Genomic DNA, 57,671 nt, shown 5'->3' with positions numbered 1-57,671 from the left:
AGTGCCACTGAACTCGCAACGTAGATTGAAGAGTAAGTACCGATAAATACACCGAATAGCAATGCTGTCGCAAAACCGTGAATCAAGGCACCACCGAGGAAGAACAACGCCAACAATACTAAAATGGTTGTTAGTGACGTTATCACGGTACGGTTGAGTGTTTGAGTCAAAGAAACATTGATGATTTCTTCGGGTTCGCCTTTGCGTATTTTACGGAAGTTTTCACGAATACGGTCAGACACAACGATAGTATCGTTCAATGAATAACCGATGACCGCTAATACCGCCGCCAGTACCGTCAAGTCGAACTCAAGCTGAAGCACAGAGAACAAACCGAGTGTGATAACCACGTCGTGAACCAATGCCGAAACTGAACCCAAAGCAAAACGCCATTCGAAACGCATTGCAACGTAGACCAAAATACACAACAAGGCCGTCAGCATTGCTAACCCACCCTGTTCCGTCAGCTCTTCACCAACATTCGGGCCAACGAATTCGATACGACGCATGTCGACGTCTTTACCGTTGGCGCGCAACGCTTCTAACACTTGGTCGCCAATGGTCGCGGCCTTAACACCTTCTCGTGGCGCAATACGAATAAGCACATCTTGGCTACTACCGAAGTTTTGTACTATCGCATCGGCGAAGTCAGCGCCTTCCAAGCGAACTCGGATATCCGATAAATCGGCGGCTTCGGTATAACCCACTTCGATCAGCGTTCCGCCGGTGAAGTCTAAGCCCCAGTTCAATTGATTCACTGCCAATGAGACGACCGAACCCAACATCAGAATGGTAGAAAACACCATCGCGGGCACTCGAAGTCGCATGAAATTGACAACATCTTGTGATTTAAAAAACTGCATATTTGAATCCCCTAAATCGCAAGTTTGTCAATTTTGCGGCCACCCCAAACGGCGTTAACCACAACACGTGTAACGAGAATCGCAGTGAACATTGACGTCGCAATACCAATCATCAACGTAATTGAGAACCCTTTAATCGGCCCCGTACCAACAGCGAACAAAATCAAACCGGCGATGAACGTCGTAATGTTTGCATCCAAAATGGTTGAAAACGCACTATCGTAACCATAGTGGATTGCTTGCTGCGGGCTGCGGCCGTCGCGCAATTCTTCTCTAATTCGCTCATAGATTAGTACGTTAGCGTCTACTGCCATACCTACGGTCAATACAATGCCCGCCATACCTGGTAACGACAAGGTCGCGCCAGGAATCATCGACATGATACCCACGATCATGATGAGGTTAACCACCAAGGCAATGTTCGCCACTACACCAAATGCTTTGTAGTAAATCAGCATAAACAAAAGTACCAAGACAAGGCCTGCCATGATGGCTTGCATACCCAGGTCGATGTTTTCTTGGCCTAAGCTAGGACCCACCGTTCTTTCTTCAACGATTTGAATTGGCGCAATCAATGCACCTGCACGAAGTAACAACGCGAGGTCGCGTGCTTCTTTAGGCGAATCTAGACCCGTAATTCTGAAGCTACTGCCCAACTGCGAATTAATGCGGGCTACGTTAATCACTTCCTCTTGCTTCTGGAAGATTAACTTGCCGTTGGCATCACGTTCCCCCGTAGTCTTGTATTCGATAAATACCGTAGCCATCGGGTTACCGACGTTCTTACGGCTGAAACGAGACATCTTGTTGCCACCCTCAGAGTCCAACGAAATATTGACCTGAGGCATGCCGTATTCATCAACACCTGAGTTAGCGTCGATAATATGGTTACCCGTAACAACGACGCGTTTTTCTAGTAATTGAGGGAAACCTTGCTGGTCATTGATAAGCTGAGAACCCGGCGGTACTCGGCCATCCAACGCGTCTTGAATGTCGTTTTTCTGATCGACCTTACGGAATTCTAGCGTAGCCGTTGCGTTGAGAATTTCCTTCGCTTTCGCAGTATCTTGAATACCAGGCAGCTGCACAACAATACGCTCAGCGCCTTGTTTTTGAACCACAGGCTCAGCAACACCAAGTTGGTTCACACGGTTGCGAATGATAGTGATATTTTGCTTCACCGCGTAATCGCGAATTTCTGCTAATTTAGCTTCTGAGTACGACGCACGTAACACCAACCCGTCGCGTTCAGTGTAAGTCAGATCTCGGTTGCGGTTACGCAAGAAGAACTCGGCTTTATCTAGCGTTTCTTGGTCGCGGAACTGAATATCGACATGACCGTCAACACGTTTAACCGTGCGGTATCTCAAACCTTCTTCACGCAATGCGGTTTTAAAATCGGCTTCCGAGTCTTCCAAAGACTTGCTTATCGCTTGGTTCATGTCCACTTCCATTAAGAAGTGCACACCACCGCGCAAGTCAAGACCAAGCTTCATTGGCGCACCGCCAATGCCTTCAAGCCAATCAGGGGTGTCTGGCGCCAAGTTCATCGCTACGTTATAGCCCTGACCTAACACCAAGTTCAACGATTCTTGGGCTTTTAGCTGGGTATCTGAATCGGTCAAACGAACAAGGATTTGCTCGTTTTCAAATTCGATGCGCTTTGGTGTAATGCCCTGCTCTTGCAACGTAGACTCAACTTGCTCAAGGGTCATTTGTGAGACTTGGGTGTCACGACCTGCGGAAATTTGTACCGCATGGTCTTCACCATAGATGTTTGGAATAGCGTACAACGTGCACATGCCGACAACGACAAGTACTAATATCACTTTCCATATTGATGTTTGATTTAACACAACAGATTCCTTTGTGCTGCTATACGCCAATGCATCAGCACTGGCGTAACAACAAGATTAAAGTGACTTCATCGTCCCTTTTGGTAGTACCGCGTTTACCGCTTGCTTTTGAACAACGATATTGGTGCTATCGTTAAGTGCGATCTCGATGAAATCTTTGTCTTCACTCACTTTAGTGATTCGGCCAACGATGCCACCTTGTGTCAACACCTCGTCACCTTTTGACAAAGAGTTCACTAGGTTTTTGTGCTCTTTTACGCGTTTCGCTTGTGGGCGATAAAGTAAGAAGTAAAAAATCAAACCGAAAACGGCCAACATGATCAACATTTCGACACCGCCGCCTTGCTGGCCACCGCCTTGTTGTGCATACGCATTAGAAATGAAAAAACTCATAAAATTCCCCAATTAACTGTTTTTGTTATAGTGCCGGTACCGGCATATTTTTTTGTGCGTAAAATTCTTCAACGAATTCATCTAACTTATCTTCGGCAATGGCTTCTCTCAACCCTTCCATTACACGTTGGTAATAACGCAAGTTATGGATAGTGTTCAGACGCGCACCCAAGATCTCGTTACATTTGTCCAAATGATGGAGATATGAACGAGAATAATTTTTACAAGTGTAACAATCACAATTCTCGTCTAATGGACGAGTATCGGTTTTGTGTTTGGCGTTACGGATTTTTATCACACCTTCGGTGACAAACAAATGACCATTTCGAGCGTTGCGCGTTGGCATGACACAGTCGAACATATCAATGCCGCGACGTACCGCCTCAACAATGTCTTCCGGCTTCCCGACGCCCATCAAGTATCTGGGTTTATCTTCGGGGATTTTAGGTGCAGTGTGTTCAATGATGCGGATCATGTCGTCTTTAGGCTCACCCACAGATAAACCACCAATGGCGTAGCCATCAAAGCCAATTTCTTCAAGCCCCGCCAATGACACGTCACGTAGGTTCTCGTACATACCGCCTTGGATAATACCGAACAATGCAGAAGGGTTATCGCCGTGGGCTTCTTTACTGCGTTTTGCCCAACGCAACGATAGCTCCATCGACGTACGCGCTTCTTGTTCTGTTGCTGGATACGGTGTGCACTCGTCAAAAATCATCACGATATCTGAGCCCAGATCACGCTGTACTTCCATCGACTTTTCCGGCGTCAGCAATATTTTCTCGCCATTTATCGGAGAACGGAACGTCACGCCTTCTTCGGTAATCTTACGTAGATCGCCTAGACTGAATACTTGGAAGCCACCTGAATCGGTAAGAATCGGTTTGTCCCAGTGCATGAAATCGTGTAGGTCACCATGCTGCTTCACAATCCCCGTGCCTGGGCGCAACATCAAATGAAAGGTATTGCCCAAACAGATATGCGCACCGCTATCGGCTAGCTCTTCGGGTGTCATCCCTTTTACTGTTCCGTAGGTCCCCACTGGCATGAATGCCGGAGTTTCAACAACACCACGGTCAAATTTCAGACGGCCTCTTCGCGCTTTACCGTCCGTTTTTAACAACTCAAATTGCATGGGATTCAGTATCCTAGATAAAGTGAGTAGCTAGTAACTACTCACTTAAAATATTCATAATAAAAAAGTGTGGCGGCGATTATACCAGTAAATACACATAGATCATGTGTAATTAGGACGTGTTGAGCTTTTTGCTGGACAAGTTTTGTTTAGCCTAAGCCTTTTTTACCGCGACACTCGTTCACAAGCGTCGCCATTGTAAGTCAAAAACAAGTTACAATCAGCAAAATTGCTCAGGGTAACCCCCATTTAAAGGAGGTTAGCTTGCCCCTAGTCGTCAGCACTAACAGTGTCAGCGCGTTCGATGAACATACTGTCGCCGTAACTAAAGAAACGGTACTCTTCGTCGATGGCTTGTTGATACGCGTTCATGACCTTTTGTCGCCCAGCAAATGCCGAAATCAACATCATCAGTGTCGATTCAGGTAAGTGGAAATTTGTAAACATGGCATCGACAACTTTGAATTCGAATCCCGGATAAATGAAAATCTCAGTGTCGTCAAAGAACGGCGCTATCATTTTATCGGTGGCCTGCGCAGCAGACTCCAAACTGCGAACGGATGTCGTACCCACCGCAATAACCCGATTTCCCGCGGCTTTCGTTGCTAAAATAGCGTCAACGACATCTTGGTCGACTTCAGCGTATTCGGCGTGCATGTGATGATCATGAATATTGTCAACGCGAACGGGTTGGAATGTACCGGCACCAACATGCAGGGTGACAAAACCAAATTGAACACCGTGGGCCTTTAATGCGGCGAGAATTTCGTCATCAAAGTGCAGGCCTGCAGTGGGTGCAGCGACGGCACCAGGCTTTTCGTTGTAAACGGTTTGGTAGCGCTCTTTGTCGCTATCTTCATCCGGTCTATCAATATAAGGAGGAAGCGGCATGTGACCGTGCGCTTCGAGCAAGGTCAGAACGTTTTCCCCGCCCTCAAACTCAAGATGAAACAACGCTTCTTTACGCCCTAATACCTTGGCAGATATCGCGCCTTCTAGGGTTAAGTTTGTGCCCGGGCGCGGTGCCTTGCTAGCACGAACATGAGCCAAGGCGGTATGATCTGATAGGATTCTTTCTATTAAGACTTCAACTTGACCACCGGTCTCTTTTTGTCCCATCAATCGAGCGGGTATCACACGAGTATTGTTGAAAACCAACATATCGCCTGGATTGACAACATCCAAAATCTGTTTGAACATCTTATGCTGAACGTCACCGCTATTTCCTTCCAAATGCAGCAAACGGCTGGCGCTACGCTCCTCAGTAGGGTATTTGGCAATCAAATGCTCGGGTAATGTAAAACTAAAATCGCTGAGTTTCATCGAATTGGTACTGCTTTCTATCAAAAATTTCGGGAAACGAGAGAAAACTCGATATGCATCACTTATAAAAATCTATACCTGATAATGAGTTACCATACGGTCAAAATCTGTACATACTCACTTAACCAGTTAAGATTAAACCATCAGTGATGATGTTCTCCCATGTTAAGTCCATTCTTTGCCCAGCTCTGCTGGGCTTTTTTTATGCCGCGAAGTATACCAAAAAATATACCTAATAGTACTAGGGCGTGATTTGCGACATCGCGAAGCGCTTATCTGCTCATCACCTGTCAGTCGGCCTCTCGAATATCGGTCAAAATATCCGCCAATGAATCTGATGATATCGGTCTTGCATTCAACACACTGAGAATTTGCAGTAACAAATCTGCCCCCATTATGCCTTTATTCACTTTGTTTCTGAGATTATCAGCGGTTTGTGACACACCAATTTCTTCCAAGCGCGCGCTGAGTGTTTGATATTTCACTCCACGTACCGTCATCTCTGACTTTACCAGCCGCGAGACCAGTTGACGCCATTCATTTCCAGAGCTCAAATTAACCACCTTTGTGAATTATATTTTACGAAAACACACTTTTTTACACATAAATAGTATTTTTATTATTGACTAAGTGTAGCATTATTGTCTAGACTCTTCACATCGATATTGGCATGACCCGAAATTATTACTACAGTGGTGATGGCATTATCGCTTCAATCGTAAAGGAGAAACGTTATGGTTTGGGATCTTGTTCAACTGGAGTCCCTGTTGAAAGAACACGAAGATTTTGTGGTGACTCGTGAAGAAGATTGTTTATTGATTGCGAATCAAGATGGCATCGACGCTTGGTTGGCACTGAGTGGTGAACAAATAATAGTAGAGAGTTTGTTATTCAGCGCAGAGCAGGTTGCTGATAAAGCGGCGCTAGATCACGAAATTCTGTCTACTCATATGTTGTTCCCATTAACCACGGTAGGGATATCAACAATTAATGGCGAAGAGTACTACACCGCGTTTGGCGCATTGAGTGCGCAATCGAAAGGTGAAAGCGTCATGATTGAAGTAGAAACCTTATTCCAGAATGTCGCGTCTTTCTTAGATGCGTATGAACCTCATTTAAAGTAATGGTGTAAAGGAGAAGCGTATGTCAGTTTGGAGAAAATTAGTTACAGCAGTGAAAGGTGGCGCAAACGAAGCTGCACAAGCCGTTGTCGACAACCAAGCGATTCGAATTCTTGAACAAGAAATTCGTGAAGCAAAAGAAGAATTGCGCAAGTCTGATCACGCCAGAACGCAGATTTTGGCGAAGTGCAAGCTGTCACAACAAAAAGTGGATAGCTTCAACAGCTCAATTGCTGAGTACGAAGCCCATGCCCGCAAGGCGATTGACACAGACCGTCAACTTGCCCTTGATTGTGCACAGAAAGTATCTGACTTAAAGGCTGAGCGCGAACAAGAGCAAGCGTATCTAGATCAGTTTAATCAATCTGAGCGTCAGTTGGCTTCAAATATTCAACAAGCCAAGGCGAATTTACGCCGCTTGGAACAACAAGTGGATATGGTTAAAGCCACTGAAAGCGTGCAGAAAGCGCAAGTTGCTGTTTCGTCACGTCACATGGGTGCAAACAGCAAAATGAAGACCGCGACAGAATCGCTTTCGCGCATTCAAGAGAAACAAAAGTTGCGTAGCGCAGAGTTACAAGCCGCAGAGGAATTGGCTTCTGAAGACTCAAGTAGCGACCTTGAAAAGCGTCTTTCCGAGGCAGGCATCAAAGGCGGCAGCACGTCTGCTGACGATGAACTTAGCCGAATTTTAGGCAAATAAAATAGAGGAGCCTCGGCTCCTCTTTTGTTTTGTTGCCTAAAATGGCAAAGTGAACGCAGTCGTTACACAGGATGTTAGGTAACCTTCATCATGATGAAGTTTAAAAAGCTGCAAAAGTTGTTGTTGCACTATTTTGCAGAGTCGAGGTGGTACACCCTCGCAATTCTCACTCTCTTCTATACCGTTAGTAGCTGGCTACTCATGGCATTGGCAGGTGAAACTGCACTCACTCAACGCACAGATTTTATTTACTGGTTAGCTGTCACAGGCTCAACTGTTGGCTATGGCGACCTGTCGCCAGTAACTGACGCCGGTAAGCTTATTGTAGCCTTCTATGTGATCCCGCTGGGATTGTCCATATTTGCACTCGTTTTAGGCCGCATTGCCGCATGGGTCGGTCATCAATGGCAAAAAGGAATCTTAGGAATGAAACCGCTGAATACGTCGAACCATATTCTGGTTATTGGCTGGAATGAGCAACGAACCATTATGCTGCTCAACTTACTGTTAAAAGAACGAGACGCCATGGAGTCAAAACCCGATATCGTTCTGTGTGTGAAAGCAGACATTCAGAATCCGCTACCGGGCAAGGTCGACTTTGTCAAAGTCGAATCATTCAATAAAGACGAAGATATGAGTCGAGCCTGCGTTGCCGACGCGCAAACGATTATCATCGACAACCCACAAGACGACGCCACCATGACAACTGCGCTGTATTGTGCCCAGGCCAACAAAAACGCTCATAAAGTCGCATATTTTAAAGATGACAGCTTGGCAAAATTGCTGCAAACCCACTGTCCTAAGGTAGAGTGTACGCCGAGTGTCGCTGTCGAAATGTTAGCGAAAGCCGCCTTAGATCCCGGGTCCAGTTTGCTTCACCACGACTTGTTGAGTGTTGAGGATGGCCAAGCACAATTTTCCAGTATTGTCCCTGATGCCAACGGGCCAATTACTGTGGACAAAGTCTTTGTGAATTTAAAACGTCAACACGATGCTACATTCATTGGCTATTCCCGAGCAAAAGACGGCACACAAATGGTCCTCAACCCTACCCTGAATGACGACTTATGTGCTGGTGACCGCGTGTTCTACATTGCCAAAAAGCGAGTCACTAGTATCGACTGGACAGCATTGGGAGCGCAATAATGTTTGGAAAGTGGTTTAAGAAAAAAAGTGATACGCCCAGTGGCCCAAAAGCACCTGAAATCATGGGGCTGTATTTGGGTGGTTCTTTTGAATTAGATGGATTGAAACTCAGTTTACTCGAACCAGAACTGACGATTGAAGGCGCAGCACGCTCTCACCTTATCCAAGCAGCTGGCGAAGCCCCCCTTGATTCTGGAGGCACGTTACTGCGCTACTACACTGATGACGACGCCTTTTTACAAGTCGTAACCGATGGCGGCTTAACAGAAAGTCATATCACTGATGTCAAGCTATGGTACTTTTACTCTACCCAAACCATTGGCAGTGAAGCGCAGTGGAAAGCCTGTCTCAAAGACGTGGTATCGCAACCAACATACACACTCGATGGCGAAGAGTTTTATCGCGTGTGGGATGCGGTAGGCGAGGAATCACCGCCGGTTGCTGTGACAGAAACCACGTTTGAAGAAGATGGTGATGTCAGTAAAACAGACCAGTTTATGATGCTGTACGAACGCGAAATAGATGGTGGTAGAACCGAATCGCTATTGGTCGTAGCGGAAGAAAAAATCGTCGGCAGCAATATTGACCGCTGCCTAGTTGTGAGCACCGGGTTTGACGTACAACCTGCCGATATCACGATAAATGGTTAGGCCCAATTAGCCTGTAACAATTATAAGGATTACATTATGGAAGCTGTTTTAGACTCTCTCGCAGGTTTAGGAAACTTCGCACTTTACTTTGCAATATCAATTGTATTTTTGTTTGCGTTTAAAATCATCTATGCCTTTGTCACGCCTCATGACGAATGGAAACTGGTGAAAGAAGATAAGAATACTGCCGCTGCAGTAGGGTTTGCAGGCGCCTTGATAGGCTTCTGTATTGCGCTGGGCGGTGCCGCTTCCAATTCTGAATCACTCATTGATTTCTCCATTTGGGGCCTAGTCGCGATTTTGGCGCAAACCTTGGCCTTTGCGTTGCTGCGATTCACCTTTATGCCAACCATTGCCGAGCGCATTAACAACAACGAAGTCTCTGCTGGGGTAATGCTCGCCGGTATGTCAGTGTCAGTGGGCATACTGAATGCCGCCTGCATGAGTTATTAAGGAGGCAGCAAATGACTTCTCAAAAACGCTCAAAGTACATAAACCTCAACCATATGCGAAAATCCTTCGCACTCAAGCCGCTTGCTGTTGGCATCGCGGCCTTGTTTGTTAGCGGTTGCGGTGAAGAACGGGAAGACGCTCGCATATACACCTCACTAGAGGATTGCAATCGCGATAACCCAGATGCAACTTCACGATGTGAAGCCGCGTATCAGACTGCTCTTGATGAAGCCGCTCGTACGGGCCCACGTTACAACTCCGAATATGACTGCGAGCACGAATTCGGAGCAAACCAATGCCGACAATACGAAAACAATTCGGGCAGCTTTTTTATGCCATTTATGGCAGGTTTCATGGTCAGCCGATTATTGTCGCCAAACCCTTACTATTCGCAGCCATTGTACACGTCGTATTCGCCTTACTCACCCTATCGCTCGCGTTGGATGATGGCCGACGGCTATGTGTTCGACGGCGATATTCGCAAACGAAAATATTCCGTTAAACCTTCTACCTACAAACCAAAACCAACGGTAAACCGCACCATTAAACGCGGTGGATTTGGCAGTAGTGTGCGGGCGAAAAGTAGCTGGGGTAGTAGTTCTCGTTCTGGCAGCTGGGGCGGTTAGTGTTTCGTCACAGTATTGCGCCTCGGAAAGACTGGCAGAAACAAGCCGCCGAATATGGCTTTCACTTTCACACCATGTATGGCGAACCCTATTGGGATGAGAGTGCATATTATCAGTTTACACTCGAGCAAATTGAACAAGGTATAGAGGATCCAACCGCTGAATTACACCAAATGTGCCTCGCTGTTGTCGATGATGTCGTCAGCAGTGAAGCCTTGCTGAGACGTTGCCAAATCCCCGAACAGCATTGGGACTTGGTGGCGAGTAGTTGGCGCAACCGCGCGCCTTCACTCTATTCTAGGCTTGATTTAGTGTATGACGGGAAAGGCCCAGCAAAACTACTGGAAAACAATGCCGACACCCCAACATCCCTCTACGAATCAGGCTTTTGGCAATGGTTGTGGCTGGAACAGCAGGTTGAGGCAAATTGTCTGCCACGCAACGCCGATCAGTTTAATTCTCTGCAAGAAAAACTCATAAACCGGTTTGCTGAAATCAAACATCACTACAATATACAGCAGCTGCACTTTGCCTGTTGCCAAGATACGGTTGAAGACAGGGGCACAGTCCAGTATTTGCAAGACTGTGCAACCAGTGTCGACTTAATCGCTGACTTCGTTTTTATCGAAGAAATAGGCCTGGCCGACACGGGTGTGTTTACCGATTTGGAAAATCAACCGATTACCGATTGTTTCAAGCTCTACCCGTGGGAATTCATGCTACGTGAGGAATTTGGTGACCACCTCGCCACTGCCGATGTCAATTGGTTGGAACCAGCGTGGAAAAGTATATTGTCAAACAAAGCCCTTTTGCCCTTGTTGTGGCAAAAATTTGAGGGGCATCCCAATCTCCTGCCCGCCTATTTTCAAGATGATGTAAACAAAGCAGATGGCGGCAAGTGGGTCAAAAAGCCATTGTATTCTAGAGAAGGGGCCAATATATCTATTATTGAGCAAGGCAATGAGACGGAACTGTCTTCAGGTCCTTACGGCGAGGAAGGTTTTGTTATTCAAGCGTTTCATGCACTCCCACAATTTGGGCAAAATCATACCTTAGTTGGCTCCTGGCTTGTTGATGACCAACCCGCAGGCATTTCGGTTCGGGAAGATACGAACGTTATTACGCAGGATTTATCGCGCTACCTTCCGCATATCATTTTGTAAGGCAGACTGCATTATGAGAGACCTATTAAAACGACAAATCTATTTACTCTTGGGCGTGGCTGGGCTTCTTATTGCTATCGAAGTGATCAACCTGTTCACTGGCAGAATGCTTGGGTCACTGGGTGTAATTCCTCGGGTACCTCACACTCTCCCCTATATTTTTAGTGCACCGTTTGTTCACGGCAACCCAGCTCATTTAGCATCAAACTTGATTCCACTGATGATTTTAATGTGGTTGACCATGCAGTGGGGTAGACGCACATTTTGGCTGGTGACCCTCACTACGCTCGTCACTAGTGGCTTAGCGGTGTGGGTTTTCGGTCGCCATGCGATTCATATAGGTGCAAGCGGCATGGTTTATGGATACTTTGGGTTTCTTGTACTCGCTGGCTTTATGAGCAAAAAAATCACCTATATATTGGTTTCGCTCGCGGTAGCGTTCACCTACGGTTCTATGGTGTTTGGTGTGTTACCTGGGCGGCCTTTTGTCTCGTTTGAATATCACTTGTTCGGTATGTTAGCCGGGCTCGCGTGTGCCAAATTTTGGGGACACAACATCAGTTGATACAGAAACATGACATTGTAAAAAAACAAATGGTCACAATTTAGTTGAATTTAACAAAGGCATTCTCAAACTGTCTGAGTATAATGTCACCAAGCATCGCAACCATCGTTGAGTTATGTCTGCACCAGAACAAAAAAAACAACAATCTCAAGGTTTTCTCGGCAATTTAGCCTTTAACATTGTAATTCCAGTGCTCATTCTTACTTACGCAAGCTCTGAGGACTACCTTGGCCCTGCTTGGAGTATCGTCGCGGCCCTGAGCTTCCCTATTGGCTTTGGTTTATGGGATTTAAAGCAATCCGGCAAGGTTAACGGCTTTTCTATTTTAGGTATTGTCAGTGTATTGCTCACTGGCGGTATCAGTTTACTGAAATTACCCGCTGAATATATTGCAATAAAAGAAGCGGCCATTCCCGGACTCATTGGCATTGCCGTCTTAGTTACACAGTACAGCAACAAACCGCTTGTCAAAATGCTCATTCTCAATGAGACATTAGTCAATTGGCCAAGACTTAATGCGTCCCTCAAAGAAAAAGGGCAAGAAACGGCGTTTAGGCACAAAATAGCTGTCAGTAGTTACATTGTAGCCAGCTCTTTCTTTTTATCGTCGGTATTAAATTATATTCTCGCAAAAGTGATTTTAGTGAGCGAACCTGGCACATCTGCGTATACAGAAGAGCTGGGGAAAATGACCGCATTGAGCTATCCGGTAATTGTGATTCCCAGTACCATATTGTTGATCGTGGCATTGTGGTATTTGTTTTCGCAAATAGGCAAACTCACTCAAGAACCGCTGGATAATTTCTTGAACGAGTAAGCTATTGCGAACAGACGTTAAAAGGGAAAGACGTGGTACGCATAGAACAACTGGACAAGCGCTTTGGCGCAACGCCGCTACTAGAAAAGATAAATTTCACGCTCAATGAGGGCTGTTCGGCCAGCATAATGGGCCCTTCAGGATGCGGAAAATCCACACTGTTAAACCTACTCGCTGGATTGGACGGCCCTGATGCCGGACGCATTCAAGTCAATGGCACCGATTTAGCAGCCATGTCCTCGAGCGAAGCAGATACGTATCGCTCGCAACAGCTCGGTGTGGTGTTCCAACAGTTTCACCTGATTGATTGCCTGAATGTTTGGGACAATATTGCCTTTACCGCCAGATATAAAGGCAATGCCGATAAACACCACCAGCAACACCTCATTCAGCAACTCGGCCTTAATGGCCTCGAACGCAAGCCAATTTCTCAGCTATCTGGCGGCGAACAACAACGCGTGGCAATTGCCAGAGCGCTGAATCACAAGCCATCACTGGTCTTGGCAGACGAGCCCACGGGTAACCTCGACGAGCATACCAGTGAAAATGTCAGTGAGCTGCTCTATCAGTTGTGTCAATCCCATAATACCTCGCTAATCGTCGTAACACATAGCAACGACGTTGCAGCAAAGGCGAACACCCGATACCACCTTGCCAACGGCAAACTCCATGTCACGGATTAAGTCTCGTTTTTTGATTCTGTTTAGCACACTGATTCGCCACAACATGATACGTCCGTGGGAAGCTTTACTCGTCCTGTTAACAATGTTGATAGCGTACTGTGGTACCACAAGCATATTTGTACTGAATTATTCCGCCATGGATACAGTAAGCGATGCTGAGCGTCCATATCCTTCATGGCAAATCACGGCTAACCAACCCAACCTAACGGTGAGTAAATCCGAATATGCCGCCCTGCGGCGTTTGGGTTTTCGCAACGCAATCGCATACAGCTTAAAGCAATACGAACTGACTGCTATGCCATTTGATGGTGACTCGAATGAAAAAGAGGCGCTGCGGATTCTGGCATTAGATCAGATGAGTGCTTGGCAAGCAGGACTGACTTTGGACGAGGACGTTAACGTAACGCCTCCCCCCAATACAAATAGTACGGATCGTATTCATGGGTTAATTACCTCAGATACTGAAGCAACCGAGATATCATATCTTGCACCGACAAATGCAACAGTGACGTTTCAACAGGTTAAAGCGCTGCCTTTTGACAACGCGGACGTGCTAATGGACTTGGCCGATTATTACACTTACTTTGAAAGCAGTTTAACGGGTATCTACCTGTTAGGCGAACTCACGCCAACACAACAATACAACATAGAGCAATGGTTACCTGACCATCTTCGGCTATCGCCGGTCAATATTATTGACTCGCCTTCAGCGATGTCCAAAAGTCTGAAAATCAACCTCTGGGCCATGACGGCAATGATGGTTATCGTATGTGGATTTGTTGTCATCAACGCTATAAATCTGTCTCTGCGGGCCAGGTTAGGTATGTTGACTACGCTACGTCAACTAGGGGTTGGATTTAAGGCAATTCGCAAAGGTCTGATTGTTGAGTATTTTACGCTCAACTTGATTGCCGCAACACTTGGGGTGCCTCTGGGTCTTTATTTAACTAGCTTGTTGTCTAATGACATCGTCGTCATGTTGGAGCGCTTACTTTCACATCCTTTGGCCACAGACGATGTTTCCATAGGGTTGATATGGTTCATGGCACTGGGCATCGGCAGCTTAATGCTCGTATTGATGTTGTGGGGACCGCTGACCACTGTCAAAAACAATTTAACTCACGCCAAGCGCCATACGAGTGGTGCAAAAGAACCTTGGCTTTACCTGCTCACCTTAGCAGCCTTAGTGTTTTCCCTAGTTTTGTTAGCCATGCCTATGTCATTGGTCAATGGACTGCTGTTGCTCGGCGGAGTGTTAATTTTCGGTAGTGGCATGTTGTTCATTGTGTTTCCGTTCATACTTGCATTGCTCAACCGGCCAAGTCTCGCCCGTTTCCCCGTTTTACATTGGTCGGTATCAAACACTGGTTCTTTGGCAAAACGCACAAAATTGGCTACCTGCGCCTTTTTCATTGCTCTCACTTCCAATGTGGGCATGAATGTTATGGTCGATAGCTTTCGGTCTGCGACTCAGGATTGGCTCACTCAGCGAATCGCTTCACCCGCGTATTTGTTTTATGACCCTCAAGCCGATGTCGACTGGCAAGCCCATACTGGTATGTTTTTGAGATACCGAACCACGGGCTACGTGAACAACACGCAGATCTCAATAAGAGGGTTTCATCTAGACAAAGAGTCCTTCTCAGCCCTCGGTATGCAAGATTTCATCAAGGATGCTGCTACCAAGCTTAAACAACAAAAAGGTATTTTGGTAAATCAGCAACTTAGTATCAGGCATGGCATCAGACCGGGTGATAGCGTTACCTTATTTATTGACGGCAAGAAAACAACACAAACAGTTTTAGGGATTTACCCCGACTACGGCAACCCGAGTAGCCAAGTGATGGTGCCAAGCCAATGGATTGAGCAGTTCGCAACACCTGATCCTGTGTATTCAGTCGTAGATGAAGCAGCAATGGCTTATGCAGAAAGCCTTGCTAATCGATATCCCGATGACACGCGTTTAGATACGCGAGACGAGATTATCCATTACTCAATGACAATCTTCGACAACACCTTTTTCATCACAGACAAACTCAATATTGTGACCAGTGCCGTCGCCGCACTCGCCTTGGGATTAGCAATGCTGCTCATCACTTTCGATTTACGACCTCAACTTGCCCTACTCAAAGTCATGGGGATTGGGTTAACCAAACTACGTCTGGCGATACTTGGGCAATATGCTCTGATTGGCCTTGTGTCGGTTGCTTTAGCGATTCCTTTTGGCTATGCACTGTCTTACATCTTGGTGAATTATGTCAACGTAGCAGCATTCCAATGGCACTACCCACTGATTTTTGATTTACACAAGGTCGCTCAGGTATTGCTATTTAGCTTTATCACCGTACTTGTTTTGCTCTTGATTCCGTTGCAAAACATCCGATTCCACAGCCAAGGGAGAACACAACAATTATGGTAAGTTATGACCTACGAGCCATTGTTATCCTCTCACTTGCATGCGGTTTGATGAGCTGTACCAGTGAGAAAGCTGTCGCGCCCAGTATCCCAATGTTTGCCCAGACAACGCAAACGAATCAAAGTGCTTTCGTTGAGGTGCCTTTTGATGGTGAAGTAACCCTGCCAGCTGACCATGGAGCACATGATGACTATCAACTCGAGTGGTGGTACATCACGTCAGTTCTTGAAAACGAAGCGGGGACTTTATACCCCTTTCAGTTCACCCTGTTTCGCATTGGCTTGGATACACCAAAAGAAGATGTCGATCAGTGGAGTGACAACACACTCTGGCTCGGGCACGCCTCGCTTCACACACCCCAAGGTCACTACTTCGAGGAAAGGTTTGCCAGAGGTCAGGTCGGCAACGCGGGCGTAAAGGTGTCGCCGTTCACTGCCTACATTGACGACTGGCTGTGGCAGTCTGCCAGTGAGCAGCTCGCTCCCTCCGTATTTAATATTCAATTTGAAAGCGGCCCCAACCTAACATTGTCTTTGAGTGATAATGGTGGCTACATCAAGCATCAAGAAACCGGTGTGAGTATAAAATCGGCGAACAAGCAGGTGCGCTCTTATTATTACAGCGCACCATTTTTAAAACTTGAAGGTACCTTGAATCAGAGTGACGAATCACAACACGTCAATGGCAATGCTTGGTTTGATCACGAATGGTCGACGGAACTGGTCGGCAATCAAGTCACCGGATGGGATTGGTTTTCAATTCACCTAGACGACGGTTCCAAGCTCATGGTGTTTAGACTTCACTCTGTAGATAACACGCCGTTCGTCAATGGTACTCTCATAACACGTGACGGCGAGCAGATAAGGTTATCTGGCGCAAACACAGAGTTAACCATTCTCAATACAGAACGTATATTTGGCAGTGAACATCCAGTGTCATGGCAACTAGCCATTGCAGATTACGATATCGATGTCACTATCGAGCCCATCTATAAAAAGCAGTATAACGAAGGGGTATTGGGCTATTATGAGGGCGGAATTTTGGTATCAGGAAGCCACGTGGGAAATGGCTTCCTGGAATTAACAGGCTACGTTAACCCGTAGCCTAGCGTGTTATTGACAACGCCAATCTGTTTTAAAATCACAGGGCGCATCTTCGTCTTTTTCCGTTGACGAATCAGTCGTTGATTTTTGAGCTTTAGGTTGTGTTTTCACAGCGGGCTTGTCAGCCAACATTGCAAAAATCTTTTTCGCGATATCCGTATTGTCCATTTGGCCCAAAAACGCCTCGCGACCTTTACCAAAAGCAAAAACTTCAACGTCCACACCGGTGTGGCCGCTTGTTGTCCAGCCGGTATTGGTTCGATAATCAATCAGCGACTTTAACTGTATGTACCATGCATCAGGATCTTCATCCAATGTCCCAAGCGTATCGGTTTCTTCTGGTGTCAATTCAAAACCCAGTTGTGACGCTAACCACGCCAAATCCTGTTCACCACTAGCCATTGTTCTGGCCATATGGCCCACAGACGACTTAAGGTTTTGAATGAATTCTGGGCTCCAACGGTAATCGCCTCGAGCCCCAATGGTTAAACCGCCAGTGCTGTGATCGGCAGTCACAACAACCAATGTATCAGGATGTTGTTCTACATAACTTTCAAGGTATTCTAGAGCCAATGCAAGGTCTTGCATTTCCGCCATCGCTGAAGCAATGTCATTAGCGTGTCCTGCCCAATCAACTTGGCTCGCTTCCACTAACAAAAAGAAACCGTTGTCATTTTCCAAGTGCTTGATCGCGTTTTGCGTCAAATACGCCAATCTATTTTTGCGAGTATCGTCTAGAACAGGCTTAAGACCGATAGGCTCGAACAAGCCCAAAACGTTAGAACCGGCGGGAATGGCAGCTAAGCGATTGTAAGTATCGGCATATTCGTATCCTTCGTCGATAAATTTCGCAACCAAGTCTCTGTCTTCTCGCTCAAAAAAGTCAGTACCACCACCGATCATGACGTTGGCATAGGGTTTACCGTCAAAGCGCAAATCAAAGAAGTCATCAGCGATCGCATTATAATTTCTGCGGCTTTCATCATGAGCGATGTAAGACGCTGGTGTGGCATGTACAACTTGAGATGTCACCGCAACACCGGTTCGCATCCCCTGCTCTTTAGCCTGATGAAGAACGGATTTGACAGGTTGTTTGTTAACGTCAACACCAATCGCGCCATTGTAAGATTTAACGCCTGTTGCTAACGCTGTGGCCGCAGCCGCAGAATCCGTGACATAACCAGAAACTGGCGCAGGATATGTTGATGCGTTACCCATTAGTATTCTGTCAAATATGGTTTTATCCACCTGCGGTGTGGCAGGATCATCTGCGAAATTGCGATATGCTGTCGTATACGCTGGCCCCATGCCATCAGAAACGACCATAATAATATTCTTCGGTGTGTGTGAGTTCATCTGCGCTTTGTTTAATGAAGCGACTTCAGAAACCACCGAATTGACTTGAGCACAGCCCTGTAGAAGAGCGCATGTGACCAAACCAGCAAGTGTTAATTTTTGCGACATAATTGCATCCATGAAGAAAAAGCCAACGTAGTTTAAACATCCGTTGGCTTCGAATAAAGGTAAATATTTGACTATTTAGTCAGATAAATCACTCACCAAAATTATAACAGTTCCCGCATCCGTTGTTGTACGACCTCTACCAGCATATCTGGTTGAAATTTAGAGATTAACCGGTTACATCCGACCTTTTTTACCATGGCTTCATTGAAGCTACCGCTCAAGGATGTATTGAGCGCAATGAACATGTTAGCCATGCGGGGATCATTGCGAATTTCAGCGGTCAATCGGTAACCATCCATTTCGGGCATTTCCGCGTCGGTGAACATCATTAAAATTTCTTGGTTAACGTCTTTACCTTCATCTGCCCATTGCTTGAGCAATTTGAGTGCGGCCGCACCATTTTTTCGCTCTACGATGTCTAAGCCTAGCTGAACCAGAGTATCTTTGACTTGTTTTCGAGCCGTTGCGGAATCGTCAACAACCAACACTTTTCGACCAGCAAACTGCTTAACAACGTCTTCGTCTAATACACCCTCGCCCAAAGTCACGTTGTAATCGACGATTTCGGCGAGTACTTTTTCGACATCGATAATCTCGACTAACTCTCGCTTACCTTCAATATTGATTTGAGTGATAGCGGTTAGATAATTTGATTTACCTATTGCATTAGGCGGTGGTTGAATTTCATCCCACGAGGTATTGACAATGCTCACGACTTCGCCAATTAAGAAGCCCTGCACCGTCCGGTTATACTCGGTTATGATGACATTCTTTGCTATTGCATCAACGCTATCTTGATGACGCATTCTAATGGATTGGCGCAAGTCGATAATAGGAATGGAGCTGCCGCGATAAATTGTGACGCCCTTTAAGTTGCCATGTGAGCCCGGCATGGTATTGAGCTTGGGAACCCCGATGACTTCCTTCACTTTGAATACGTTAATGGCAAAGGTATGCCTTGTCCCCATTCGGAACAATAAGAGCTCTAGCCTGTTTTCTCCAACCAACTTAGTGCGTTGATCGACAGACGCTAAGATTCCACTCATGTGTCAAAACACTCCACAAAACGCCGTAACTCGACGAGCGACTACTTAACTACTTAGCATAGAAGGTCTCGCGCCTAATTTCCGCAATTAATTTCGTACACACGGCCCACACACATTCACACAAAAAATACCGGAAATGAAAATTATATATTTACGTTATTTTTATAACTCCCCTAGGATGAAATGGACGCTGACGGCAGCAAACCAAAGAACGCATTGCTGTTCAAACCGCGAACTTATAATTATCTGGAAGGAGAACGTTCATGTCTCAATATCAACAAGACATCGATAATATGGCTTCATTGACTACTGCAAACGGTAGTGCATGGGGTGGAATCAACCCTGAATATGCAGCGCGAATGAAGGCACAGAATCGTTTCAAGACGGGCCTAGACATTGCACGTTACACTGCCAGCATCATGCGCAAAGACATGGCTGAATACGACGCCGACTCTGCACAGTACACCCAATCTCTTGGTTGCTGGCACGGTTTTGTTGGCCAACAGAAAATGTTGGCTGTTAAGAAGCATCAAGGCACAACGAACAAAAGCTATCTATACCTATCGGGTTGGATGGTAGCAGCACTTCGCTCTGAATTCGGACCTCTGCCTGACCAATCGATGCACGAGAAAACCTCTGTTGCCTCACTCATTGAAGAGCTTTACACATTCCTTCGCCAAGCGGACGCAAGAGAACTTGGTGACCTTTTCAAACAACTAGACGACGCGAAAGCCAATGGCGGCGACGTTGCTGCAATTCAAGCGCAAATCGATAACTACGAGACGCATATTGTTCCTATCATTGCTGATATCGACGCGGGATTCGGTAACGAAGAAGCGACTTACTTGCTAGCCAAAAAGATGATCGAAGCTGGCGCGTGTTGTATCCAGATTGAAAACCAAGTTTCTGATGCAAAACAGTGTGGTCACCAAGACGGCAAGGTAACGGTACCTCACGAAGACTTCTTAGCAAAAATTAACGCCGTTCGCTACGCGTTCCTTGAGCTTGGTGTAGAGGAAGGTGTTATTGTTGCACGTACAGACTCACTCGGTGCTGGCTTAACACAAAAAATCCCAGTATCAGTGTCTGAAGGTGACCTAGCAGCGCAATACAATGCCTTCTTGAAAACAACACCTGTGACGTCTGCTGCCGATCTCAATGACGGTGAATTGGTTATTAAACAAGGTGGCGAATTGGCAAAACCTGAGCGTTTACCAAACGGCCTATTCCGCTTTAAAGAAGGGTCTGGCTTCGACCGTGTCGTACTTGATTGTGTGACGTCATTGCAAAACGGTGCAGACTTATTATGGATTGAGACTGAAAAGCCTCACGTTGGTCAAATCGCAGAAATGGTGAACGAAATCCGCAAAACGGTTCCTGATGCGAAGTTGGTTTACAACAATTCTCCGTCTTTCAACTGGACGCTGAACTTCCGTCAGCAAGTATTTGATGCATGGAGTGAAGCAGGTAAAGACGTATCAGCTTATGACCGTGCAGCACTTATGTCTGCAGACTACGATGACTCTGAGCTCGCTGCTGAAGCCGATGTAAAAATCCAGTCTTTCCAAGCAGACGCTGCCCGCGAAGCAGGTATCTTCCACCACTTGATCACACTTCCAACCTACCACACTGCGGCGTTGTCTACAGATAACCTTGCGAAAGGTTACTTCGGCGATGAAGGCATGCTGGCATACGTACGTGGTGTCCAGCGCCAAGAGCTTCGTCAAGGCCTAGCGTGTGTTAAACACCAAGCCATGGCAGGTTCAGACTTGGGTGATACTCACAAAGAGTACTTCTCAGGCGACCAAGCGCTTAAAGCGTCAGGTAAAGACAACACGATGAACCAGTTCGACTAAGCGTATAGTTCGAAAACACAAAACCAACCAAAACGTCAAAGGCTCCTTCGGGAGCCTTTTTATTTGAGATCGTGCCGGGTAACCATTTCCAAAGAAACTGTGCAAACAACGTGTAAATCCGCGTCGACATAGTGATTTTTTGCTTCAGGTCAGTTAGTTTTAGCATTAATGACTTCGCCAATGAGGCCCAAATGCGGTTCCAGAACAAACTGTTTCTCTTGTTTGCTACATACAGTGTGTTGTTGGTACTGGCGATTGTTGTGTTTGTGCAACTAGGCCTAAAACAGGGTTTGCTCGACTATGTCAATGCCCGAGCGATAGGCGAGTTTGATTCTGTCATCAGCGCATTACAAGATGAATATGAACAAACTGGCAGCTGGAGCCAAATACGCTCGCGGCCGGGACGGTTTCGACAAATCATTGAATCAAACAGTGGCGTCAGTTTGCCAGGCCCCGGGCCCGGTGGTCCAGCACGCCGAGGCGCTAGGGAAAACCAAGGGCCGCGATTTGGTCCACCACCAAGAGGCCAAAGGCCAAGGAATGCAGAGGGACCTCTGCCCGGGAGGGAGTTTTCACCACCTTACGTACTCTTAGACACGGATAAATCCCCAATCATGGGGCCGCCAAAGTCGACGGCGAATTACTCGTTGGCGCCTTTGATGTCCCAAGGTCAGCTGATTGGTTACTTTGGCATTAGGAGCCAGGAACGGCTAACCGAAGGCTATGAGATTCAATTCACGGAGCAATTCCAAGACTATACCATCTGGCTAGCACTCATTATTTTGTTAGTTAGCGCGCTCGTTGCTAGCCCAATATCTCGGCATATCACCCGCCCTTTGCGCCAGATAACTGCGAAAATTGAAAACGTGAAAAATGGCCACTACAACGATTTGATTGTGCTTAAGCGCAAAGACGAAATTGGTCAACTTTCCAATGACATCGACTTAATGGCCGAAAAGCTAGCCTATAGCCAAACGGCTCGCGAGCGATGGCTTGCCGATGTCTCTCATGAATTGAGAACGCCATTAGCAGTATTGATGGCGCAAATTGAGTCGATAGAAGATGGTATCAGGCAAGCTGACGACGAAAACCTTCGAGCCATGCGCAATGAAATCGTACGCTGTCAAAATCTCATGGCAGATTTACATGAGATTGCTATGCCAGAGCCAGCAATGCATCGCTACTTGTTCGACGAAGTTGATATTTGTGCGTTGGTGCAACAGTGTGTAGACAGGCACGCCAAACGGTTTGCAGAGGCAGACTTAGCAGTCTCATTGAAATTTGACGAACCTGTGATTCTCGCAGATGCCGACAGTAATCGACTACTACAATTGTTAGACAACTTAATTAACAACGTTTTCAATTATGCTCAAGCCAAACATCTCGTGATTGCCGTGCATATCCGTGGCGACTCAGTCATTGCTGTGCTGGAAGACGATGGCGTCGGTGTAGAAGATGATGAATATGAAGCATTATTCAGTTATCAATTTCGTGGCCGCCGACAAAAACACAAGGTGGCAGGCAGTGGCATTGGCTTGGCACTATGCAGCAAAATAGCCGCAGCACACAACGGCAATATCGATGCGACACCCTCGCCATTAGGTGGATTAAGAGTCACGCTAACCCTTGATAAGGTATAAGAGTAGAATATGGACAATGCCCACATACTGATTGTTGAAGATGAAACGAGTTTAGCCAACCTCATGGCTGAATACCTGCAGCAAAGTCAGTTTAATACTACCCATTTTGAAAATCTGACACCTGTGTTGAATTTCATAAAGCAGGTACCTGTTGACTTGATTTTACTCGATTTAAACCTGCCAGATGGCGATGGCTTGGATTTGTGCCAAACCATTCGACAATTTTCTGATGTTCCTATTCTGATTATGACTGCCAGAGTTGAAGAAATAGACAGGTTACTCGGCTTGCAATTAGGTGCAGACGATTACGTATGCAAACCCTTTTCCCCGAGGGAAGTCGTCGCGAGAGTCAAAGCAATACTCAAACGCACAAGAAGTGGATCGAGTTCAATGCAAAATAACATGGCATTAGATGCACAAAAGCTACGATTGTCTCACAAAGGTATCACCCTCGATTTTACGCATATCGAGTTCGCCATTTTAAACATGCTATTTAGCGAACCAGGCAGAATATTCAGCAGGGAGCAGATCATGCAATCCTGTTACGACGACCACCGAATTGTTAGCGACCGTACAATAGACAGCCACATGAAAAAGCTGCGACAAAAACTAAAAGAAGTGGGTATAGATGAGCATATTCACTCGGTTTATGGTGTAGGATACCGATACGAAAAACCATAACCAACTGATACTTAAAGACATTAACAATCAATCAGCACAATATTGCACCTACGACCAAAAGCTAACCTGACATTTCACTTTAGAATCGATATACTTCCGGTGATGCAATCTATGAGGATTATATAAAGGATGAATATCGCAAAGGTCGATTTGAACTTGTTGGTATACCTAGATGTGCTCTTGCGAGAAGGAAGTGTGACTCGAGCGGCTAACCAGCTCAGTATCACGCAACCGGCAATGAGCAATGGCCTAAAGCGCCTCAGAGATTTGTTCAAAGACCCTTTATTGGTGAGAACAAGCGAGGGCATGACACCGACCAAACGTGCGTTGGAGCTACAACCCATCATCCGCGATGTGTTGAGTAAACTCGAAAACTCCATTCAGCCAGAGACCGACTTTACGCCAGAGACAAGCAAACGCACATTCAGAATCATGACGAGTGATTACGCCGAATCGACATTACTGCTCGAACTGGTTGGTCGTCTCGCCGATTTAGCACCTAATATTACTCTCGACTTAATTACCCCTTCCGACGTGACATTCCATGATGTTGAGCAAGGGAAAGTCGATATGGCCATTAACCGCTTCGATGAATTGCCTTTGTCGTTTCACCAGAAAGTCATCTGGTACGATACTTTCTCTTGTGCAATGAGCGCCTCACACCCAATGGGTGAAAAGTTTGATCTCGATAACTACCTAAAAGCACAGCACATATGGGTAAGTAAAACCGGGTTTGGCGTCGGCGTGGGTATTGATCCCAACGAGGTTCAAAAGCTCGGCTGGGTAGACGCCGAACTGACGAAAATTGGTAAACAACGTGATATCAGAGTGTTTACGCGGCACTACCACGCAGCGTTACAAATCGCGAAACGTCAGAATTTGATAGCCACTTTGCCAACTAAAGCGGCAAAAATATTCAAAGACGACCCATCTATCGTCTTGAAGGAGCCTCCTTTCGACATTCCCCCCATCGCCCTAAAAATGGCTTGGAGTGCACTATTGCATCACGATGCTGGTCATATTTGGCTGAGACGTCTTATTGGCGATTTAGCAGCTGAAATGAACAATGAATAGTAGTGGGTATTGACCTTCAGACAAAAAGAGGCGTTAGCCTCTTTTTTTTTTGCCAAAATTAAAGCAGCCCACCAAAATTCACAATATTTATGGCAAAGATAGAAACCATAAATTAAAAAATATACAACAAACCCCCTACACTGAAAGCCAAGACGAATTTGCGAGGTTAGCATGGAAAATTACATTCAAAGAGGTCGCATGCAAGTAGCGGCAACCCTTGACCAATTCATAAACGACAAAGCACTTCCGGGCACAGATGTAGCATCAGAGGACTTCTGGCTTGGTTTTGAGAGTATCTTCGCTGAATTCATCGGTACCAACCAGGCACTGCTAAAAACACGAGAAGACTTACAGTCTCAAATAGACCAATACCACAGCGCAGGAAAGCCACCGTCAGGTGACGGGTACGAAGCGTTTCTGCGTGAAATTGGCTATCTAGTAGAGGCTCCCTCTTCGGTTACCATTGATACCAAAAATGTCGATAGCGAAATTGCCACTATGGCTGGCCCACAGTTAGTGGTACCTATCAACAACGCTCGCTATGCATTGAATGCCGTTAATGCTCGTTGGGGTAGCTTGTACGATGCTTTGTACGGTACAGATGTCATTAGCGACGACGGTGGCGCTGAAGCCGGTAAAACCTATAACCCTGTGCGCGGGCAAAAAGTCATTGAGACGGCTCGTGAGTGGTTAGACACTATGCTACCGCTGACGACAGGACAGCATAAAGACGCTCAGTCCTATTCTATTGCTTCCGGTGAACTGGTAATTACGCTAAGTAATGGCGACGAGACTACTATAGCAAGTGCTGAACAATGGGTGGGTTATCAAGGAGAGTTAACTGCTCCAACAGCGTTGTTATTCGTGCACAATGGCTTGCATTTTGAACTTCAGATTGATGGGAATCACCCTATAGGTCAGGCCGACCCTGCTAATATTAAAGACGTGTTAGTTGAATCAGCACTTACAACCATAATGGATTGTGAAGACTCAGTTGCCGCGGTCGATGCCGAGGACAAAACGTTAGTTTACGCTAACTGGTTAGGTTTAATGCAAGGCAGCTTAAGCGTATCGGTTGAAAAAGGTGGAAAAACTTTTACGCGAAAAATGAACACAGACCGAGTTTACAATGCCGTAGGCCAAGGTCCCGTGAAACTATCGGGACGCAGTTTGATGTTCGTCAGAAACGTTGGCCACTTAATGACAAATGACGCGATTCTGTTCGATGGACAACCTGTTCCAGAAGGGATCATGGATGGTGTAATCACCTCACTTATCGCAAAACACGACTTACTCAAAAACAGTGCATTTGAGAATAGCCGACACGGCAGCGTTTACATCGTTAAGCCTAAAATGCACGGTCCAGAAGAGGTCGCATTCGCCAATGCCCTATTCGGGCGGATTGAAGAAGTGTTAGGGCTAGCTACCAACACCCTCAAGATGGGCATCATGGATGAAGAGCGCCGTACCAGTGTAAACTTAAAAGCGTGTATAGCTGCGGCTAAATCCCGAGCGGTATTCATCAATACAGGCTTCTTAGACCGCACGGGTGACGAAATTCATACCTCAATGCTAGCGGGTCCATTTGCCGATAAAGCATCGTTGAAAACGATGCCATGGATTAAAGCCTATGAAACGGCAAATGTGGCGACTGGTGTCGATTGTGGGCTATCAGGCAAAGCCCAAATCGGCAAGGGGATGTGGCCTATTCCTGATGAAATGGCTAACATGATGGCGGCCAAAATCGGCCATCCTCAGTCTGGTGCCAACACGGCATGGGTTCCCTCTCCCACCGCAGCAACACTCCATGCATTGCATTATCATCAAGTCGACGTATTTGGTGTTCAACACACTGTCGACGCTAGCTTCGATGGACTGTCAGATATTTTAACAATTCCATTATTGGCAGATAAACACTCGCTATCACAAGAACAGATAGCGCGAGAACTCGACAACAATGTTCAAGGTATTCTTGGATATGTTGTTCGATGGGTACACCAAGGTGTCGGGTGCTCTAAGGTTCCAGATATCAATAATGTGGGTTTGATGGAAGACAGAGCGACACTGCGTATTTCGTCGCAGCATATCGCCAATTGGCTTGAGCACGGTATTGTATCTGCTGAACAAATAGATGCATCACTGGCAAAAATGGCCGTGTTGGTGGATGAACAAAATGCGTCCGATGCCGAATATATCGCCATGACACCAGATACCGCTAGCTCCATTGGCTACCAAGCAGCCAGAGACCTCATATTCCTAGGAAAAGCGCAACCCAGTGGCTACACTGAGCCGTTGCTGCATGCCAGACGACGGGAAATGAAGGCAGCGTTAGCCAAATCATAACGTCATAAACAAACGATATAGCCGGGGACTTCCCGGCTTTTTTTGGCATCGTAATGCTGACATGTGATGTTGCTTCATCTACACTGAAACCTATAAATCAGAATGACTTAGCACATATGTCGAGCCAAAGAATCGTTCCTATTTTCTCAGGTGGCGGGACTCGCCTACCCGCCCACGTTGGTATTCTAAAAGCCCTCAATGAACTGGAAATCGGCTTTTCCACACTCGTAGGTGTGTCGGGAGGCTCTATCGTTGCCGCCTTGTATGCTAAAGGTGAGAGTATTGAAGACATGTTGGATTTGGCGGTCAATACTGACTTCAGGCAATTTAAAGATTACTCAATCCTAAGACTCCTGAGGCACGGTGGCTTGTCTTCTGGCCTCAAATTCGAGAAATGGATGGATACGCAAATGGAAGGGATGACATTTGCTGATTTACCTAAAGACTTACATATCGTCGCGACTGACGTTAATGGCGGCGGCCCCGTGGTTTTCAGTAAAGAAAAGAGCCCGGAAATGAAAGTATCTAAAGCCGTGCGCTACTCGATGTCTATTCCACTTATTTTCAGCTTTGAAGTGTATCGTCAACACTTGCTCGTCGATGGCGCCATTTTATCCGAAGATGCCCTGTTCACGGATTGGCAAGGTGATGGCACACCATCAATCTGCTTTCGACTGAAAAGTGAATTGCGAGAAAAGCCTCTCGATACGAGTCGCCGATTTATGTTGCCCCAGTACATAGGATTGTTGATTAGAACCTTTATGACGGCCTTATCACGAGAATACGTACATCAAAACTATTGGTACAACACTCTCGTTATTAATACTGGTGCATCATCTGCGGTAGACTTTCAAATGGAAGATGAAGAAAAAATGTGGCTTTTCGATAAAGGCTATTACACCGTAAAAGAATTTTTACCCGCTAAGCTGGAGAAACTGACCGCGCCGAAAGTAGAGCTCACCATAGAATAGTATCACCGCACAAAAAAGCCCACTTGCGTGGGCTTAGTTTTTATTTTTTGTAAAAACCTCTGTACCAATCAACAAAGTTGCCAACACCAGTCTCGACCGAGACACTTGGCTTGTAACCCGTATCTCTCACTAATGCAGACACATCTGCGTAGGTATCAGGCACATCGCCAGGTTGCATGGGCAGTAGTTCTTTCTCTGCTTTTATACCAAGCGCATTTTCCAATGTTTCAATGAATGTGAGCAAGTGAACTGGTGTTTGTGCACCAATATTGTAAACGCGATAAGGTGCTTTACTCGAAGCAGGATCAGGGTTTGCGCCACTCCAATCAGCATTGCCTTGTGGGACGTTATCTAATGTCCTAATTACCCCTTCGACGATATCATCAATGTAAGTAAAATCTCGACGGTGATTCCCGTAGTTGTATACCTTAATTGGGTCGCCTGCCAAAATGGCTTTAGTGAATTTAAACGGCGCCATATCAGGTCTACCCCAAGGGCCATAAACGGTAAAGAATCGCAAGCCTGTGGTAGGAAGCTGGTAGAGATGACTATACGTATGCGCCATCAGTTCATTGGCTTTTTTACTCGCCGCATACAAGCTCACTGGATGATCGACATTGTGCTGTTCAGAAAACGGCATCGTTTCATTCGCACCGTAAACAGAGCTTGAAGACGCATAGACCAAATGCTCTACGTTATTATATCGACAGCCCTCAAGGACATTCATAAAGCCAACTAAATTGGCATCCACATAAGCATTGGGGTTTTCAATCGAGTATCGAACGCCTGCCTGGGCTGCCAGATGCACTACCCTGTCAAACTTTTCCACCTCAAAAAGGGCGGCCATAGCACCGCGATCTTCGACGCCCATTTCGATAAAGCGATACTGAGCGCCGCTGTATTTTTCGGTAATGGTATTGGTTCGAGCATGCTTGAGTGACACATCGTAATAATCGTTGACGTTATCGATACCAACAACTTCTTCACCACGCGCTAATAAGTGATGGCAAACAGCCGCGCCAATAAAACCAGCGGCCCCTGTTACGAGTATTTTCATTCTTTTCCCACTTTTATTATCTTACTCTGTTCTCTTTTGACAGAAAAACATGCTTCCCGAACACACCCTCAAATAAAGCGCGCGTTGTTTTTACTACTGTATGGTAAATCAATATGTGCATTGGCATCTTTAAGATATGCCCCCGGCAATATGCAAGAAAGGAGGCTAAACCTCGATTATCAACATGACACAAGGCATGCTTAGGCGCCAGCGCTATACCGACTGTCGAATCTAAGAACCTCAACCGAAGCGGACCATAACTCGTCAATGCATTCACTTCATCTGGCAACGACGTACCAATATACTGTTGCGTATACCTAAGCGCCAGAAACAATTCGTTCTCAAAACCACTTTTTTCGGCAAGCTCATAGAGAGATTGCCAAAACTTACTCGATTGACATTCTTCAATCAAGAAATGGATATCAAACATATCACGGTAAGAGGAACTAAAATCTTCATTGAAGACTAAATGAATGGCACTGTGTAAAACCATTCCTGGGGGAGATAAAACATCGAATCCATTCCGAGACTCTATTTGCTGTAAGAAATGAGAGATATCCGGCGCCCTACCGGATACAGGTGGAACAAGATTGTGGTGTACATCTATTACCGTTTTTCGCTTTGCGTGGATGAGCGGAGGGATTTCGTGTGCCCACTGACGATAATACTTCTGGTCATAGTTTGAGATCGGTTGACTTATCCAGCCCGAAAACAACATGCGTTTTTCTATCGTCGATAGCGATTCTTTTAGCGTCAGTATGTCAATATCACTATATGTCCGCCCTTGACTGCATTTTAAGCCTGCAAGAGTATAAGCCGCGCCTTTCAAAAAGACACATACATCTGAAAACCTTGCCAACTCAGTTTTTAACAGCGCGGCCTCACTCTGGACCTGATTTCTCTGAATTGCAGCAAGATCTATCGCGTTGCAAAGTTGTCGACGGATATTGGCGGGGAATTCGTTTAAAACAAGCGTTTCTTTCGCCCTTAAAGCAAACCGAGCCAGTAACTTTTCACTTCGTAAAATCAAAATCAAATCAGCCAGTTGCATTGGCAAAAGCGACAAAGCGTTAGTGGGCTCAAGAATGCAGGAAGTAACAACAGTAGTGGTAATAGATGGGCTAGTTGATAACATCCTGTTCCAAAAATTCCTGAAGTTCATTGACGTTGTTGTAGCATACTTCAAAGCTCTTTGCGTTCTCAACTAGCTTAACAACAGTATTAAAACCGCGCTTGTCTAGCACAGAGTGGTTGATACTGTTTTTGACAAGCGCATTCAAGGATTGGAGCTGATTTAAGTCATACACGTCGCAAAACGTGTCCTCATCGTACTGTGGATACACAATACCAACAATTTTCGCTGATACTTTCCTCTGTTCCCAAGATTCTGTGGGCGGAGTTAAATGCGCGACGTCGCCCTTATGCGTATTTTTTGCAATTGACGACAACTTGTTTGCTAAGCCCCACTCTCTCACAAGTGTAATTGATTTATTTTTCAGACATATAGGCCTAACAGATGGCAATACCGTATTGGTTTCAGGTACGATAATTGCCATTTCATCTGACAGTAGACGCCAACCGTTATGACATAGCCAACTTGTTAGCGTACTTTTACCCGAGCCTGGTGGTGCTGGGAAGAGTACGGCTTTGTCATCTTTCGCAAGCACCGCCGAGTGAATGACAACGTGTTGAACCTCATGGCTTGCTACAACCCAATTCATTCCCCACTCAAGCATTGCATATGCATTATCTTGAGGCATAGGTAAAAACGGTTCTCTATCGTCGCAAAAAAAGCTGACATTGGGCCGAAAATATCTTCGCAACAAGCTGGGCGCTTCAATGCTTACTCGATAATCAGGAATAAAGTCTGATTCAGAAGAGACTATTGGATACATTCGGCGGATATTGTCCAATAACGTTGGGTCAGATGCACTAATAGAAAAACTAAAAGGGTGTAGGTCTAAACAAAGTTGTTTACGCATCAGTGGCTACCAAAAAGCCTTTTAAAACAAGCTGTCGTGCCACTTCTTTGTGGCTACTGTCAGGCGTAACAGTAGCGTCTAGAACACACTGACTAAATGTATCGAGTGACGTTTCTACTGTGACAATTTCTTTAGTCACAGCGTTAAAAAAAACAATGCCCGAGCTATCGTTTAGCTCGAGCATTTCAACGTTATCTTGAAGTTGGTGAGAACTCAAGTACCGAACTCTATTAGGCGTGATTTGCGTTCAAAAACATACTCAGTTCGGTGCCTAATGCTCCTTCATTGCCATTACCGGCAAGGCTATATAGGTAATCCGCAAAGTTACTGTCGTTTGCAAACAAACCTCTGGCGTCGTCCATCATCGACAACCTTGATTTAATAACAGGAAAGTTAATCGTCTCGCTACCAAAGGTGAGCCCATGGTGAACAGCATTCAAGTACGTTTGAATGAGGAACTTGTTGACATTGCTAGGGCCACCCAACTTGTCGTTTTTACCCGTACCGTTACCGCCCGGCTTATTTAATATATCGATACACTTTATTTGTTGAAGTTGAGCCAAAGACAAAGTGTTACCATTGCTGTCTTTCAAATTTCCGAAAGGCACGCCATTGAATACGCTGTAAAACGTAGCATTTGGATCTAAATTCGGCCATGGATATGCCTGATTTTTCCATTTACCCGGGGATAGAATTGCGATGTCTGAACCACCGGAATAATCAGAGCCATGTCCAGATGCGACAATAGAACCCGCTAACAGTCCATTCCCCCACGCAGCAGTAGATGGTAGCGCCGCCAACAAAGAAGCCGACCCTGTACGCTTGATAAAGCGCCTGCGGCTTTGTTTCGTTTCACTATTTTGTACATTACTCATATATAAACTCTGCTGAAAACCTCATACTAGAATCGATAATGCACAAATCATTCCAAACCATAACTGCATGATTTAAAACAAAATGTCCACTACGCTCTTGTGCGAATGTAAAAATATTAGACACAACCCCTATAATGTTAATGCAAATCAAACATAAAGACACGAATTAATGGTATAAAATGCGCAAGATCCGTTTTACGAATAAAACGTGTTGTGCAGTCAGTTCTTCAATTTATAGGTGCGAATCAAGGATGTTAGAACAGCAATTAAAGCAAATACTTGAGAGTGAAGCTGAGGTTATTCGCCTTTCTAAACCAGACTCTGGAACAGAGGGCTTTACCAATAATGCATCTTACAAGGTTTCCGCTAGGACCTCTTCGGCCATAGAAACGTTGCTGAATTTTGCCAACTCAGTATCACAAGACCCGACACTGCGGTTTACGATTTACCCTATCAGCACTGGTAATAATTGGGGATATGGCAGTAGTCTACCCAGCACGAAGTCTGGACAGATAGTACTATTAGATCTGGCTAAGCTTGATCAAGTGACTTATTTTGATCCAGAAAATGGGGTTGTGACTGTTCAACCTGGTGTTACTCAACAAAAGCTCTACGATTTTTTACAATCCAACAATGCCGATTTTATGGTACCGGTGACGGGAGCGGGCCCACATTGCAGCATTCTCGCCAACGCTCTTGAAAGAGGATATGGTATCACCCCTATCGCAGACCACTTTACCGCTGTCACCGCTATTAATGGTTATCTTCCCTCGGGTGAGTTTTATACGTCGTCATTGGATGCGATGTATCGTGGCAGCGGGGAGCAGACAGACGACATATGTGCTGTCGATAAGACGTTTAAGTGGAAACACGGCCCTTACCTAGATGGCTTGTTTACGCAATCGGGTAACATGATTGTGACTGAAATCACTATCATTTTAGCGAGACCCAAACCCGGGTTCGACTCCTTTTACATGCGATTTTACGACCAAGATAGTTTTGACTCTGCCTACTCGGTAGTCAAAGACGTATTCAAGTCGCTAGACGGACTAGTTGGCTCCATTAACCTGATGGACAAACGCAGAGTAGTCTCCATGGTTTGCGAAAATCCGAATGGCGCAGGTTCGCATCAAGTCATGTCTGAAAATCAAGTTGCAACTCTAGCGAAGCAAAATGACGTGCCAGAATGGACAATTGTAGGCACACTTTATGGCTCGCCACGAGTTACACGTGCAGCAAGAAAAGACATTCGCAAGATAGCTAGGAAAAAAGCAGATCAACTTCTCTTTTCTAGCTCCCCCCTGATCAAAATAGGGAAATGCGTTACCTCGTTGTTTAATTGGTCTTTTCTTGATGGTCCGCGATTACAGCTTGAAAAGCTCTCGGCAGGCATCGACATCATGAAAGGCAAACCCAATAATATCGCTCTTCCGCTCGCCTATTGGAGAAACCCGAGAATTAATCCGCATGACAAAAAAGAACTGAACCCAGCAAAAGATGGCTGTGGGTTACTGTGGTATGCACCGCTGGTCCCGGCAAACCCTAAACACATGGCCCGATTTATTGAGATGGTAAGAGATATCACGCCAAGGTTTAACATCGAACCGATGATTACTTTTACCAATTTGAGCGGTTACAGCACTGACAGTACGATTCCCATTGTGTTTGACTTAGAAAACCCACAAGCGGTGAGCGATGCTCATGCGTGTCTCGAAACCTTAGTCTCTGAGGGAATTAAAAAAGGGTTTATCCCTTACAGGCTCAATATTCAACAACAACAGCAATTGGACCCGAAAGCGACATTCTGGAAAACAGCAAAAGCAATAGCTTCAACCCTGGATAAGAATCAAGTACTGAGTCCCGATCGGTATAACGTTTAAGCCTCATGAGGGTTAATCTGGAGTTGATTCAAGTAATGCGCTAACGTGCTTTACCGGTATAGCGTAACTGATACCACTTGGTGACGTCAGAGCAGACTCTTTTCCCTGGCTAACAAAGACTTTGTTGATAACCCCTATGACACTTCCGTCTTCGGGATTGTAGACAGGACTGCCAGAGTTACCAGGATAAGCAGTGGCATCTAATTGATAAACCAATTCGGGCTGCTTGAGCCGTTTAAGAACCGATACCGTTAGTTGATCGGCATTTTGTGCGGGAATCGCGTCTGGCGTAATCGCAGAAATCATACCTTTGTGTGTCGCGGGATATAAGCCTATCGCCGCGCCAATCGGAAAGCCAGTGAATGCGACATCAACCCCTGGTTTTAGCAAATCGTTTTCAGCAAGACGCATTGCAGGTAATGCCTCCGAAAAAGTTAATAATGCCAAATCGTGAACTGGATCTATTTTTATTACCTCTGCTTTTATCGCTTTTACATTTAAGCCACTACCGCTAATGACGACATAATGCTGCACTATAAGCGGGTCCAAAGCCTGAGAAACCACGTGGTAATTGGTAATCACCTTTTTGCCATCATCCACCACGAAGCCAGTGCCAAGTACTTTGTTACCCCGCTGTTCTATCGGTGTATATAAGCCTATTGCGACAACAGATGGGGTCACTGCCTCGACTGTGCCTGAGATATCGGCAAATACGATATTGTTAAAGCTGAGACCAACCAGTACGATAAAGACTCGACCGATACCTTTGACTCGCGTACTTCTTAGCGACATAAATATTTCTCTGGTGGATTTAATACAAATTGGATATTCTCAAGGCTATAGTACTACAACTGATTTCTCCACTTAACTTGAGTTTAGTGGCGCTAGCACTGTCTTTTGTGCTGGTTTACTTTCACCGGTTAAAAACTGCCAAAGTGTTGCGCATCTTCTCACTGTTTTGGATACTCCTTTGTTCGCAACCCTATTTTGGCGAATTGCTTCTCTACCCCCTTGAATACCATAAAGCACAGCGTACAGTTGAAGCGCAAAAACCCGACATTATCTATGTTCTCGCTTGCTATTACAGTACTCAAGGTGACGTTTCGGAAATTTCTCGCTGGGCAGAATGTTCACTGCAACGAAACGTTGAGGCTGTGAGATTACACTTTCAAACCAATAGCCCAATCTTAGTTACAGGAGGACATTTTTTAGATGACGAGAGCGTAAACTATACGAGCAAAGTGCTCGAGTTCATGACATCCTTAAACGTACCGGAAGACAAAATACTCGGAACGCATAAAGGCACAACAACTCTTGAAGAAATCAAGTCTGCTCATGCCATTCTTAAAGACAAGAATGTTTGGGTCGTTTCTTCTGCTACGCATGTAAGAAGGCTTAACAGCATGCTCGAACCAATCGTCAATTCCGCTTTGTATTTCCCCGTTGATTATAAAAGCAAAAGCCACTTAACCCCCTATATTTCAATGCCGTCTCAACAGGCTTTAGAAAAAACAAGAATGGCACTATACGCTTATTTATCCGAGCTAAAATACAAGTTCTTAGCAAACTAGCTCGTACCCGATAAATATAACTTATAGTAATTAAACGAATGAATTAACTCCTTTTTTCTCAGATTCTCTGCTACACTGAATGAACTCTTTCGGTCTGTAAAGGACGTACATGAGCGACCAACGCAGTAAAAGTATTCTAGACAAAATGAGCCAGCTAGTTGGTAAAAACAACAAGTTAGGTAAACTTTTGTCTGGCTATAGCAAACTAAGAGAAGCAAATTACATATCTTCACATTTTGCTACCTATCTCACACCACTTATTGCGGTCGATCAAAATTTAAAGAACGAAGTTTATAAGATCAGACACAATGTTTATTGTGAAGAACTCAAGTTTGAGGAAGAAAAAGAAAACGGTTTAGAAATTGACGATTTCGATGCATTTTCGATGCATTGTTTGATTCAACACGTCAGTTCTGAACACTTTGCCGGTACCGTTAGAATTGTTCGTCCAACTGAAGATGATCAACAATTGCCTATCGAAAAGTATTGCCTAGGCTCGATTACCGATGACATTTTAAGCCCCGCCAATTTCGATAGACGTGATATTTGTGAGGTATCTAGACTCGCTGTCCCTAAAGAGTTCAGGCGTCGCCAAATGGATAATTTTGACGGCGCGGCTGTGGGTGTTATCAATCAACAAACCTATTCAGAAACAGAGCTTAGATGTTTTCCTTTTATCGCGGTAGGGCTCTATTTCGCCGCTGCAGCGCTAGCATTACAAGAAGGTATTAAGCACGCATACGTAATGATGGAACCGCGGTTAGCTCGAAGTATGAGTTTCGTCGGAATCAAGTTTCAACAAATCGGTCCCGTTGTCGATTATCATGGCCGGCGCGCGCCCTATTACATTAATCAAAGTCTGTTAGAAAAGAGCCTTACCCCTAGCTTCGCGAAAATGCTAAAAGATATCCAAAATGGCTTAAACCGCAAACATTAAAAACCGCCAAAGAAACAGAACCTTCGTGTTTAACATCGGTCCTACTGCGGCTCTTCTGTCTTAGATAATTAGTTACTGAGACCTGCCTTATTGTTTACTTTATTCATCCGATTTCGACGCATCATTGTTCGTTAATCACCTCTTAAACAGACATTGAAAACGCTGTAAGCCCCGTGATTCAAACGTTAACATTATCCGAAACAGCACAAAGTCAAAACGAGCAACTATCTCTAAACGAATGTTAAATAGTTGGCAACACACAACGCTCCCCGATACCCAAAAGAGTAATCTGCAATTGTAATGAGGTTCACGCGGGGCCGTAGAGCTTTGGCCAAACGCGAACAAGTTTTCGATTTATGTTCGGCTTTAACGTTTATTTACAATATTTTGGTACTGAGCCAATTACAAATCTGAGGATTGGTCAATGTATGGTTCAATACTTACTTATCCCCAACTGCGGTACACCGCACTCAACCAATAGATTTGGCAAGTTTTACAATTGTACAGGCACAAAAAAGGCTCCTTGAAGGAGCCTTTTGTCATATTAAGAATATCTTACTTCTTTTTACGACGCTGTGCCGCACCGAAGCCGATTAGAGATAAACCGAACAATGCAATAGTAGAAGGCTCAACAACAGTTGCAGCTTCTACGTTACCAGTACCACGAACACTGTAGTTCTGTACGTTTAGACCTGACGCATCGTTTGGTGCACGACGGTTGTCATCAAAACGTGAAGTTAGACCGAACGCATCAGCTTCATAAACACCTAAGAAGAAGTCAGTAACGAAGTTGTCTGCAGCGATACCACCAAGAACTTCACCGAAGAATGCAGAGTTACCGTCAAGTAGAGGCTCACCAAGTGCAAGGTAGTCAGCAGTTGGAGTATAGATGAAATCTCTTAACGCTAGGCTTACCCATAGTGTGCCATCAGTTGCATTTACAGCTTGAGTAGCTGCGCTAGCTGCATCAACAATTAGTGCTTCGTCGAATTGACCACCAACTTTGTCGTAATCAACATATACGTTCAACCAGCCATCTGTTGCATCAATTGGCTCGTTTGGATCAGCTTGGAAGAAAAGACCACCGAATGCGAAAGTCAGTTCGCAACCATTACAGTTTGGCTCACCAACGCCAGTACCTAGTTGGAATTTACCAGCACCAACCAATTCAGGAGCGTCGCCCAAAGCTAAAGAAGTACCAAGGCTTGATACTGTTGGTGCAATTGACGTACCCGCCAAAGTTCCACCATTTACGTCAGCAGTATTATCAGTTGTCCACCACTGAGTGAAATCGATTGTTGCGCTGAAGTTAGGTAAAGTATTACCGCCTGTTTCCCAAGAAACACCACCAGCCGCACTTACTACGCCAGCATTTGCAGAAGCGCTCGCTAATAATAGAGTTGAAATTGCTAGAATCTTTTTCATGTTGTCCTCTACAAGAGTCGTTAAGTTAGTTCGCTATAAACAATGCACCAAGCGTGCCAACTTTTAAATAACTGATTTTTATAAACTTTTTAAAAACACCATTTAGGTATCGTAAAAAAAACTGACAGTCTACTCGCTTACAAAGCCGCGATCCGTAGTTTTTCTTTCTCTACCCCGGGATTATTTGTCACTATGCTATTCAAAACGCTATTGGCTTCAGACTTGTCGCCAGAAATCATTAACGCTTCGGCTAAATGTAATTTTACAGACGCAGCACCATTACTACTGGTCAGAGCCTTTCTCAAATTTCTAACAGCACTGGTGACATTGCCATTTCTCAACAAAATCATACCGTACGTATCGAGGAAATCAGGAGACGCCGGCGCTAAATCAACCGCCTGCTTCGCAAACGCTTCAGCTTCTTGATTGTTGTCGTTTACATGCAGTAACCAAGCAAGGTTGTTTAATGCAATTGCATTGCTCTCATTTTCAGACACAACCTGTCTGTACAATTCAATTGCTTTGCGATGATCTTTAGCTATGTAGAGTTCACCAAGTAACGCCAATGCATCAATGTCAGAAGGATACTTATCAGTGTGCGTAGACACTTTTGAAATGGCGTCTTCTAATCGCCCTTGCCTACGGTAGGTCTCTACTAACCTCAACAAAGCGTTATAACTCGGTCTTTCCTCCATGTAACTTTCGAGTAATAGTGAAGCTTTCTCGAAGTTATCCTTGTTGATTTCTATTTGAGCCATCAACCATTTGTAACCTGGCGACTGGCGAGCTGAATCAGAAAGCTGCGTTATCTCTCGTTCCGCTCGCCTGAAGTTGCCTAGCGTCACGTAGTTGGATGCCAGCAACAGCTTCACTTCCTCGTCATTAGGAAAGGCTCTTTGCGCTTTCGCAAGAATCGTCGACGACCCTTTTACATCGCCCATCAACTCCAACAAATTAGAACTAAACAAATAGGCGGGCTTAAAATTAGGAGACGCCTTTACCCAACGTTCAATGGTTCGATTGACGCCTTCTAAGTCTCTCAGCAACGACTGGCTTTTAGCTAAAGTAATCCAGTACAAAGGAGACGCAGTATCGTCAGAATCAAATCCAGATAGTACATCTATGGCTGCTGTCGCATTACCAGAATTAAGTAAAGTCGATGCGTACAAAGCCGCGTGATTGACACTGTCAGACTTCGCCTCATAAATTGATTTCAAAAATGGTTGAATATCATCGGTAGCACCAGATTCCGAAAGCACACGTAAATGTCTTGTAACGGCGAGTATAGAATTCGGGATAGCTTCAATTAGCTTATCGGAGTATGACCTAGCGCTTTCATAGTCTTTTTTGTCAATGTTTCTATCAACAAAGAATACAAGAGCAGGTACCGATCCCTCGTTTAATGTCAAAAGCTGTTGGAACAAATCCTCGGCTGTATCCACTTGCTGTTTACGTAGTTCAACTAGCGCTTTTATGAGTAGGCTAACGTACTCGCCGTTCTCTCCACCTTTTACCTCTTCAGCAATCTCCAACGCTTTAGCTGTATCACCACTTGAAATATAGTAGTTGGCTAAAGAAGACGACAATTTAAGTGAGTTCTCGCCGCTCGAACGAAGACTTTCTAAATTAGCGAGCGCTGAAACATCGTCTAATCCCAATTTCTCAACATTTAGTTCTACAAAACCCTCACCGCCTGTCTCTAACAAGTCATCAAAGCGCCCCAACAAATCAAGCGCAGATTGCTTCCCTTGGCTATTTTGGATGTATTCCGAGGCCGCAGAAAACAACGAAAGGTCACTGGATGTAAGGTCTGTCATGTTATTCAATGTCGTGACAGCCTCTTCTTTGTATCCCAAAGTGAGTAACGTAGCGGCATAAATACGGTATTCTGGAGAGCCAAACTCCAGCGTCGACTTCAAAGGCTGAAAGTGCTGATAAGACTGTTCAAACGCTTCCTCAAAATAAGCACTCAACGCTGCAATCAAACGAGACTTTCGATTGTCGAACCCGAACGAGATGGCTTTTTCTGCAAAAAGCTTAGCCTCTTCATAATTACCTTTATTGTAATCGATGACTGATTGTAGATAATTTAGAAACGGCTGCTCAGAGTACTGTTTCAATAGGCTATCTAAGCGAATTTCAGCCTCTTCTAACTCTCCAACACGAGCGAATGCATCGACAGCCAATATTTTAAACATTGCTGAATCGGCAAACGCATTATTGAGCTCGAGCACCGCCGCTTTAAATTGCTCAGTATCACCAGAAACCAGGCTGTAATTGGCTTTATCGAACAAGTACTCGTAATTGTCGTCTTTCACACCCGACTCGTTAATGCAGGCTAACGCTTCGGCAGCTCCAGTCTCCAGGCGCTTTACAGCACAGGCCGACAAAATGCCCAAGGTATCCTGAGTATCGAGATTCACAGAAGCAATGTCGAAGTCACGGTCTGATTTCAGTAAGTAATAGGTTTGCGTCGAGGTCGGTATCACGTTGCTATGTGATTTAATTGCACTTCGAATACCGGCAACGTCATCAGTGAACAACATAGACTGAAGCCAAAGCCTGCTATCTTGTGGGCTCAACGAAGGCGTTTTACTGACTTTTGAAAATTCCTTCTCAGCATTTTCAAACTTACCTTGGTAGAAATACACAGCGCCAAGTGCAGAATTGTAGCTCGCATTGTTGCTGTCAGTGCGAATCAGATTTTTTAAAATGACCTCTGATTCAGCGTAATTTTTATCGATTAGTGCTTTTTGAGCCAGCGCAAATTGCTCTTCTTCATTTTGTCTCTCACAGCCGACAAGTGACAAAGACGCAAGGCAGAAAACCCATCCTAGTTTTGATTTTTGTATTTTCATTTTAGTTATCTCTACTACCTTCCATAAATTTCTTCATAATTGGCACACATGGCTTCAATAGAATATTTACTCTTCACCAGTGTATATGCATTCTCGACACGCTCAACCAACACATCTGGTTTGGCCGTGTATTTTATAATTTTCTCGACTAGCTCTTGTTTTCCACCTGCTGGCACAAAAGACACTGAATCGTCACCGATAAAATGCCTAATACCTCCAACATCAGTGGTAACGACTGGAATTTTGAGAGCCATAGCTTCAAGAATCGTCATTGGCATTGCTTCATAATGAGATGTGAGGATAAAAATATCGGATGTTAACAACTGTTCGCGAATGTCTTCCCTATACCCCATAAAATCAATTTTGCTTTCAAGGTTTAATTCGTGAGCGAGACTCTCTAATTTGGCCCTCTCCGGCCCATCACCGATTATTTTAAGCTTCAAATCACTCCCAGATGCTGACGCGGTAACGTCTGCAAACGCCTCAATAAGAAGAGTTTGATTTTTCACCGCATCTAAGCGGCCAACAGTGCACAACGTTTTTTTTGGTTCTGATTGCAGAGGAACGTCATCTTCAACAACGACGCCATTTTGAATCAAGTGTAGCCTATTGGGTTTAATTTTTACGGTGTTTGATACCCAATCTCTCAAGTCTTTGGACACGACGATATAGTCATTGACGAAAAAAGAGGCGATACGTCGAATAAAGTTGTTCTTTTTGTTTAATCCGTCCGCCGCGTCACCTCCGTGGCCGTGATCACTATGTACTCTCAAAGGTACCGACGCTAAGAACGCCATTACGTGATACTCGATAGTGCCAAAATTGTAGGTGTTAATAGCGTCAGCTTTGATCTGACGAAGTAACCGAAAAAGTCGAAGGTGACAACCCAAGTCTTTACCAGGCTTTTTGTCCAAAGAATAGACTGCAATATCTCTATTTATTAAGCCTACCATCTCGTGGTCTGGCGTTAAGGTAATGATGCTATGCTCAAACTGGTCACTAGAATTATTTATCAGATTTACAATGACTTTTTCAAGTCCGCCACACCCCATACTGTAAACGAGATGTACTATTTTTCTTTTCATCAGAACACCGATTAAATTGATACCGCCATTGATTCGAGTGGCGGTATACACTATAAGATATCTACGTTAACAAACGAACTGTTTTTATCTAAATGGACCAGAATGATACCGTCAAAGTAAATATAACTAGAATTGATTATTCAAACATTCAGTCGCTAAGAGAAATCTGGTCTCAACTTTACTCAAAAACGAACAGTAACGCATTTTTATCGCCAAATTGGATTTATCCTTGGCTCGATCTCATGTTGAAGACAAATCAAACATTGTGGTCGGTTGAAGCGAACGTCAATAAAGAAGTATGTGGTTTAGCCCTGTTTGTTGAAACCTTGAATACCAGGCATAAAGTTTTCAAGTATAGGCAACTCTGGCTTCATCGCAGTGGAGATGATGCTCTTGACCAAATATGGATAGAGCATAACGACTTTTTAATTAAAGATGACGCAAACGGACGCATTACCGAAGCCATGTGGCAAGCAACAAAAGATTTTTTCCTGCACATTGATGAATTCGTCGTTGGCTTATCTCACGAGTCCCAGTTGAAAAGACACCGTGCTGCACTGCCAAATATGTTTGAATGGGAATATTCAAAGAATATTGGTTGGTCAATTGCGTTAGACAAATTTCCCAATATTGATTCTTACGAGCAATCGCTCAGTAAACAATTGCAAAAGCAATTACGACGTTCTAAAAGTCTAATTGATTCCAATGGCTTTTTGATAACCGTTTCTCAAAGTAAAACGCATTTTGCCGAATGTTGGCGCGAGATTGGCCCTTTACATCAACTAAACTGGGGCGAAACTAGCGGATTTAACAACGATATGTTTAATCAATTTTTTGAAAATTTTATTGATAATTGTTGTGACCGTGAGACATTTTCCGTGTCCATTAAAAAAGAGGATAGCGACTTTGCTGGGGCCATAGTGGGGTTTGTTTCCAATAATGTTGCCTACTTTTATTTGTCATCAAATATCAAGCACGCTGACAACAAAATAAAAATAGGCCTGACACTACATCACGAGGCTATTAGGTGGTGCCTCACTAAGGGGATTACCAAATACGACTTTCTCGCGGGAGATTATCGATACAAAAAATCCTTCGCGACCGATTGCGATAGTTATTCAATGGTATTTTTTCAGCGCAGGAAGTTGAGCATGCGTATTGAGCACTTCCTGCGCAAGTTCAAAAAAAGTTGGCTAGGGAATAGCCCTAACAAGGCTTGGGCCAACAATACGAGTGACCGCCAACGGTAACCTTTGCCATATTTTGATCGCCAAGCCAAAGCTTTCATTGTCGGGCGACAAGTCTGGTAGCGCTTTACCTTCTGGAACATAGTGATACCAATAACACTGATGCGGTTGAGCCCCCCACTGTTTTTTGAACTTGTAGGTACCAGCATCCACTGTCGAACGACCAAAATCAAATTGCTTGAAACCCGCTTCAATGGCGTAACTCAATATCTGCCAATACAAATACATATTCACTGAAATTCTGTTGGCATAACGCACCGTACTCGCCCATGGAATTTCGAGTTTCTCTTTATAATGCATCAGGAAACCTGAGGATACTGGCTTACCCTCCCAGTAGACTACGCATATCTTGGTATTGTCTGGGAAAGTATCAAAGATATTTTCGAACAGTTTTTTGCTGTAAACAGGTGTTCCCAGATCTCGCATGTTTAAACAAAACACTTGGTAAAAATCGTCAACAAGCTCTTTACCACCAATTTTGTGACTCACCCCCTCCCTTATTGGACGTTTGATTTGAGAGCGTCGTTTAGAGCCAATTGACTTGCCAAGGGCATCTTGAGATTCTGGTAGGTCTAAGATCATATTGACTTTGTGCGTTGCCACCGGAAATTCGTCGGTCATACAGTCTGAAGAACATCTGTATTGAACATGAGAGACACCAAGCTTATCCGCCATTTTTGTCGACTCAGAGATCAACCGCGCGGCTATTGATTCGTTGTCGGCTAAAACTCCACCATAATTAAAGTAGGGCATCGACACCAAAAAATTGCCGAAGACCAAGCTTTTTAAGTTTACAAGAGGAAGAACACCAACAATGTTGCCTTGTTCGTCCTCAGCTTTAAGATAACGGGGAGTCTGTTTCAATGTTGTTTGAATTAAGCTAGCCCAAGCAAAATAATGATAGAGGGTACCATCAGGATGTTGTTCAACATATTTGTCCCACTTTGCCGAGTCGGAGTCTAAACATTCACTGACAGCGCAGGACGCGTTTGTTTCGTCAATCATTTTCTGCTTCACCAATAATCCTTGTTCTGTTCATAATTAGGTCATACTCGTCAATCGTAGGTAAATATGGCAAAGGTGACAAATAGGCTTTTTCTCTTGTGAGATACCATAGATTACCATCTAAAAAAGCGTTCGGATTGTTAAAGTCCCCCACAAATATATTGCCAGTTATCCTGCGCTCGTCGTCTAAACGACCACGTAATAAAACACTGGCTTGGCGTCTATCAAAAAAAATTAAATTGTTTTTTAATACGATCCTATTTGTCGGGAATGATTTTTCGACGTTAGATTCCAATCCATACCCAATCAACTGACTATTAGACGAGTTATTACCTTGCTGCAAAATACTACTCTTAACGATTAGTTCGCCGTAGTTGGCCATGTCAATAAGGCGGCTATCAATGCCATCAAGAGAAGCAAGTACGCTGTTTTCAACCACGACTTTGCGTGAGCGAGACTTTATGCCTGACCCTTGCTTTTTGGTATCTAAGATGGACGAATAACGAAAGTACAACTCATCGGCTTTGATATACAACGCGTGGGCATAGCCATTGCGACTTCCTAATCGCTCAAATCGTGAATAAGCGACTTCTACTATTCCAGCATCAGAGGCGGTCATTATTCCCGACTCTGAATCATGAGCATAAATATCGCGTACAGTTAAGTTTGCGCCTTCGAACCGGATACACGCACCATTGCCAGCCGGAGCCGAAATATTAGCGCATTCTATCGACTCTACTTCTACGTCGTCACCAGTAAGTACTAATGCAGCTTTGTCGTCAGCAAGTGCGCCGTCAAAAACCACACCAGGCTCACCGAGTATGGCGATATCATTTGCTTTGATGTAAGCGCCGTCTGTATACACACCAGCTTCAATGTAAACTCGACTTCCGTCTTTGATACTTGACGCAGCCAACTTTATCGAGGGAAACGACTTGCCATCCACCAATACGCCTTTGGCTAACACTCCAAAAGATGACATTGCGCTGAAAAATACCACCCATAGGGCGGACTTTACCATTTTGCTCGACTCTATTAAGTTCATTGCTTTTACAATAATCCACACATATCAAAACCTACGTTTTTCACGTGAAGCTCGTTCTAATTTTATCCTTAGGATGGCTGACGCATTCCACCATTCGTATATTTAGAATAACTGCTCACTTTTTTGGCTAACATCACCGAAAGACCAAAGTTAAGCAATAAATAGCTTGCAGGCTTAGTAGTGCTCCAATCTTTGGAGCACGGAGACCTATACATTTGATTCACTGACGTTGCCTTTGGCAAATGTTTACGCCTTATTAGAATAATTGTCAGGTTGAGGGCAAAGTCAGCTTCGGCTTTTTATCAGAAAGCCTAACAAGTGAAAATATGGAACCCCGTTCCCTCAATAAGGGATATTCTGCCCTACCTTTACCAAGAATTACAGCCATTAATGCACAAAGTAAGTAACTATCCATTCACTAAATTTCCATCACCATGTTATTCTTTGAATACACACAGTAAGGGGTACATGTTGCCCCTCTTTGAAACTGACATGCTCCAAAATTGGGACCGATGATTTATGCTTTCTGGCGTATTAAAAGCAGTGGATGCAATTAACAGAATTAAGCTGAAAAGTACTCCCCTGCCCGCACTGTACTTTCACAGAGTTTTGGCAAGAAAAACGGCCTTTTGTCCAGATGATTGGCATGTAGACGACTTTAAATCGCTAATCAAAAAGTTAAGTAAACATTTCACATTACTATCCCTCGAACAGGCGATGGCGTGCTTAGAAGATCAAACGCTACCTATGAATGCTTTGTGCTTGACGTTTGACGATGGGTACGAAGATAACTTCGAACTCGCGGCACCAATCATCGAATCGGTGGGAGGCAAAGCCAGCTTTTTCATTGCTTCTCAAGGGACTGAGAGAGGCTATTTGTGGAATGATATCCTACTGGAAACAATTCGGGCCACAAAGAAAAAGGCGCTCCAATTCGATGGAGAGACATTTTCGTTGTGCTCGGAAGATGAAAAAGCTCACGCATATCTAACACTAGTCGCAAAGTTAAAAACCCAGCCAAATGACAAGCGAGACGCAGACGTAAAACAACTCCAACGGTTGCTGGGTAACATAGAAGTGGAACGATGTATGATGACACAGGCACAGTTAATAGAGCTGCAAAGACGAGGACACACCATTGGTGGCCACACTCATACACACAGTATCTTAGCATATCAATCAGAGGATCAGGCTCAGTTCGAAATTGAGCATTCTGTTACCTATCTCAACGAATGCCTTCCAACACGCGTGACCTGCTTCGCCTACCCAAATGGATGGTTTAAAAGTGACTTCAATGAACACCACGAATCGATGGTGCAAAAGTGTGGCATTCAGTATGGCTTTGCCACAAATGATGGCGGTATCACGAGAGATAGCTGCAAAACGAGACTTCCCAGATTCATGCCATATCGCAAGGAGCTCAACCAGTTCTGTATTTCAGTAAAAAAAATAGCGGGAGAAAAACTCAATGACTGATCATGTAAAAACACTTTTGATGGTAGCATTTGAGTTTCCACCGAGTAATGGCGCATCTGTACCAAGGATAAACAGCTTCTATCGCTACTTGAAGCAATGGGGTTGGCGAGTAGTCGTATTGACTGCTTCCCCCAGTGCTTATCAGCGCATTGATAATACTTATCAAGATAATGATGATGATTTAGTTTACCGAGCCTTAGCGCTAGATGTCCCAAGGCACCTCGCAATCAAAGGAAAGTATCTCTCGTCTATGGAACGCCCTGACCGTTGGGGAATGACATGGATTCCATTCGCGATTCACAAAGGGAAAAAGCTACTAAAACAGTACAAGCCTGACGTAATTTGGTCTTCCTCGCCGATTCCGAGTACCCACTTCATCGCCCAGAAATTATCTGCGGTAGATAATACTCCATGGGTGGCAGATTACAGAGACCCTTTTCATTACATGAATGGTTCCGCGGGGGTCAAACTCGACAAGCAACACAAAAAAATTGATATGCAAACGCTGAAACAGGCCAGTAAGTTGACGTTTGCTACTGAGCAGGTGCGAGACTTGTATTGTAAGCAATACGGAAATTTAGTCCGCGACAAAAGCGTTGTCATTGAAAATGGCTTCGATGAGAGCAACTTTGTAAAGCTTTCGACATTACCTAAGACTGAGTCCCCATTCTCTGAGAAGAAATTCAGTCTATACTATTCCGGCGTACTGTATTCCCATGGAAGGGACCCGAAACCCATTTTTAATGCACTTGCGACACTACAGCGAAAAGGACTGGTTTCAGAGAATAGTTTTGAACTCGTTTTTCAAGGTGCGGGTGACGGTAGCGATTTTCGACTACAACTGCGAGAGTTAGGTATAGATAATCTCGTTAGATTTATCTCTTCTGTCCCCTTTTTAAATGCTCTTTCAAATATGATGGAATGCGATGGCCTTCTACTGATTCAAGACGAAAGATTCAACAAACAAATCCCAGGAAAACTCTACGAGTATCTGAGAACGCAGAAGCCCCTTGTAGTAAAATCTCCTGAGGGTAGCGCAACGCAGTCTCTTGCGAACGCCTACCAAGGAGTATTGAGCTGCTATACAGAATCAGAATGTGAGAACGTTCTTTGCACGTTATTAGAAGAACAACTCGGTGAAATTAATCGGGATGTGACTGGCCACAGCAGAGAGCACAAAGCTCATGAATTAAATGACGTATTGATGAGCTTGCAAACGATTACGAATGAAAACTGATAATTAACCCTCAGAATATATACCTATCACCCCTTGCTGATATCACGCTCAAACCTAAACTTTTAATTACCTTGTTGTTAGGTTTATTCAGGAGTAACCAAATGAAGAGCCTATTAACTGCGATCGCCGCTACCTCTGTGTTTTCCGCAACTATTACTTTCGCTGAGCCCGAGGTGTTCATGTCGTTTGATTTTAAAAACGGCGCAATAGAACAAGGTTTCGATGAATGGGTCTACTCAGACAAAGGAGAAAACCCCTGCGGCGTTTATAATGGCGTCAACCAGTCTAAATTTTGTTCAGAGTCTAATTTTAAGTTTTACCCGTACTACAACAGCAGAAATTCTGATCATATGGGTTGGCTAAAATATGGCTATATCGATGCCGACACACAATACGCAGTTCGAGGTACTTCGTTAAAAATCCATTTGACCGGTGGTATGTACAAGAGCGTTGATGGATTAGCAACCTCAGACGGTAAAGAAGTTCGGAGCAAAAGTGATTTTTCCTCGTCTGCAGATTTGGGGAAACAAGGTGTTTTACCAGGAGATATAGCGCTGTATTACAAAGGCCCGACGTCAACTACGAGAATACCACAACTTCAAAGTAAAAACAGATTTTCGGTCTGGGTGTTAATGCCTCGAAACAGCGTCGACATAGATAGCTATTCAAAAAAATTCTATTCTGCACCATTAAAAAGTTTTTCTTTTTATCCATTTGTAGATTCGAGTAAGGGAGCACATTACTATCATCACGTTGCAAATATCCCGTTGGGTGGATGGACCAAAATGCAATTTGACGCCAGTCCAACAAATAAAAATACGGGAGCTCCAAACAACCTCTATGCATTTAGCGAAGGTGGCACAGAGTACTCAAATAATGCAAAGGAATACTTTTCCAATATAACTGCTTTTGCTCTTCGTGCTGACTTTTCCAAGCGACTACCCGCAAACTCAGTATATTATATAGACGAAATAGAGACTCACTACACCCCATACGAAAATGAAGAAACTATAAAAAGTATCTCTGTTGGTTACTCACCCACAAATAAACAATTTGACATTTCGCTTGAAGATAAATATCGCTGTCTCGATTGTAGTGCAATTTACGAAGTACGTTATTCGTTTTCACCCATCGATAATACTAATTTTGATCAGGCATTTTTACCCGCTCATACTACAAATTTTGATCGACAGAAGTCTAATAACGATGGGTTAATCCATAAAGCCAATAACGGCTACAACCTCATATGGGCAATGATGAAATTGCAAGACGATCACGAAATACTTTTAAAGCCAAACACTAAAATTTATTTTGCAGTAAAAGATATAACTAATAGAAAATCGGAGAACCATTTACCGGAAGACCTACAGGAAGTGAATGTTCCAAATGTTGGCCTTGTATCCAAAGTTGATTTAGTAAAAACAATTGAGTATGAAATTGTGGATGTCAATTACCCGCTAGAAATCAATACTGATGACATTGAAAACCCAATCGTGGGATACATTTATGACCAACATATCCAAGTTGAAGGCGGAAAAGCACCGTATGACTTAAAAGCGATTAATCTCCCTGATGGTATTACTTTGACTGACCACAAACTAGCGGGGGTAGTTTCACAACCAGATGCAAAAATCGTAAAACTATCCGTCATTGACAGTATGGGTAGCCTGATCGACGCTGAAGTTAACATTGAAGTGCATTCGGAGGACAGTCTAAACATCAAACAGTGCCAGGTGATTGCAGACTTCGACGAACTTAATAGCACTCCATCACAGTATTTTGACAAAGTTTTTCATGATGTGTACACAAACATTTACCAAACAGGAATGACTACGGTAGTGGGCAGCAATGGAACTTTTAACTATCAAGGAGTGACTGGACTAGGTTTAGCCCTTTTTCCAAATGATGCGATAAATCTTGTTTGGAGAAATGTTGGAACAGAAGACATTGTTTTTGCTCCAAAGCTATCTTTCGCGACAGATTCTCGTTTTGTTAAGGAAGAACAAAACGATTGGATGAATTTAGCTCAGACGATAGTTAAACCAGACAACATAGCGGTAACAAGATATCCGGTGGGTGAGTTTAAAAACATTAATCATGTTAACGTTAATAGCAACTTTTCAAATTATAAGACACTGATATTAGAGAGAATAGAAATCGTAAGCGAGCAATTTTCAATTGATGACAATTGCAGTAAACCAACCAGTTTTAAAAAAGCGAAATATAATACCGACCTTTCATCGAGCAATTACCAGTCTTCTTAATCTCTGGCATTTACACAATCATCTCAAACAAAGCTTTACTAAACGAAAAGCTCGACCTTGAAGAAAGAGTCAACAGTACCGTTCTCACCTTATGAGGAGTGTATCACCAAGGCAGTGACTGACTCTTCAGCTATTTACCACATCGTCGTCGTTAATTGGTAGCCGTCTCTTTTTGAGAGCCATCACTATGATGAAAACCAATCCCAAAGGAGGAATCAGACCGCACACAAAACCAACAACTGAGTACAGTATTGCAAAACTGCTATTGCGCCGTCCAAAAACATACCCAGCCACTGCACAAATGATTGCAAATGCAAAGGCTAATTGACCAACTAAACTTGCACTAATATCCATAATTAATACCTAGACTACGGGCTTCTGTAGTTGCAGTCTCCACGGAGTTAACTGAAACACTCCGACCCCCAATTTACGTTTTTGTGATATTCTGAAAAACACGTTTGCCTAGAAATAGACTATTGATCAACATACTATCACTTTCCTTATTCATATCTATAATAAAAATTAAATTAAACTCTTCACTTGAAAAAGTCTATTTAAGAAAACTAGAAAGAAAGAGCCATATTATTCACGGCTTTATATGACTTCACTACAATACTCTTGGCTGTCCATTACAAAAAACTTGAGCAACCTCTGGAAACTCCAAGCTGATAACACATACCACAAAACTTAAGTAGCGCTATCGGTCTTTTTTGGCAGTAGGGCCACTAGCATTTTGAGTAGCGGGTGTTTAAGCAAGAGCAAAGCACTAAACCAAAACACACCCGCAAATAGTGAATGTAAGATAACGGCTACGAAGGAGGTCGCATCCCATGAGAATAGGTGGAATGGAATTATCGGTAGGAGGCAAATCAGCATCACAGCCGTACTCTTGCTACACGACTTTAGGATATGCCCCAGCCCGATATCAAGACATTTTTGCAAATAGTAAGAAGTTACAATAAACCTAAACAGTTCCACGAAAATCAGCGATATGGCAATTGCTTTTAGTCCATATGGAGCAACTACTATTAACATCAGCAATCTTGCCGCAGTAGTGACTATGCTCATTCTCAATAGCTGCACTTCGAGACCTGTACTGGTCAGCAACTCATTCACGTAGCGGCTAATCGTTGATATCGCAAAAGCGACACATAGGTACGGTACTAACGCAATTGCGTCAACCCATTGTTCACCAAAAAGTACCAAAACCACAAATTCGGCATGATACCCTAAGTAAACTAAAAACGGCCATGCAATGCATGTGACAACGCAAACAATCTCTAAATAAGTTCCTTGAACATTCTTCTTCTCTCTTTTTAACTGTGAAAAAAGAGGAACTAGAACACGTTTAATAGCGTTAAATAGAAAGTGGTCAAGCATCATAATCGCAGCCATTCCTTTATCTAGAATCGCCACAGCCTCCTCATTCAACAACTTACCAATGATGATAGGCTGGCCCTGTTCATTAGAACTATTGAGAATATTTGCACCACCGACTCGAAACACAAACGGTAGTACGTTTTTAGCACAATGCAGTTTTGGGAGATAGAATTGGCGAGCTGGTGCCAACAACTTAACTAGAATAATCGTCGTCACTGTTGCTGATAGAGATGCATAGGCAAGACTCAGGGCCCCATACCCAGTGTAAGCAAAGTAGATTGCGACAATCAAATGCACCGTTTGGCTAGACACCGTAGCGAGAGCCAATCTTTTAAAGTCTAAATTTCTTCTAATTTGACTCTGTTCCAATATGCCAATGGGAATAAGCAGTAAATTAATACAAAAAACATTGAGAATTTCGCCAATTTCAGTATTGGAATAGTACTTTCCAATACTTTCTGAAGAGAAGTAAATGATTAAACTTAATGAAATACATATAAACCATGAGACAAAAAGTGCTCCTGACTTTTTATCATTTGTTAGGTGCTCTTCTTTAATTAAGAAGCTCGATAGTCCCATGTCTCTGAACATCTGAGCAACTGCGAAAATTGCTCCAGCGATCGCAAATGTTCCTATCTCTGATGGAGTAAGTAATCTTGCAAGAACGACTACAGATACAATTCTAATGACAACTTCAAGATAATTTGATGCAAAAGACCACAAAAATGCACTTCTCACGAAAATACCTGCAGTGTAAACCGGTGGGGAAAAGTAGACATATGCTTCTCTAATCTACCAACAATACCGTAAAGCCAAAACAAAAATTAGTAGATAAATACTGACATGCTTTCATTAGCAAAACTTGAACGCTATCTACATTGGGAATACTACTAGTTTCTACTAATGCTGTCTTAACAATGTGTACTTATGTTTAATATTATTTAAGTTGAAATTACCCGAGTTTGCTTATTTAAAAGTTCCCCCAAAACAGTAATTTCCTATCGAGCACAACATGCATCAAGCTTAGCCATTAACTCTACACAAAGGCTCTCCACTTCATTGTTTAGCTTAGAACTATTCTCTTTTCTAATAGAAGTTTTCGAAAAAATCGTTGAAAAGTCATAATCCGATACGTCAATTTTCAGTTTGGCAGACAACTTTGAAAAGTGTTTCTCTGGTTCAAACATAAGGTCTTCATATTTCCAAAGAACAACATCGTCACGCTTTTCTAATCCCTGAGAGAAAAACAGTGAGTTTCTCACATACCAGAACAAGCAAGCGCAATCCAATTCTGTAAGCTTTTCTGAATATACCGCTTTCACTGTTTCAACTAACTCTTTGGGTACGTTCTGAGAGCGCCAATTGTGTTCATTGCATTCAAGAATAGGGTTCAAGTTTCCGCGCCCAGAGGTATTTGGAAACTTTTTAAGGTCTGAAAGTGCCACATCGAGAAAATCACGATACAACCAAACTCCCGTGACCTCTTCCAGGGCATCTAATATCTGAACAGCATTTTGACTTTCTACCAAAGGCTTCATGACAATTAGAGGAGCTTTGACCTTTTCTAACTCCCTTTTTACATCCGTCAAAGAATTCAATCTAATATTGTTCGGACATTCTGATGATAAAGAGCTAAATTCACCGAAAGTGCGTGCATAGGAAAAAGAATCAAGCACCCTAGATAACAGGGTTGTACCTGACCTTTGACAACCAAATATAGCCACAATTTTAGACGAAGAATTAGTCGCATACCTAATCTGCTGATACAGTGGCTTAATGTATTTTGATATTTTTGTTGTGGAATCTGTAACTTTATTTTTCATTCTGTATATTACTCATCAAATGTTTGTCTTGCACACCAATCCCACGTGTACTTCCCAAATACTTCAGCACGGTTTTGCCTATCATTTCCATCCGCTAAAAGCTGCAACAGGGCATTTCTCATATTAGGGCTATCGTCAACATCAACCAATACACCCAAATTTTCTTCACTCTCAATTATATCGGGGGCACTACCGACGTTAGTAGTTACAGAAGGGCATCCACAAGCTAGCGCTTCCGTAAGCACATTAGGGCTTCCTTCCCCTCTACTTGCTAGGCAGAACACGTCAGCGGCGTTATACCAATCGACGAGACTATCGTTGGGAACTGCCCCAACAAAATGCACATAATCATCTAATTCACTGTCCTTAACCAACTTTTTCAATTGCTTCCGAAAATCACCTTCAGGCCCCTCGGAACCTAATATGTAGAAATGAAACAGTTCCTCTTTTGATTCAATTTCAGCCATGGACTTAATGACTACATCAAAGCCTTTTCGATGGATAAGAGAGCCAACACCCAATACAATCTTTTGAGTTTTGGGCAGATTTAAAAGCGCCCTACTCTCTCCAACAGGCTTATAGTAAAACATTTCGGTATCTACACCATTTCGAACCACAGTGACCTTTTCTTGGCTCACCCCCATCGATATCGCTCGGTTTGCCATCTCAGTACTGAGAGAAATAACTCGGCCAACTTTGTTCAAACAGCGCGCAACTGATGCTTCACGAACATCGCCATCTTGAGCATGAAACGCTTCCATCCCTCTTAAAGTCACTCGGTACGGTACATTATACTTGTTACTTAAGTAGTCTCCGGTAGGTAGATCGGGAAACGTCCAATGTAAATCAACCAAATCGAAATCAAAGCCAATGTCCGCAATAACCCGTTTTACTGCGTTACGGTAGGTCGAAATTTCAATAGCTTTAAAGTGCCCAGGTATTGATAAATATCGTGGATGGTAAATCGTTAGCTCGCCCCGCTTTGTTACACTGGGCACCTTGCTTAGGTGTTTGAATTTCTCTACGTATGGATGAATTGGAGACCAAGGAATAGGATTAATTACAGTGATGTCGGCGTATTTCGCCATTGCATTTAATCGGTTGTACACAAATATGCCGTGATTTGGTTTCTCGGAATTCGGAAACAAATAGCTGATTGCGAGTATTTTTTTTCTATTGCTTGCTGGCATAACCTATGCATTTTCCTTGTGAAACTTCAAATAAAGTTTATTCAAACCATTTTTTAAATTACTTTTTTGTTGTTCTGCCCAATAACCAATAGTAAAAACGATTAGCAAAGGGATAACTACTAGACTCACGCGATAGAGAGTGTTTTCTGGGTCGGTCGGCGAGATAGCTGCGATCATTTGGATTATAGGGCGGTGGAATAGATAAAGAGCAAATGTACAAGCGGCCACATTTCTTATTACGCTGGCGAACCTTTCCAGCATAGGTCCTATATAACGAAGCATAGACGGTGCGAAATATAGGTGTATACAAAACAATATTGCATCAAAATAATCGCCATAAAGTTCTTTTCTAGCAATCAACGGTCCTGAAAATTCTATATCACGTATGAAGGGACCTAAAAAAACCATCACCACAATCGCGCCTAGAGAGACTATTGCTGAGATCGCAGAGTAAGGGCGTTTAGGCGTACTTGACATTGCTCGATACAAAAAATATCCCAACAGCCAGATTGGAAAAAGCGCAGTGATTGTAGGGCCTGCAACCAGTAAAATAACTATGAACCCCAAATACTTCCAATACGATTTAAAATAGAAAATACAAGCGAAAGCAATGTAATAAACCCATTCGAATGTTAATGACCAGAAGGGTTGGTTGATACCTGGATTTAAGCCTAGGTCCCAAATATTTTGAATCATCAAAAATGATAGAGAGTAAGTGATGAGAGAATTGTCGACGTCAAAAGGCCAAGGCCCGCTTGTATAAAAGTTAGGATCTACGTAATACCCTATTGCGTCAGCTAAAAACGTTATTACAAGCGCTGGGATTACAACGGAATATAATCTACTAATTCTGGCTATAGAATAGTCTTTTAATAACGTTTCTCTAGTCGATGATATGTACGAAATGACAAAACCTGACATAACAAAAAAAATCATAACCGCAGTTTGGTCAAATTGCTTAGTTTGCCAGAACAAACCACCACTAATTTTCTGAGATGCTATATGGGATAAAAAAACGACTAAAGCGGCACCAAATCGCCAAACGTCTAAATACAAAGATAGATGTTTATTCAAGATGTACTCCGCTTTTTATCATTGATTCAAACTCGGGAGGGATATTCACTCCTTCAGTAACAACTGCATCTAAATGGCTACTATCGAAGTAAATTAGTTTATTCTCGTAATACGGAGAACATCCGTTTTCACACAGCCAATGATTAAGCGATGCGAAATATACATTTTCGATATTGTCGGAAAAGCTGCTCAAGGACATATTGATTGAGTCTATTTTTTTTGTGTCTGCAACATAGTCGCAATCGAGTAAAGGGTACAAGATGGCTTTAGCATGGCATTGCCTATCAAATCGTTCGAAGACAGGAACATTTCCCAGAACAATAACCTTGTGAGTTTTACTTAGTATGTTTAATACCTCGAAAAAATCATCGAGGTACGCATCATTTTTTTCCAAGTAGTAATGATATGCAGATGAAATGATTATCGTATGGTAACGTTCTAGCGTATTCCTAACGGAATTTATAGAACTGACACAATCACTGAATCTTTTACCTTTCAAAAGCTTCTCTAATCCAGAGAAGATTGGAGGACATGCTGCATGGGAAATGTTTCTAAATCTCCAGCCTTGCTCGTTCGCAATATTTTTTAAAACCCCGATATATTGCGCGGCATTCGAATCGCCCCACAACAAAACACGTGGAGTATCTCCCTTGCCTGACACACAGTTCTCATCTATCAGATGGGTGTGCTCTACCCGCCAATATTGACAGACATGCTTGTATGAATTGGGAGCTTTCGCATTGTTTATTCTCTCTAACAGCTGGCTTTGATACTGAGCACTCAAATTTCTCAACCCAAAGCCATTTGAATAGATAACGCATGTACTGACTATGGATACTAAAAATATTGGAACCACAGCTTGTTTGATAAATAGCTGTCTAAATGGCAATTTCTTGTGTCTGAATCTCTCTTCGACAAATTGCCAGTTTAGGTGAGCAAAAGCGAATATCAGTACAATTAAGATAAACTGAAATAAGAGAGTGGGTTCACCATAGCCGTAGCGATAGAATGCCAAAAGCGGCCAATGAACTAAGTACGCAGAGAACGATATCTTGCCGACCCAGAGCGTTACTCGATTGTTCAGCCATTTTGCCAAACTCGATGAATTATTGAATCCACCCCAAATAAAACCTGCAGCAGCTAATGTCGGTAGTAAAAATAGAACCCCTGGGAATGTGTGATCTTTATTAATCAGTAAAACAGATAAAAGTAGTGCAATAAATGATACCGGAAACACCCAGCTCGCTTCTTTCGGTTTTTGTATAAAACCGAAATGCAAAAAAGCGGCAAGCCCACCGCCTACTAAAAGCTCACCAGCTCGGGTAGGTAACATGTAATAAACAAAGGAGTGATGAGACTCAATTAGCCACTCGGCTATCCCTGCGGATAACAATATAGTCAGCACAAGCAAGGAACAGAATGCGGTGGCATTAAGTCTCTTATAAAAGAGCACTATCACTAGAGGCCATACGAAATAAAACTGCTCTTCAACTCCCAACGACCAATAATGTAGTAGCGGTACTGTGTAGCTACTTGCAGCGAAGTAACTGGTATCGGCGAACTTCCAAAAATAGACATTGGGTAACGACAGAGATGACCAAATAGCAGAAGATGCAACATCTACTGCATCTTCTGGCAAGTACAAAAATTGCGTAATGAGGACTGTAAAACAAATCACCGACAATGCAGCGGGCAAAATTCGTTTTATGCGCCGACTATAAAAATCTTGAAACGAAAACCGGTTCTCACTTACCGCCGTTAATATTTGTGAGGTAATCAGATAACCAGAAATAACAAAAAATATATCAACGCCAACAAAGCCACCCTCTAGGTAACTGTGGTCAACGTGGAAAACAATCACGGCGAGCACTGCAAATGCTCGTAAAGCGTCAATGTGTGGGTGATAAATCGTCTGACTCATGCTAACCAGCGTTTCTTCTCAGCCACTCTTCCAACACTACCAATTGCCACAAGGTTTTGTGATGATCATATTTATCAGCATTATGCTCTTCTATAAGCTGAGCGATTCGTTCTTCTTTGAAGAATTTGTGAACACGAGAATCTTGTGCCAACAACAAGTTTTGGGCATATTCTCGCAGTTCATTTTGAAACATCAGCTTTAAAGGTGTCGGGAACCCCATTTTCTTTCGGTAGATGATGTCATTT

At 43.8% G+C, this 57,671-nt stretch carries 51 protein-coding genes (2 of these 51 cut by a window edge); 25 read left to right on the top strand and 26 right to left on the bottom strand.

The annotated features are described in order from the left end of the window. The 6 genes from secF to AC27G9_RS09915 form a co-directional block, all read right to left on the bottom strand. Positions 1-863: the 5' portion of a protein translocase subunit SecF gene (secF, locus tag AC27G9_RS09940; protein ID WP_487073611.1), read on the bottom strand. It extends 79 nt beyond the left edge of the window; the window shows 863 of its 942 coding nt (coding positions 1-863); the start codon lies at positions 861-863; the stop codon falls past the left edge of the window. A gap of 11 nt (positions 864-874) precedes the next feature. Then, positions 875-2,719 (bottom strand): protein translocase subunit SecD, encoded by a 1,845-nt coding sequence (gene secD, locus AC27G9_RS09935; RefSeq protein WP_487073609.1) that lies wholly within the window; start codon positions 2,717-2,719, stop codon positions 875-877. Between the two features lie 57 nt (positions 2,720-2,776). Continuing rightward, positions 2,777-3,112: a preprotein translocase subunit YajC gene (gene yajC / locus AC27G9_RS09930; protein ID WP_487073607.1), complete on the bottom strand. Its 336-nt coding sequence runs from the start codon at positions 3,110-3,112 to the stop codon at positions 2,777-2,779. Positions 3,113-3,137: 25 nt separating this feature from the next. Continuing rightward, positions 3,138-4,250, bottom strand: a complete 1,113-nt coding sequence (gene tgt, locus AC27G9_RS09925) for a tRNA guanosine(34) transglycosylase Tgt (RefSeq protein WP_487073605.1) — start codon at positions 4,248-4,250, stop codon at positions 3,138-3,140. 270 nt (positions 4,251-4,520) lie between these two features. Continuing rightward, positions 4,521-5,573, bottom strand: a complete 1,053-nt coding sequence (queA, locus tag AC27G9_RS09920) for a tRNA preQ1(34) S-adenosylmethionine ribosyltransferase-isomerase QueA (RefSeq protein WP_487073603.1) — start codon at positions 5,571-5,573, stop codon at positions 4,521-4,523. 290 nt (positions 5,574-5,863) lie between these two features. Then, positions 5,864-6,073: a DUF6471 domain-containing protein gene (locus AC27G9_RS09915; protein WP_487073673.1), complete on the bottom strand. Its 210-nt coding sequence runs from the start codon at positions 6,071-6,073 to the stop codon at positions 5,864-5,866. Between the two features lie 234 nt (positions 6,074-6,307). Here AC27G9_RS09915 and AC27G9_RS09910 point away from each other — a divergent pair, with 234 nt between their 5' ends. The 12 genes from AC27G9_RS09910 (at position 6,308) to AC27G9_RS09855 (ending at position 17,019) form a co-directional block, all read left to right on the top strand. Next, positions 6,308-6,697 (top strand): DUF2170 family protein, encoded by a 390-nt coding sequence (locus AC27G9_RS09910; RefSeq protein WP_487073601.1) that lies wholly within the window; start codon positions 6,308-6,310, stop codon positions 6,695-6,697. A gap of 19 nt (positions 6,698-6,716) precedes the next feature. Then, positions 6,717-7,397 carry a PspA/IM30 family protein gene (locus AC27G9_RS09905; protein WP_487073599.1) on the top strand — a complete coding sequence of 227 codons (681 nt, stop codon included), beginning with the start codon at positions 6,717-6,719 and terminating at the stop codon, positions 7,395-7,397. A gap of 90 nt (positions 7,398-7,487) precedes the next feature. Next, positions 7,488-8,543 carry an ion channel gene (locus AC27G9_RS09900; protein ID WP_487073597.1) on the top strand — a complete coding sequence of 352 codons (1,056 nt, stop codon included), beginning with the start codon at positions 7,488-7,490 and terminating at the stop codon, positions 8,541-8,543. Beyond that, positions 8,543-9,193, top strand: a complete 651-nt coding sequence (locus tag AC27G9_RS09895; protein ID WP_487073595.1) for a YjfK family protein — start codon at positions 8,543-8,545, stop codon at positions 9,191-9,193. Before AC27G9_RS09900 ends, AC27G9_RS09895 begins: the two co-directional genes overlap by 1 nt. A gap of 36 nt (positions 9,194-9,229) precedes the next feature. Then, positions 9,230-9,646, top strand: coding sequence for a DUF350 domain-containing protein (locus AC27G9_RS09890; RefSeq protein ID WP_487073593.1), 417 nt, complete (start codon positions 9,230-9,232; stop codon positions 9,644-9,646). An 11-nt stretch (positions 9,647-9,657) separates the two neighbouring features. After that, entirely contained in the window at positions 9,658-10,272 is a 615-nt protein-coding gene (locus tag AC27G9_RS09885; protein WP_487073591.1) for a DUF1190 family protein, read from the top strand. Continuing rightward, positions 10,272-11,435: a glutathionylspermidine synthase family protein gene (locus tag AC27G9_RS09880; RefSeq protein ID WP_487073589.1), complete on the top strand. Its 1,164-nt coding sequence runs from the start codon at positions 10,272-10,274 to the stop codon at positions 11,433-11,435. Before AC27G9_RS09885 ends, AC27G9_RS09880 begins: the two co-directional genes overlap by 1 nt. A gap of 13 nt (positions 11,436-11,448) precedes the next feature. Further along, positions 11,449-12,000, top strand: a complete 552-nt coding sequence (locus AC27G9_RS09875) for a rhomboid family intramembrane serine protease (RefSeq protein ID WP_487073587.1) — start codon at positions 11,449-11,451, stop codon at positions 11,998-12,000. Positions 12,001-12,115: 115 nt separating this feature from the next. Then, positions 12,116-12,817 carry a VC0807 family protein gene (locus tag AC27G9_RS09870; RefSeq protein WP_487073585.1) on the top strand — a complete coding sequence of 234 codons (702 nt, stop codon included), beginning with the start codon at positions 12,116-12,118 and terminating at the stop codon, positions 12,815-12,817. A gap of 32 nt (positions 12,818-12,849) precedes the next feature. Continuing rightward, entirely contained in the window at positions 12,850-13,500 is a 651-nt protein-coding gene (locus tag AC27G9_RS09865) for an ABC transporter ATP-binding protein (RefSeq protein ID WP_487073583.1), read from the top strand. Continuing rightward, entirely contained in the window at positions 13,487-15,919 is a 2,433-nt protein-coding gene (locus AC27G9_RS09860) for an ABC transporter permease (protein ID WP_487073581.1), read from the top strand. Before AC27G9_RS09865 ends, AC27G9_RS09860 begins: the two co-directional genes overlap by 14 nt. Then, positions 15,913-17,019 (top strand): lipocalin-like domain-containing protein, encoded by a 1,107-nt coding sequence (locus AC27G9_RS09855; RefSeq protein ID WP_487073579.1) that lies wholly within the window; start codon positions 15,913-15,915, stop codon positions 17,017-17,019. Before AC27G9_RS09860 ends, AC27G9_RS09855 begins: the two co-directional genes overlap by 7 nt. Positions 17,020-17,028: 9 nt before the next feature. On the opposite strand, the gene AC27G9_RS09850 is transcribed toward AC27G9_RS09855, so the two are convergent. Together AC27G9_RS09850 and AC27G9_RS09845 are read right to left on the bottom strand one after the other, a co-directional pair. Then, positions 17,029-18,483: an alkaline phosphatase gene (locus AC27G9_RS09850; RefSeq protein ID WP_487073577.1), complete on the bottom strand. Its 1,455-nt coding sequence runs from the start codon at positions 18,481-18,483 to the stop codon at positions 17,029-17,031. Between the two features lie 101 nt (positions 18,484-18,584). Further along, positions 18,585-19,529 carry a chemotaxis protein CheV gene (locus AC27G9_RS09845; RefSeq protein ID WP_487073575.1) on the bottom strand — a complete coding sequence of 315 codons (945 nt, stop codon included), beginning with the start codon at positions 19,527-19,529 and terminating at the stop codon, positions 18,585-18,587. A gap of 263 nt (positions 19,530-19,792) precedes the next feature. Between AC27G9_RS09845 and AC27G9_RS09840 the strand changes: the two genes are divergently transcribed. The 6 genes from AC27G9_RS09840 to AC27G9_RS09815 all read left to right on the top strand — a co-directional run bounded on the left by AC27G9_RS09840 (position 19,793) and on the right by AC27G9_RS09815 (position 28,094). Beyond that, positions 19,793-21,385, top strand: coding sequence for an isocitrate lyase (locus AC27G9_RS09840; protein ID WP_487073573.1), 1,593 nt, complete (start codon positions 19,793-19,795; stop codon positions 21,383-21,385). Between the two features lie 191 nt (positions 21,386-21,576). Further along, positions 21,577-23,025: an ATP-binding protein gene (locus tag AC27G9_RS09835; protein WP_487073571.1), complete on the top strand. Its 1,449-nt coding sequence runs from the start codon at positions 21,577-21,579 to the stop codon at positions 23,023-23,025. A gap of 9 nt (positions 23,026-23,034) precedes the next feature. After that, positions 23,035-23,706, top strand: coding sequence for a response regulator (locus AC27G9_RS09830; RefSeq protein WP_487073569.1), 672 nt, complete (start codon positions 23,035-23,037; stop codon positions 23,704-23,706). Positions 23,707-23,835: 129 nt separating this feature from the next. Then, on the top strand, positions 23,836-24,780 hold the full coding sequence (locus AC27G9_RS09825) for a LysR family transcriptional regulator (RefSeq protein WP_487073567.1): 945 nt from the start codon (positions 23,836-23,838) through the stop codon (positions 24,778-24,780). 171 nt (positions 24,781-24,951) lie between these two features. Beyond that, positions 24,952-27,123 carry a malate synthase G gene (locus tag AC27G9_RS09820; protein ID WP_487073565.1) on the top strand — a complete coding sequence of 724 codons (2,172 nt, stop codon included), beginning with the start codon at positions 24,952-24,954 and terminating at the stop codon, positions 27,121-27,123. 116 nt (positions 27,124-27,239) lie between these two features. Beyond that, a complete protein-coding gene (locus AC27G9_RS09815) occupies positions 27,240-28,094 on the top strand; it encodes a patatin-like phospholipase family protein (RefSeq protein ID WP_487073671.1) in 855 nt (284 codons plus the stop codon). 40 nt (positions 28,095-28,134) lie between these two features. On the opposite strand, the gene AC27G9_RS09810 is transcribed toward AC27G9_RS09815, so the two are convergent. Genes AC27G9_RS09810 through AC27G9_RS09790 form a run of 5 tightly spaced genes read right to left on the bottom strand, consistent with a single transcriptional unit; the run spans position 28,135 to position 32,008 of the window. Beyond that, positions 28,135-29,151 (bottom strand): NAD-dependent epimerase, encoded by a 1,017-nt coding sequence (locus AC27G9_RS09810; RefSeq protein WP_487073563.1) that lies wholly within the window; start codon positions 29,149-29,151, stop codon positions 28,135-28,137. 16 nt (positions 29,152-29,167) lie between these two features. Then, entirely contained in the window at positions 29,168-30,286 is a 1,119-nt protein-coding gene (locus AC27G9_RS09805; protein ID WP_487073561.1) for a nucleotidyltransferase family protein, read from the bottom strand. Continuing rightward, the gene (locus AC27G9_RS09800; RefSeq protein ID WP_487073559.1) at positions 30,273-31,133 is read right to left on the bottom strand and encodes an HprK-related kinase A; all 861 of its coding nucleotides are present in this window, start codon (positions 31,131-31,133) and stop codon (positions 30,273-30,275) included. Before AC27G9_RS09800 ends, AC27G9_RS09805 begins: the two co-directional genes overlap by 14 nt. Further along, positions 31,126-31,350, bottom strand: coding sequence for a hypothetical protein (locus AC27G9_RS09795; RefSeq protein ID WP_487073557.1), 225 nt, complete (start codon positions 31,348-31,350; stop codon positions 31,126-31,128). The genes AC27G9_RS09800 and AC27G9_RS09795 overlap by 8 nt, the downstream gene beginning before the upstream one ends. A gap of 13 nt (positions 31,351-31,363) precedes the next feature. Next, positions 31,364-32,008: a hypothetical protein gene (locus AC27G9_RS09790; protein WP_487073555.1), complete on the bottom strand. Its 645-nt coding sequence runs from the start codon at positions 32,006-32,008 to the stop codon at positions 31,364-31,366. A 251-nt stretch (positions 32,009-32,259) separates the two neighbouring features. Between AC27G9_RS09790 and AC27G9_RS09785 the strand changes: the two genes are divergently transcribed. Further along, positions 32,260-33,888, top strand: a complete 1,629-nt coding sequence (locus AC27G9_RS09785) for an FAD-binding oxidoreductase (RefSeq protein ID WP_487073553.1) — start codon at positions 32,260-32,262, stop codon at positions 33,886-33,888. Positions 33,889-33,900: 12 nt separating this feature from the next. Here AC27G9_RS09785 and AC27G9_RS09780 read toward each other — a convergent pair whose 3' ends face one another. After that, entirely contained in the window at positions 33,901-34,680 is a 780-nt protein-coding gene (locus tag AC27G9_RS09780) for a S1 family peptidase (protein WP_487073551.1), read from the bottom strand. A gap of 29 nt (positions 34,681-34,709) precedes the next feature. On the opposite strand from AC27G9_RS09780, the gene AC27G9_RS09775 reads away from it, so the two are divergent. Beyond that, entirely contained in the window at positions 34,710-35,459 is a 750-nt protein-coding gene (locus AC27G9_RS09775) for a YdcF family protein (RefSeq protein ID WP_487073549.1), read from the top strand. Between the two features lie 109 nt (positions 35,460-35,568). Further along, positions 35,569-36,396 carry a PEP-CTERM/exosortase system-associated acyltransferase gene (locus AC27G9_RS09770; RefSeq protein ID WP_487073547.1) on the top strand — a complete coding sequence of 276 codons (828 nt, stop codon included), beginning with the start codon at positions 35,569-35,571 and terminating at the stop codon, positions 36,394-36,396. Positions 36,397-36,951: 555 nt separating this feature from the next. Here AC27G9_RS09770 and AC27G9_RS09765 read toward each other — a convergent pair. From AC27G9_RS09765 to AC27G9_RS09755, 3 genes are all read right to left on the bottom strand, one after another. Then, positions 36,952-37,821 carry a PEP-CTERM sorting domain-containing protein gene (locus AC27G9_RS09765; RefSeq protein WP_487073545.1) on the bottom strand — a complete coding sequence of 290 codons (870 nt, stop codon included), beginning with the start codon at positions 37,819-37,821 and terminating at the stop codon, positions 36,952-36,954. A 137-nt stretch (positions 37,822-37,958) separates the two neighbouring features. After that, positions 37,959-40,679 carry an XrtA/PEP-CTERM system TPR-repeat protein PrsT gene (gene prsT, locus AC27G9_RS09760; RefSeq protein WP_487073543.1) on the bottom strand — a complete coding sequence of 907 codons (2,721 nt, stop codon included), beginning with the start codon at positions 40,677-40,679 and terminating at the stop codon, positions 37,959-37,961. A 14-nt stretch (positions 40,680-40,693) separates the two neighbouring features. Then, on the bottom strand, positions 40,694-41,764 hold the full coding sequence (locus tag AC27G9_RS09755; RefSeq protein ID WP_487073541.1) for a glycosyltransferase: 1,071 nt from the start codon (positions 41,762-41,764) through the stop codon (positions 40,694-40,696). A gap of 242 nt (positions 41,765-42,006) precedes the next feature. Between AC27G9_RS09755 and AC27G9_RS09750 the strand changes: the two genes are divergently transcribed. Continuing rightward, complete coding sequence (locus AC27G9_RS09750) at positions 42,007-43,014, top strand: GNAT family N-acetyltransferase (RefSeq protein WP_487073539.1); 1,008 nt, start codon at positions 42,007-42,009, stop codon at positions 43,012-43,014. Here the strand turns inward: AC27G9_RS09750 and AC27G9_RS09745 are convergent. After that, positions 42,958-44,016 carry a FemAB family XrtA/PEP-CTERM system-associated protein gene (locus AC27G9_RS09745; RefSeq protein ID WP_487073537.1) on the bottom strand — a complete coding sequence of 353 codons (1,059 nt, stop codon included), beginning with the start codon at positions 44,014-44,016 and terminating at the stop codon, positions 42,958-42,960. The two genes, AC27G9_RS09750 and AC27G9_RS09745, sit on opposite strands and share 57 nt — an antisense overlap. Further along, positions 44,009-44,998, bottom strand: coding sequence for a hypothetical protein (locus tag AC27G9_RS09740; RefSeq protein ID WP_487073535.1), 990 nt, complete (start codon positions 44,996-44,998; stop codon positions 44,009-44,011). Before AC27G9_RS09740 ends, AC27G9_RS09745 begins: the two co-directional genes overlap by 8 nt. 582 nt (positions 44,999-45,580) lie before the next feature. Between AC27G9_RS09740 and AC27G9_RS09735 the strand changes: the two genes are divergently transcribed. From AC27G9_RS09735 to AC27G9_RS09725, 3 genes are all read left to right on the top strand, one after another. Further along, positions 45,581-46,537, top strand: coding sequence for a polysaccharide deacetylase family protein (locus AC27G9_RS09735; protein WP_487073533.1), 957 nt, complete (start codon positions 45,581-45,583; stop codon positions 46,535-46,537). Next, the gene (locus AC27G9_RS09730) at positions 46,530-47,774 is read left to right on the top strand and encodes a glycosyltransferase (RefSeq protein WP_487073531.1); all 1,245 of its coding nucleotides are present in this window, start codon (positions 46,530-46,532) and stop codon (positions 47,772-47,774) included. Before AC27G9_RS09735 ends, AC27G9_RS09730 begins: the two co-directional genes overlap by 8 nt. A 101-nt stretch (positions 47,775-47,875) precedes the next feature. Continuing rightward, positions 47,876-50,038, top strand: a complete 2,163-nt coding sequence (locus AC27G9_RS09725) for a hypothetical protein (RefSeq protein ID WP_487073529.1) — start codon at positions 47,876-47,878, stop codon at positions 50,036-50,038. Between the two features lie 126 nt (positions 50,039-50,164). On the opposite strand, the gene AC27G9_RS09720 is transcribed toward AC27G9_RS09725, so the two are convergent. The 7 genes from AC27G9_RS09720 to asnB all read right to left on the bottom strand — a co-directional run. Beyond that, the gene (locus tag AC27G9_RS09720; protein ID WP_487073527.1) at positions 50,165-50,392 is read right to left on the bottom strand and encodes a hypothetical protein; all 228 of its coding nucleotides are present in this window, start codon (positions 50,390-50,392) and stop codon (positions 50,165-50,167) included. Between the two features lie 333 nt (positions 50,393-50,725). Continuing rightward, complete coding sequence (locus AC27G9_RS09715) at positions 50,726-52,156, bottom strand: oligosaccharide flippase family protein (protein ID WP_487073525.1); 1,431 nt, start codon at positions 52,154-52,156, stop codon at positions 50,726-50,728. A gap of 260 nt (positions 52,157-52,416) precedes the next feature. Then, entirely contained in the window at positions 52,417-53,241 is an 825-nt protein-coding gene (locus AC27G9_RS09710) for a sulfotransferase domain-containing protein (protein ID WP_487073523.1), read from the bottom strand. A gap of 8 nt (positions 53,242-53,249) precedes the next feature. Beyond that, positions 53,250-54,431, bottom strand: a complete 1,182-nt coding sequence (locus AC27G9_RS09705) for a glycosyltransferase (protein WP_487073521.1) — start codon at positions 54,429-54,431, stop codon at positions 53,250-53,252. Between the two features lie 3 nt (positions 54,432-54,434). Then, positions 54,435-55,505 carry an acyltransferase family protein gene (locus AC27G9_RS09700; protein ID WP_487073519.1) on the bottom strand — a complete coding sequence of 357 codons (1,071 nt, stop codon included), beginning with the start codon at positions 55,503-55,505 and terminating at the stop codon, positions 54,435-54,437. Further along, entirely contained in the window at positions 55,498-57,426 is a 1,929-nt protein-coding gene (locus tag AC27G9_RS09695) for an acyltransferase family protein (RefSeq protein ID WP_487073517.1), read from the bottom strand. Before AC27G9_RS09695 ends, AC27G9_RS09700 begins: the two co-directional genes overlap by 8 nt. A gap of 1 nt (position 57,427) precedes the next feature. Further along, a protein-coding gene (gene asnB, locus AC27G9_RS09690) for an asparagine synthase (glutamine-hydrolyzing) (RefSeq protein ID WP_487073515.1) crosses the window boundary here: on the bottom strand, positions 57,428-57,671 show its 3' portion. Its footprint extends 1,640 nt past the window's final position; the window shows 244 of its 1,884 coding nt (coding positions 1,641-1,884); the start codon falls outside the window, past its right edge — the gene reads right to left on this strand; the stop codon is at positions 57,428-57,430.

Source organism: Alteromonas sp. 5NS40-0096 (assembly GCF_057544385.1).
The sequence above is the reverse complement of the archived record's forward strand: the minus strand, read 5'-3'. Positions and strand labels throughout refer to the sequence as shown.

What these genes read in the sequence shown, in the direction of transcription:
- yajC (WP_487073607.1), bottom strand. Translation starts at nt 3,112, where the DNA reads ATGAGTTTTTTCATTTCTAATGCGTATGCACAACAAGGCGGTGGCCAG.
- tgt (WP_487073605.1), bottom strand. Translation starts at nt 4,250, where the DNA reads ATGCAATTTGAGTTGTTAAAAACGGACGGTAAAGCGCGAAGAGGCCGT.
- queA (WP_487073603.1), bottom strand. Translation starts at nt 5,573, where the DNA reads ATGAAACTCAGCGATTTTAGTTTTACATTACCCGAGCATTTGATTGCC.
- AC27G9_RS09915 (WP_487073673.1), bottom strand. Translation starts at nt 6,073, where the DNA reads ATGACGGTACGTGGAGTGAAATATCAAACACTCAGCGCGCGCTTGGAA.
- AC27G9_RS09910 (WP_487073601.1), top strand. Translation starts at nt 6,308, where the DNA reads ATGGTTTGGGATCTTGTTCAACTGGAGTCCCTGTTGAAAGAACACGAA.
- AC27G9_RS09905 (WP_487073599.1), top strand. Translation starts at nt 6,717, where the DNA reads ATGTCAGTTTGGAGAAAATTAGTTACAGCAGTGAAAGGTGGCGCAAAC.
- AC27G9_RS09900 (WP_487073597.1), top strand. Translation starts at nt 7,488, where the DNA reads ATGATGAAGTTTAAAAAGCTGCAAAAGTTGTTGTTGCACTATTTTGCA.
- AC27G9_RS09895 (WP_487073595.1), top strand. Translation starts at nt 8,543, where the DNA reads ATGTTTGGAAAGTGGTTTAAGAAAAAAAGTGATACGCCCAGTGGCCCA.
- AC27G9_RS09890 (WP_487073593.1), top strand. Translation starts at nt 9,230, where the DNA reads ATGGAAGCTGTTTTAGACTCTCTCGCAGGTTTAGGAAACTTCGCACTT.
- AC27G9_RS09885 (WP_487073591.1), top strand. Translation starts at nt 9,658, where the DNA reads ATGACTTCTCAAAAACGCTCAAAGTACATAAACCTCAACCATATGCGA.
- AC27G9_RS09875 (WP_487073587.1), top strand. Translation starts at nt 11,449, where the DNA reads ATGAGAGACCTATTAAAACGACAAATCTATTTACTCTTGGGCGTGGCT.
- AC27G9_RS09870 (WP_487073585.1), top strand. Translation starts at nt 12,116, where the DNA reads ATGTCTGCACCAGAACAAAAAAAACAACAATCTCAAGGTTTTCTCGGC.
- AC27G9_RS09860 (WP_487073581.1), top strand. Translation starts at nt 13,487, where the DNA reads ATGTCACGGATTAAGTCTCGTTTTTTGATTCTGTTTAGCACACTGATT.
- AC27G9_RS09855 (WP_487073579.1), top strand. Translation starts at nt 15,913, where the DNA reads ATGGTAAGTTATGACCTACGAGCCATTGTTATCCTCTCACTTGCATGC.
- AC27G9_RS09850 (WP_487073577.1), bottom strand. Translation starts at nt 18,483, where the DNA reads ATGTCGCAAAAATTAACACTTGCTGGTTTGGTCACATGCGCTCTTCTA.
- AC27G9_RS09845 (WP_487073575.1), bottom strand. Translation starts at nt 19,529, where the DNA reads ATGAGTGGAATCTTAGCGTCTGTCGATCAACGCACTAAGTTGGTTGGA.
- AC27G9_RS09840 (WP_487073573.1), top strand. Translation starts at nt 19,793, where the DNA reads ATGTCTCAATATCAACAAGACATCGATAATATGGCTTCATTGACTACT.
- AC27G9_RS09835 (WP_487073571.1), top strand. Translation starts at nt 21,577, where the DNA reads ATGCGGTTCCAGAACAAACTGTTTCTCTTGTTTGCTACATACAGTGTG.
- AC27G9_RS09830 (WP_487073569.1), top strand. Translation starts at nt 23,035, where the DNA reads ATGGACAATGCCCACATACTGATTGTTGAAGATGAAACGAGTTTAGCC.
- AC27G9_RS09825 (WP_487073567.1), top strand. Translation starts at nt 23,836, where the DNA reads ATGAATATCGCAAAGGTCGATTTGAACTTGTTGGTATACCTAGATGTG.
- AC27G9_RS09820 (WP_487073565.1), top strand. Translation starts at nt 24,952, where the DNA reads ATGGAAAATTACATTCAAAGAGGTCGCATGCAAGTAGCGGCAACCCTT.
- AC27G9_RS09815 (WP_487073671.1), top strand. Translation starts at nt 27,240, where the DNA reads ATGTCGAGCCAAAGAATCGTTCCTATTTTCTCAGGTGGCGGGACTCGC.
- AC27G9_RS09810 (WP_487073563.1), bottom strand. Translation starts at nt 29,151, where the DNA reads ATGAAAATACTCGTAACAGGGGCCGCTGGTTTTATTGGCGCGGCTGTT.
- AC27G9_RS09805 (WP_487073561.1), bottom strand. Translation starts at nt 30,286, where the DNA reads ATGTTATCAACTAGCCCATCTATTACCACTACTGTTGTTACTTCCTGC.
- AC27G9_RS09800 (WP_487073559.1), bottom strand. Translation starts at nt 31,133, where the DNA reads ATGCGTAAACAACTTTGTTTAGACCTACACCCTTTTAGTTTTTCTATT.
- AC27G9_RS09790 (WP_487073555.1), bottom strand. Translation starts at nt 32,008, where the DNA reads ATGAGTAATGTACAAAATAGTGAAACGAAACAAAGCCGCAGGCGCTTT.
- AC27G9_RS09785 (WP_487073553.1), top strand. Translation starts at nt 32,260, where the DNA reads ATGTTAGAACAGCAATTAAAGCAAATACTTGAGAGTGAAGCTGAGGTT.
- AC27G9_RS09780 (WP_487073551.1), bottom strand. Translation starts at nt 34,680, where the DNA reads ATGTCGCTAAGAAGTACGCGAGTCAAAGGTATCGGTCGAGTCTTTATC.
- AC27G9_RS09770 (WP_487073547.1), top strand. Translation starts at nt 35,569, where the DNA reads ATGAGCGACCAACGCAGTAAAAGTATTCTAGACAAAATGAGCCAGCTA.
- AC27G9_RS09765 (WP_487073545.1), bottom strand. Translation starts at nt 37,821, where the DNA reads ATGAAAAAGATTCTAGCAATTTCAACTCTATTATTAGCGAGCGCTTCT.
- prsT (WP_487073543.1), bottom strand. Translation starts at nt 40,679, where the DNA reads ATGAAAATACAAAAATCAAAACTAGGATGGGTTTTCTGCCTTGCGTCT.
- AC27G9_RS09755 (WP_487073541.1), bottom strand. Translation starts at nt 41,764, where the DNA reads ATGAAAAGAAAAATAGTACATCTCGTTTACAGTATGGGGTGTGGCGGA.
- AC27G9_RS09750 (WP_487073539.1), top strand. Translation starts at nt 42,007, where the DNA reads ATGTTGAAGACAAATCAAACATTGTGGTCGGTTGAAGCGAACGTCAAT.
- AC27G9_RS09745 (WP_487073537.1), bottom strand. Translation starts at nt 44,016, where the DNA reads ATGATTGACGAAACAAACGCGTCCTGCGCTGTCAGTGAATGTTTAGAC.
- AC27G9_RS09740 (WP_487073535.1), bottom strand. Translation starts at nt 44,998, where the DNA reads ATGTCATCTTTTGGAGTGTTAGCCAAAGGCGTATTGGTGGATGGCAAG.
- AC27G9_RS09735 (WP_487073533.1), top strand. Translation starts at nt 45,581, where the DNA reads ATGCTTTCTGGCGTATTAAAAGCAGTGGATGCAATTAACAGAATTAAG.
- AC27G9_RS09730 (WP_487073531.1), top strand. Translation starts at nt 46,530, where the DNA reads ATGACTGATCATGTAAAAACACTTTTGATGGTAGCATTTGAGTTTCCA.
- AC27G9_RS09725 (WP_487073529.1), top strand. Translation starts at nt 47,876, where the DNA reads ATGAAGAGCCTATTAACTGCGATCGCCGCTACCTCTGTGTTTTCCGCA.
- AC27G9_RS09720 (WP_487073527.1), bottom strand. Translation starts at nt 50,392, where the DNA reads ATGGATATTAGTGCAAGTTTAGTTGGTCAATTAGCCTTTGCATTTGCA.
- AC27G9_RS09710 (WP_487073523.1), bottom strand. Translation starts at nt 53,241, where the DNA reads ATGAAAAATAAAGTTACAGATTCCACAACAAAAATATCAAAATACATT.
- AC27G9_RS09705 (WP_487073521.1), bottom strand. Translation starts at nt 54,431, where the DNA reads ATGCCAGCAAGCAATAGAAAAAAAATACTCGCAATCAGCTATTTGTTT.
- AC27G9_RS09695 (WP_487073517.1), bottom strand. Translation starts at nt 57,426, where the DNA reads ATGAGTCAGACGATTTATCACCCACACATTGACGCTTTACGAGCATTT.